We start from the raw sequence: 49,757 nt of genomic DNA, 5'->3' as shown, positions 1-49,757 counted from the left end.
TGATAAATTAGTATAAAGAAAAATCAGCTTCATTTTTCCGAAGCTGATTTTTTAGTGTTCTTAATTTTACGATGCAGGTATGTTTTCCACCGGTGGGTTCGTGTCTTAACTTCACCAAAGCGCCAATACTCAAAAGTTGCATTAACCACGGCGCCAAAAATAATTGCCCAACAAGTAAAATTCAACCAAAACATTAAAACAATAAAGGTTCCAATTGTACCATAACTGAGGACAGAGCGCGCAATATAGGTAATGTAATAGGAAAAAAGTTGTGAAATCAAAAGCCAACTCAAGGTAGCTAAAAATGCTCCTGGTAAGATATTCACAAAATGAATTTTTGCATTTGGTAATAACCGATACAAGATACAAAAAGTAATGAAAATTACTAAGGTTGCCGTTGGCATCCGCAAACGTAAGAAAGTTGCTAACCAATCACTAGGTAAATTAAAAATAGGCGCAACGTTTTCTAAAAAGACTTGTCCAAAAGAAAAAGTCACAAATAAAATGAAAATTAACACCCCAATTAAAATCGTAAATAAAAAGGATAGTAAACGTGTAACAAGTGGACTTTGTTTCCGTCCAACACCATAAGCACGATTAAAAGCAACATTAATGGCATTAATCCCCCGCGAAACGGCCCACAAGGCCACAAGCCCACTCACAGAGGCAATCCCCCCTGATCCTTGGGTAAGAAACGTCTTAATTAATGGAGCAATCGTGCGATAAATCGTTTTAGGTAAAATTGGTTGTATATAAGCCAAAATTGTCGTCGCCGACAAATTAATCATGGGCAAAATATTTCCGACTACGATTAATAACGGTAACATTGCCAGTAAAGTGTAATAAGCAATGACGATGGCAATATTATTGATATCTGAATCAGTAAAACGTTCCACAAAAATTTTGACAAATTTCGTAAATGAGTCTTTAAAGCGCCTAAACGCTACTTTCATAGCCATATCCTCTGTTAGTAGGCGTCCCCAGTTGTAGCACTGGTGTCTGTATCATCTGAAGTGTCGCCGTAATAATTATCATTGCTACTATTGGTACTTGAGTTACGACTTGTTTGTGTGGCATTTTTAGGCAGTTTTAATTTTTGCCCTACACTTACAACCTTACTATCGAGCTTATTTAATTTCATAATTTCTTCCACTGTTAATCCATAGTCTTGAGCAATCGTGGATAAATAATCACCCGATTGTACGGTATAGTAAGTATATTTTGTCTTAGTTTTCTTGAGGGATTTTTGGCTTGTTTCACTAAACGAAGTAGCTTGTTGCCCATACTTCTTCTTCGCAATGGCTCTTTGTTTCTCATATTCTTGCTTTTGGTAAACTGCCACGTTACCTGTCGTTTGAGCGAGACGGTCCTTGACAAAACTTAATTGACTGACAAATACCACCACTACAATGGCAACTAAGATTCCTAGTAGCCATAACCAAACTTTGCTAAGTCTATGTTTTTTATGTTTACTTCTTGTCGACATATTATTATCCTCTCACATACAATCTCAACACATTTATATTTTATCGTCACCCCCTAATAAGCTCGGGGGGCATAACTCACGACCATACAGTCAGTAGTTCAAGCGTTTCAAGGCAAGCCAGACACTCCTACCTGATGTGGTTACATTTGGGTGTTTGACAAGCACCCTTTATTACCAACAAGTTGAATATCAGTCGGTAATGTTATTTAACTTAATTTTTTGGTTTTTCTATACCTGAGTCTCCCTAGTTCTTGTGAGTTTGTAAGACCCAGTTACGTTTAATAACGAGGGCAATTCATCACTTGAACGAAATTCGGAAGTCTTCTTACCCTATATTAAAATTTCTTCCAATTTTAACCTAAAAGAATAAGTAAGTTTCTTTCTCAGAGATACCTACTTAACATCATTATTTCAAAATTCCGGTATTTTCAATCTGTTGTTGTGCTATTTGCACATTTTCTGCTAAAACTAAAACGTGCCCGATGTTACTAGTCTTGTGCTGCATAACTTCTGGGATACGATACATATCATAAAACCAATTATCCTTTAAAACCCACTGGGTACGGAGAGCATTTTCCATTTCTTTTGTAATAAAGAACAAAACTCCAGGATGCACAATTTCTGGCTGTACCAAAGGGATTTGTGCCAAAGCACGTAAATGTTGCTCAAACATGGTGACATTGACCGTTTTATTGAAAATATAGCCTGCATTACTCAGAGCCGGTGTTAGACGGTTAAAGTAGAGCGTCCCATTTTTAGTTAGATAAAAGGACAATTCAAAACAGCCCACATAACTAATCTTTTGTGCTATTTCTTGGGCTAAACGTTCAATTTCCTGCACGGTATCCGTATCTAATTGGGCCGGCATACTTGCTAAGGCTAAGGTTTGGTCTTCTTTTACCCGACATTCTACCAAAGGAAAAGATGTCACTTTTTGATCTTGAGTTTTTGTCATAATTAAAGAAACTTCACGTTCAAAATCAACATGTGACTCTAAAATATAGGTGCCTTTTTCCACTAATTCAGCACAGTCTGCAATGTCAGTTTGTTTTCGAATCACCCTGATACGTTTGGGGTTAAAATCCTTTTGGATAGGCTTGAGTACACAGGGATAACCAATTGATGGCATAGCTTGATAAATATCATCTAAATTAATAATAGTTGCGTAAGGGGCAATATTGACATTCATTTGTTCGAAAAAGGCACGTTCTAATAGCCGATCCTGTGTCAACTCTAATAATTCTGTATTTTGTGGTACCCGTGTAAAATGACTCAAATAACGAATCACTTGCACATCAATTTCATCAGATTCGTAAGTTACCAAATCACACCGCTGCGCAAAGTCTGCTAATTTTTCTTTATCATTTAACCTGCCCACTAAGGCTACATCTGCGTGGGCCAATACCGGACTGGATTCGTGTCTGCTGTAAGATACGACTTTAAAACCTAAGTGTTGCGCAGCTTGGGCTAACATAACTCCACTTGGGCTATCCCCAATAATTCCAATTGTACTTCCAGGAAATAAGACATTATTTTCCATTTTCCGTGACCTACCTTCGTCTACAACTTTATTTCTTAGCTACTATCATACCATAATTAGTCGCTTCCCCTAACTTTTAAGTCAGAAATTTTTATTTATTTTTTTTACTTTTACGATCTACTAATTTTTTTACCGGTATCACAATTACTGGCGTGATAACAGCCGATAAAAGTGCTTCAGGGATTCCATTAGTCGCTACAACGCCTAGTAAGAGGGGCAATAATTTGTCCGTTGAAACAGCATATAAGGCATGAGATTGGCCCCGGTAGAAGAGATAAATAGCCCCAAGGACTAAAATCGTATTAGTCAACGCCCCTAAAATAGCTGCCAAACTAAAGGAAAGACCTTCAATTTTAAGAAATTTGTTAAAAAATTTCCAGCTGTAAAAGGCCATCACGGCAATCATCATCCTCGGTACAACTGAAATAATCGGGTTTACAAAGACAATCGCTGCTAAAGGGCTCGTAGGTGCCACAAAAGCCCGAATAAAAGTTACCACGCCCCAAAAAAAACCTACCGTCACTCCTGGCCCTAAACCTAAAGTTAAGGCTGCCACAATTACAGTAATCTGAATAATAGTTAAATTCAAAACTCCTAAGGGGATGTAACCCAAAAAAGGAATTGAAGTCTGAACAAGCACAATGGCACAAAAAAGTGCCACCAATACTTGCTTAAATAAATTTTGTTTTTTCTTCATCACTTATACCTCTCGAACGTAATAGCGTTGTCATTGCAACTATACCATAACTTTACCATGCAAAAAAGCCCTGACATAGGGCTTTTGCTTATTTTTGTTCAAGTGTTTCCAAATTTTCCTCACTGATAATTTCAATGGCTTGGCGTAAAACCCGTTGGAAAATCGTAATGTCCGTAGGGTCAACTTGATCTTCTAAGCGTTCTTGAAAACTTTGCCAAAACTCTTGATCATCAGAAATTAAACTGGTGTACTTATTGGTTACCATTAAATGAGCTACCCGGTGGTCTTCTTCATCCACCTTCTTTTCCACCAAACCTATATTAATTAACTTCTTAATGTGATAGTTAGTGTTTGGCGTTGATTGCCCTAAAAGGCGTGAAATTGTCCCAACCGTTGGATCCTTTAATTGATAAATTGCTTCAAGATAGTACATATCAATCGCCCCTAACTTTTCCAATTCTGAAAAAGTACGATTGTGTTCACGTAGACGCATTAATTGTGTTAAATTAAGCATCATCTTCTGTAAAGAACTCATAGCTATCCCTCCATATCCGCATTGAGTCTCATTATAAATCACTTATGTTTTCATTACCTAAGGAGCTATCCTTATTAGAATCAATTTTACACCATATTTATCTTTATGTAAAATTTTTTTAACTCATTTTTTTAATTAAACTTGGCATTGAAAAGGGATTTTACCAAGTCTTCTACCTCTTGAGCTGTCATTTGATAGTTGCTATCAATCCACTCAAATAGTAGTACCAAAAAAGCCCCCGCAATCATCTTAGCAGTTAAAGCCGGTTGTGTAGAACCAGTAATCATAGTGGCCAGTACACATAATTCCGGTGCTTGAGCCAACTCACCTGACTTGGCTGCCTCTTCAAGCCGCGCTGCTACAATATCAATCATCAACCAATAGGCAAAACTGCGCTGGTTATTGATTGAGATGTTGCGAAAAATCTTTTTTTCTCGCAAAATAAGATGAATCACTGAAGTTACTAAATTTGTATTGTCTAACTGTTCAACAAAGTACGTTTCAAATAAAAAGCGAAATAAATCATCCTTATCTTGAAAATAACGGTAAAAAGTCGAACGGTGAATTTGAGCTTCTTGACAAATTTCTTCAATACTGATTTTTTCCAGCGGTTCTTGAAATAAAAGTTGGCGAAAACTTTGCACAATTTGTAGTCTTCTTCTTTCTCTTATTTTAGTCATCTACAATCCTCTTTCTTTTATTTCTAACATCAATAAAATTGCGCTATAATATGATTATCATACTGAAAGGAAACAATTTATGCAAGTCTATCAACACTATATCCAATACTACGAAACTGACCGCATGGGGATTACCCACCATTCCAATTACATTCGTTTCATGGAGGAAGCGCGGGTTTCCTTTTTGAATAAAATCGGCTGGAACTACGCCAAGCTCGAAGCCCAAGGTATTATCTCCCCTGTAGTCGCCGTTAAATGTAAATACCTTAAGCCTTCGACCTTTGCTGACACTTTAAGCATTGATGTGTCGGTCACTAAATTTTCCGGAGTTAAATTAACCTTAGCTTACAAGATGACTAACCAAGACGGAGTGCTTATTTGTAAGGGACAATCAGAACACTGCTTTACCACCATGGATGGTAAAATTTTACGTCTTAATAAAGACCACCCTAAATTTTCCCAAAGCCTTACTGCTTTAATTGTACAAGAAAACTGAGAAAAGACTCAAAGTAAAAAACCACTAAAATCACGCAACTTGAAAAGATGGCGTTAAATTTCAGCGGTTCTTTTTATATTTTTTAAACCTCTTCTTTGACTTAGCCCAAGTATTTCTTGCCTTGGTAGTGGTCAATAACCACCAATCCAAACAGAGAACTAACACTGACAAAACCCGCACCAACCATGACTAACTTTTGTCGTAAAATGTCATTATGCGGATCAAAAAGCGAATAGTTAGTTTTTTGCTTGACCGGACGACAATCAACATCAACTTTTTTGGTCGTTTCCACCACTGTTTCAGGCGGATTAGTAGTCGCATATGCTGAACCTATACTAGCCGTATTCATTGCTACCGACTTTGCCACAACCGGTGTACTTACAACCGCCTTTTCCACCACAGTCTTTTTTTCAGGCACAGCACTCACTAACATCGAAGTTTTTGTTTCTCCTGTCGTTTCAGTTGCATCACTGCCTGTTTCACGTATATCATCAGTTTTTTCAGTCACTGCTTTAGTATCATCGAGCTTAACCGCTGCCTTGACAGTTACTTCAACTGGCTCTCTGTCATCTTCTTGACTATCACGATCAACATCCACAGCCTTCTTCGTTTCTGAACTTACTAACGCTTTGTCATCAGTAGTAACTTCTTCGGTTTCAACTTCCGTAGAACTCACCGACTTAGCGCTATCGTTTAACTTAGTAGCTGAAGCTGTAACTTTAATCACCGGCGCATTGTTAGTGTCACCACTGTCTGCTCGGGCGTTAGTTGCAACAAGCATCCCCGCACTTAAGGCAACAAACATCAGCCCCATCGTCTGTCTTTCATATATTTTACCTTAGTTTCTTAATAATATCTTACTTATCCATTTTACCAAACTAATGACAACTTGACTAGGTGTTTAATCTGAGAGCCCAAAATCTATACAAAAAAAGCCTAATCCATATAAGATTAGACTTTTCGAGTCTATATTAACGGCGACGTTCTGGGATACGAGCTGCCTTACCGTGCAATGCACGTAAGTAGTAAAGCTTAGCACGACGAACCTTACCGTAACGTACAACTTCAATCTTATCTACACGTGGTGTGTGCAATGGGAAAGTACGTTCCACACCGATACCACTTGACATCTTACGAACAGTGTAAGTTTCTGAGATACCTTCACCACGACGCTTGATAACAACACCTTCGAAAACTTGGATACGTTCACGTGATCCTTCAACGATACGTGCGTGAACACGAACAGTGTCACCAGCGCGGAATTCTGGAATATCGTTACGTAATTGAGCTTGTGTAAGCTTTGCGATTAATGGGTTTACTGACATTAATTTTTCTTCCTTTCACTGATAATCATGTCCAGGTGCAGCGGATTATCGTTTTTATAGCATTAATATGCCAAAGACTAATTTACCATGATTTAGCACTTAAGTAAAGCTTTTTTTTAGGATTCTTTGCTTTCAGTTTGAAATTCCCGTAGCCACTTAGCTTCTTGCTTAGATAATTCATAATTTTTCAACATATCAGGTCGGCGTTCAAAAGTCCGCCTTAAAGCCTCTTTATTACGCCATTCAGCAATTTTAGCGTGGTTCCCACTAGTCAAGACCTCAGGAACTTTCATCCCCCTAAAATCAGCCGGACGTGTGTATTGAGGGTATTCTAAGAGACCACTTGAAAAAGAATCACCTGGTGCAGATTCACCATTGCCTAAAACCCCAGGTAACAAGCGAACAGTCGCGTCAACAATGACCATTGCCCCTAATTCACCACCAGTTAAAACGAAATCACCTAGGGAAATTTCATCGGTTACTAGCGTTCTAATTCGCTCATCATACCCTTCGTAATGACCACAAATAAAGGTTAAATGCTCTTCGTTAGCTAAATCCTCGGCCACACTCTGATCGAACTTCTTACCAGCTGGATCTAGCAAGATAACCCGCCCCTTAGTTTGAGCCTTAGCTTGAGTCGCGGCTAAAGCATCAAAGATGGGCTGAGCTTGAAGTAACATCCCGGCTCCCCCACCGTAAGGGGCATCATCAACGTGGTTTTGTTTTTGAGTGGTATAGTCACGGAAGTCTGTAACTTCAATATCTAAGAGTCCTTTTTCTTCGGCTTTACCTACAATCGACTCTCTGAGGGGTTGGAACATGTTAGGGAAAAGACTTAGTATATCAATCCGCATCTTAAATCAGTCCTTCCATCATTTCAACTATAACTTGTTTTTGGTCCAGGTTAATTTCCTTGATGACATCGGCAATTGCCGGCAATAAGATATCATCTTCCCCCTACGACCTACAACCCAAACGTCATTTGCCCCCGGTGATAAAATTTCTTTGATAGTCCCGTAAACTGTCCCATCTTCTTGGTCAACTACTTCTAAACCGATAATTTGATTGTAATAGTAGTCACCTTCGTCCAATTCTGCTTGTTGGTCCTTGGAAACCTTTAGATCAGCTTGCTTGTATTGTTCTACTAAGTTGATATTTTCTAAGCCTTCAAAAACTAATAGATCCAATCCCTTGTGTTGACGGTGAGACTTCACCTTGACTTCCACGGGTGCCTGCTTTCCCTGGACGATGTAAAGAATTTGTCCTGGTGCGAAACGTTGGTCATTAAAGTCAGTCGTAGACTTCACCCGCACTTCACCCCGGATACCATGTGTATTAACAATTTTTCCGACTTGATAAAATTCCATGTTTTCCTCCTTGATTCTAAGAAAAAAAGCCTCAAAGCTAGGCTTGGAGGCTTTTTTATTCCACAATGTTTAGGCGCATCCGAGCCGGTTGACTCAAATGGACACCGTAGACAATGGTCCGAATCGAGGAAACGACCCGACCATTTTTTCCAATTACCCGCCCCATATCAGCGGGGGCAACTGTTACATTGAAATTCAGAAAATGTGCATCTTCAACCACAGCAACTTGTACCACATCGGGTTCGGTCACTAATGGCCTAATGATGGTTAGAATTAACTCCGTCACATCTGCTGGTGTCATATGTTTCAACTACCTTTTAATTACTTGGAAAATTTTGCTTCGTGGAACTTCTTCATTACGCCATTCTTTGAAAGAATGTTACGAACTGTGTCTGATGGTTGTGCACCGTTGTTCAACCAGTTCATGATTTCTTCTTCCTTAAGCGTAACTGTTTCAGGTTGTGTTAATGGGTTGTATGTCCCAACAGTTTCGATGAAACGACCATCACGTGGTGAACGTGAGTCAGCAACAACGATACGGTAGAAAGGAGCTTTCTTAGAACCCATACGCTTTAAACGAATTTTAACTGCCATAAATTTTTGCACCTCCTATTATCTTCTCAACGTTTATTAATATACCAGTAAATCAATCTGGTGTAAAGGAAAAATTCTTGACAGTCTCAAAAAAATTTCTTTTCCTCCAATAAAAGCCCATTTTATCGGCTTTTTACTATTTTATTTTTTCCGCCGTCTTCTTAATTTATCTAATTTACGTTTTTTGTTTTTGCGCATCATACGGTTCATGGACATCTTAGCTAACTTACCAGTCATTCCGTTACCCAAGAGACCTTCCATACCGGCAAAGTTACCTTTAGACATCTTTTGCATCATGTCTTGCATTTGCTTAAATTGCTTAATCATGCGGTTAACTTCTTGAATCGGCCGCCCAGATCCCGCTGCAATCCGTCGCCGGCGACTTGGGTTTAAAAGGTCAGGATTTTCTCTTTCCGCAGGAGTCATGGAGTAGACCACGGCCTTAGTTCTTTCAATATCTTTGGGATCAACATTAACATTCTTTAAGGCTGGGTTGTTAGCCATTCCAGGAATCATCTTCATGATATCTTCCAATGGTCCCATTTTTTGAACCTGTTCTAATTGGTCGATAAAATCATTGAAGTCAAAGGTGTTAGCCCGCATTTTTTCAGCCATTTCCTCAGCCTTTTGTTGATCGAAGTCACGCTGCGCCTTTTCAATCAAGGTCAACATGTCCCCCATCCCTAGGATTCTTGAAGCCATTCGGTCAGGGTAGAAAACATCTAAATCGGTCGACTTTTCCCCTTCCCCTATGAACTTGATTGGCTTACCCGTTACCGTTCGGACAGAAAGGGCCGCCCCACCACGGGTATCCCCATCTAACTTAGTTAAGACAACCCCCGTAACATCTAATTGGTCATTGAAACCTTGGGCCACTTCCACGGCGTTTTGTCCCGTCATGGCATCAATTGTTAAGAGAATTTCGTTAGGTTGAGCTAATTCCTTAATGTTTTTTAACTCATCCATCAATTTCTCATCAATTTGCAGACGCCCAGCCGTATCAATGATGATATAGTCGTTTTTCTTTTCTCGTCCTAGAGCTAAACCTCGGCGTACAATTTCAACAGGGTCAACGTCGGTCCCCATTTCAAAAACCGGCACGTCAATACTTTCCCCCACTACCTTTAATTGATCAACGGCAGCAGGTCGGTAAACATCAGCAGCAATCATTAACGGCCGTGCATTTTCTTCATTTTTGAGTTTGAGGGCTAATTTACCGGCTGTAGTTGTTTTCCCGGCCCCTTGGAGCCCAACCATCATGATAATGGTAGGAATCTTAGGAGACTTGTTCAATGGGGTCGCTTCATCCCCCATCACCTTAATTAATTCTTCATTTACAATGGAAACAATTTGTTGGGCCGGAGTTAAACTCTCGAGCACTTCCGATCCCACCGCACGTGTCCGCACAGTCTTTACAAAGTCTTTAACAACCTTAAAGTTAACGTCTGCTTCTAATAAAGCCAGGCGAATTTCGCGCATAACTTCTTTGACGTCAGATTCTGTAATTTTACCTTTTTTTCTCAGTTTGCTAATCGCATTTTGGAGACGTTCTGTTAAACCTTCAAATGCCATATTACAACACCATCTTTCCTATTCTTCCAGTCGAGCTAACTGCTCAATCATTGCCAAGAGTCTTCCATCTTGAGAATAATTTTCCCGCACGTAATTTTCGAGTTCATCGGTTTGCTTGCTTTGAGCTTGAAAACGCTGAAAAAGTTGAAGCTTAGTTTCATACTCCTCCAAAATTTTTTCCGTACGCCGAATATTATCATAAACTGCTTGCCGAGAAACTTCATAGTTTTCAGCAATCTCACCCAAGGAATAATCATCCGATAATAAAGGGCAATATAGTTCATTTGTTTTTCAGTCAAAAGCGGTTCATAAAACTCAAACAAAGCATTAATCCGATTGGTTTTTTCCAAAGCCATATGCCACCTCTACTTAGGAGTAACCAAGCCTTGGAAAAGACCATAGACGTATTCTTCCGGATTAAAGTCCCGTAAGTCGTCCATACCTTCGCCTAAACCCACTAACTTCACTGGCAGATGCAATTCATTACGAATGGCTAAAACAATCCCTCCACGTGCGGTTCCATCAAGTTTAGTCAAGGCAATCCCCGATACCTTGGTAACTTGACTAAATTCCTTGGCTTGGTTGAGGGCATTTTGCCCGGTTGTGGCATCCAAAGCCAAAATAACTTCATGTGGCGCTTCCGGAATTTCACGGATAATCACTCTTTGAATTTTTTCTAATTCCTTCATCAAGTTAACCTTGTTTTGCAAACGACCGGCTGTATCGACGAATAAAATATCGTAATCTTCTGCCTTTGCTTTTTTAACGGCTTCAAAGACCACAGCTGCGGGATCACTTTTTTCTGGTTTAGCCACAACTTCAACATTGGTGCGCTTTCCCCATTCAACTAATTGTTGAATAGCCCCGGCTCTAAAAGTATCCGCCGCTGCTAATAAAACCTTCTTACCTTGACTTTGGTAACGGTGGGCTAATTTCCCAATCGTAGTGGTTTTTCCTACCCCATTAACCCCAACAAAGAGGACAACGGTTGGTCCTTGCGTGGCAAAATGAAGTTGGTTGTCCTCTCCTTGACCTTCAGCTTCATACATGTCCACCAATTTTTCAATGATGGCATCTGAAATATCAGATTTCTTCTTGGCATTGCGGAGCTTAACTTCTTGCCGAAGTTCTTCCGAAATTTGCATAGCCGTTTCAAAACCCACATCGGCCTCGATTAAGGTTTCTTCTAATTCTTCAAAGAAATCTTCATCCACCCGCCGGAAATTGGCTAAAAGGGCGTTAATCTTAGCCCCAAAGCCGGTCCGTGATTTTTCTAAACCTTTGGTATAACGCTTGGTTTCTTCATTTTCTGAACTAACAGTTTCTGCTTGAGCTAAGCTTTGACTTTCGCTGAGGCTTTCACTTTCGCTGGCGCTAACACTCAGGCTAACTGATTCACTCAAGCTCGTACTAGTTGATGCGCTTAGACTGGTTGCTAAACTTGTACTTTCACTCAAACTTTGACTGGTCATTGCCAAGCTTAAGCTTTCGGATTCTGCTTGGCTTTGACTAACACTAGTACTTTCACTTGCCGCTAAACTCAGGCTAACACTAATACTGGCACTTTGAGCCATACTTTGATTGACGCTGGAACTTAAACTTGCTTGATCAGAGCTCCCAACGGTTGTGGACGCTTGGCTATCAACTTGACTACTCGCAACTTCTGAAGTTGACTGACTTTCACTTTGACTGTCTTCAGGATCCTTGGCCCCGAAGGCTTTTCTTAATTTATCAAAAAGTCCCATATTCTAATTCCTTTCTTCTTGATCATCTTTGACCGCCACAGAGACGACGGACGAAACTCCTGATTCTTGCATGGTAACCCCGTATAAAACGTCAGCATTCATCATCGTTCCCTTACGGTGAGTAATCACGATAAATTGGGTCTTACTATCGAAGTTTTGCAGATATTGGGCATAACGTTGCACATTGGCATCATCCAAAGCCGCTTCCGCTTCATCCAAGATAACAAATGGTACCGGGTGAACCTTTAAAATGGCAAAGAGCAAGGCCATAGCCGTTAAGGCTTTTTCCCCACCAGACAAGAGACTTAAAGTTTGGAACTTCTTGCCCGGCGGTTGGGCCATAATTTCAATTCCCGTCGTCAAAGGATCATCGGGATCGGTTAACTTCAGTTTGGCATATCCGCCACCAAACATTTGCGGGAAGACATTTTCAAAAGAAGCCGAGATAGCATTAAAAGTCGCTAAGAAGCGCTTCTTCACTTCGGCATCCATTTCATCCATACTTTGAATCAATTGTTCCTTGGCATTCAAGAGGTCATCTTGTTGCTTGGTTAAGAATTCGTAACGTTCATTGATCCGGTCAAATTCTTTAATAGCCCCTAAGTTAACCTCACCCAGATCTTCTAAACCTAGTTTCAAAAGCCGTATTTGCTGGTTAACGTAAGCTAAATCCCGATTTAAATCGGAATCTTGGCTAGCAGCTTCGTAAGTCATGGCATAGCTATTGGCCAATTCATCCAGGTCATTTTTCAACAGGCCTTGAATTTGACTCTTACGCACCGCCAAGTTAGCCTGTTCATCTAAGGCCGCTCTTTGAAGGTCACCTAAACGGTTGACTTGCAGTTGCGCCTTAACTTGTTCATCTTTACCACCGGTTCTTGCTTCTTTCAGTTTAGCAATTGTGGCCTGTAAATCAGCTTGCTTGGCTTCCAATTCATCTAACTGTACTTGCAATTTTCCCTCGGTTGGACCGGGACTAACTTTTTCTAAGTTGGCCACTTCAGTCTGGTTAGCGGCCAGGGTGGTTTCGAGTTGTAGTTTTTGCTTACTCAAATCAGCCAAACGTTGACTTTGACTAGTCAAGCGTTCCTTAACGACCGCTAACTTTTGTTCAATTTCCCCTTGCTTCTTTAAAGCACCTTCATAAGAAACACTGCTTGCTTGTAAATTAGCTTGTAATTGGTTAGCTTCTTGACTAAGTTCTGCCTTAGCTTGCTTAGTTTGAGCCAATTGGGCTTCCAGGTCATGCAATTTGGCTTCGTAGTCATTCAAAAAGTCGTCACTTAAATTGTTGTTAGCCAGCAATTTGGCTCTTTGTTCTGCTTGATATTTCAGCCGTACACTAGCTAATTGATGTTCTTGTTGAGCTTGGGTTAATTTTTGACTCAAATCAACTACCGTCAAGGTGGCTTGCTTGCTTTGGGCTTGTTGAACTTCTAATTCCTGACGCGTTTTTTGCCCCATGTTTTGCATTGTGGCTAATTTTTCTTGCATCAAGCCCACATCTTTTTGTAGCTTTTCCAACTGATTTCGTTGTTCCAAAAGCCCCATCCCAGCTTGCTTATTTTGTCCTCCGGTCATGGCTCCCCCACTAGCTAAGAGATCACCTTGAAGAGTTACAATCTTCACGCTGTGGTTGAGTTTTTGGGCTAAAATCGTCGCAGCATCTAAGTTTTCCGCAATCACAGTAGCCCCCAAAAGATACGATGCCACGACAGGATTAGGTATCTTAATTTGGACTAAATCGCTAGCCACCCCAATAATGCCAGGTGTCGTTGCCACGACTTCCAGTTGATGAGCTGACAAACGCTTAGGCTTTAAGGCATCGCATGGTAAAAACGTGGCTCGCCCTAATTTTTGCTTACGCAAGTAATTAATAGCTTGTTTGGCGGCTTGAGTGTCCGTTACCACCACGTTTTGAAGTTGGGCTCCCAAGGCTGTTTCCAAAGCAAGGCTATAAGTCTGGTCTGCTTGTAATAATTGAGCCACAGGTCCAATAATGCCGACCAACTTCTTTTGAGCCTGCATGATATTTTTGACTCCCTGGTAGTAACCTTGATGACTCAAAGCCACCCGTTTAAGAGTTTCTTCTCTAGTTTGAGCTTGCTTTAAAACATCATTAGCTTGATAGTAGCGCTTTTCTTGTTCTTCCAAACGCCGTTGGAGAACTTGCGTCGCTTCTAAGCTCGCCTTTTCTTTTGCCTTGGCTTGAGCATGTTGGCCCTCAATTTCAGCTAAGTTGGTCTGCGCTTGAGCTTCCTTTTGTGCTTCGGCTTGATAAAGCGCATCAATTTCTTTAAGGGCTGCCTGATCAGCCACTAAATCATCTGATTGCTTGGCTTGTTCGCGCTTGAGGTATTCTAGCTGGCTAACCAAGTTAGCTTCAGTTTGCATTACTTGCAATGTTTTTTGTCGGTTAACCTCTTCTTGGCGACGTAAGTCTGTCGGCGAAACCACTGCTTGGGCTTTGAGATTCGTCAATTTCCTTTGCAAATCACTAGCCTGAGCTTCGAGATCTGTCACCGTGGCTTGAACTCGGGTGATTTCCGCCGTTATATCCCTGACTTGCGCCTGCAAATTGGTTTCTTGTTGACTTAATTCCGCCAATTTTTCCTGCTTGTAAGCCTGGTCTTGTTGACTTATCTTTTGTTGACCATAAAGGCGTTCCATCTGATTGGTCACTTCGAGAAGCTGATTTTGTTTTTGATCCAAACTTTCTTCGAGCTTACTTTGCTGAGTTTGCAGGTCCTGCATGGCTTTATTAGCCTTTTGACTTTGGATTTCATAATCCGCCACTAATTTTTGATTGGCTTCAACTTGCACCAAAACATCTTGGTGCTTAGCTTGATTACTTTCGATATTTAACACTAACCGACTCAAATTAAAGTGATCGTAACGTTTCTTTTGATCTAAGTAATCCCGTGCAATTGAAGCTTGTTCTTCCAAAGGTTGTCTTTGTTGATAAAGTTCGGTGATGATATCAGCCACCCGTTGAAGATGATCGGAAGTTTCGTCCAATTGCTTTTGGGCATGTTGCTTTTCTTTTTTGTATTTCAAGACCCCTGCCACTTCTTCGACTAAGCCTCGACGGTCCTGAGGTTTACTGTTAAAAATTTCTTCCACCCGGCCTTGGGAAATAATCGAAAATGATTCACGCCCAATCCCCGTATCCATGAACAGTTCAGTAATATCGCGCATCCGTACAGTTTTATTATTGAGGAGGTATTCTCCGCTACCGTCCCGGTAGAGACGGCGAATAATTTCAATACTCTCGGGTTGTTTGGCTAAAAAGCCATCACTATTATCTAATTCAATACGAACTTCAGCCCGGTTTAAAGGCGAGCGCTTGCTGGACCCGGCAAAAATCACGTCGGCCATACGTCCACCCCGTAAACTTTTAGCGGAGTGTTCCCCAAGAACAAATCGTAAAGCTTCCACGACGTTACTTTTCCCCGATCCATTAGGCCCCACAATCCCGGTCATTCCCGGCTGAAATTCAATCCGTGTCTTTTGTGCAAAAGACTTAAAACCGGTGATGGTCAATGCTGTTAATTTCACTAAATTTCCGCCTTTCCCAGCTTAACGTAATTGTTTTAAGGCTTGGTGGGCAGCCGCTTGTTCTGCAGCCTTTTTCGAGTGTCCTTGCCCCTGACCAACAGCTTGACCATTAACTACGACTTGCATGGTATAAATTCGATCGTTATCCGGGCCAACGGCGTCTAGCACTTCATAAACAATTTTGGCATCGCCATCTTTTTGAACCAATTCTTGTAATTCACTCTTGTGGTCTAAGAGGTGGTCAAACCAACCTTGGTCTAACTTAGAAAAGACCACACGACTGATAAAATCCACCACGACCTCTTTACCTAAATCTTGGTATAAAGCCCCGATAAAACTTTCAAAAATATCACATAAGAGTGATGGGCGCTTGCGGGCATTGGCCTTTTCTTCCCCATTTCCCAAACGAATGTATTCATCGAAGTGACACTCTAAGGCTAATTTAGAAAAACTATCCTCACAGACCATGGCCGCTCTAAGCCGAGTTAATTTCCCTTCTGGTAAATTAGGGTAACGTTTGAAGAGGTATTCTGACACACACAATTGCATGACCGCATCCCCTAAAAATTCAATTCTTTCGTAGTAACGCAGGTTTTCTTTTGGGTGCTCATTAACATAGGAAGCATGGGTAAATGCTTCATCATAGTAATCATAATTTTTTATCTTGATGTTAAATTCTTCACGTAACATCTTAGCTAATCCGATAATCAAGGTCTAAACCTCCCATTTTAAAATTTTATACTCTTTAATTATAACAAAGAGCCGCCCCGTATGCCACGAGGCGACCCGACTTTTCGGTTAAAAAACCAATTTATTGTCTTTATTTTTGGTTAGCAACGATAAATTTTACCGCATCGCCAACAGTGTGTAATTGTTCCGCATCTTCATCAGAAATTTCGGCACCAAATACATCTTCTAATTCAAGTACAAATTCAACAATATCAATTGAATCTGCATCTAAATCGTTTTGAAAGTTTAATTCGTTAGTCACCTTGTCAGCACTAACTTCGAAGCGTTCTTCGATAATTTCTGCGATTTTTGCAAAAACTTCTTGTTCAGTCATTTTCTATAACCTTCTTTCGGATACTTTCCAGTGTACCAAGGTATTGTAGCGCTTTTTTATGCGATTGTCTAGTCCTTGGATATGGCTTTTCCATCTTCCTTAAGCTCTTCTAAATAAGCGGTAAATTTCGGTACTACTTGGCCATCAATCATAGTCTTGATTTGCTTTAAAGTGTAGTAAACTGTCAAACCGTCGGAATCCCCATGGGCTTTCACAACTGGTGCCTTGGCCCCTAAAAGTACTGCTCCCCCGTATTGAGATTGGTCCATCTTACCCTTCAATTCACTAAAGACACCCTTTAACATAAGCGCCCCTAATTTCCCAGCAAAACCAGCCTCCATAATAGAATCTTTCAAAAGGTGTAAAGTAGCCGAAGCTGTGCCTTCAATCGACTTCAAAACGGCATTCCCGGTGAAACCATCAGCCACTAAGACGTCACAAGCCCCCGTTAGAAGGTCACGAGATTCGACGTTTCCGACAAAATTCAAGCTTTTGTCAGCTGCGATTAATTGGTGAGCTTCTAAAGTTAACTTGCTTCCCTTGTGGGGTTCGGTCCCATTATTTAAAAGACCAATCCGGGGATTCTTCAAGCCACGTACGTTTTCGGCATAGTATTTGCCTAAAAGAGCATATTGGTAAAGGTGTTCTGGCTTACTGTCAGCATTAGCTCCGGAGTCTAAAAGATTGAAAGTGCCATCCCCAATTCCAGCCTTCAAAATTGGCAAAGTAGAGAGTAAACCAGGCCGGCTCACGCCCTTGACCCGACCAACAATTAAGAGCCCTGCTGTTAAAAGAGCCCCGGTATTTCCACAAGAGAAAAGTGCGTCGGCTTGACCTTGCTTGACTGCTTGGGCTGCTTGAACTAAAGAAGAGTCCTTCTTACGACGAATGGCTCGGACTGGTTCGTCATTCATATCAATGACTTCAGTCGTATGGATAATTTCAATACGCTCTGTGTTGCTAACCAAAGCCTTTAACTGGTCTTGATCCCCGTATAAAAGGAATTCGACATCTTTAAATTCATCTCGGGCCTTTAAGACCCCGTCAACGACCGATTGAGGCGCGTTGTCGCCCCCCATAGCATCAATTGCAATTTTCATTTTTTATTACCTATTCTTTCTTTTAATCAAAATTTTCTTCTAGCGTACCACTTTCACGCAAATATTGCCACAGACCTTGATTTTCGGAATTTGTCGTAAAATCCGACTGTTCCAATAAGTCATGGGCTTCAATTTGGGCAATCTGGAGAATCTTGAAATCCTGGATGGGATCGCCAACCGCAAAATCCGGAATTCCGGCTTGTTTAGAACCAAGAATATCCCCTGGCCCCCGTAATTCCAAGTCTTTTTGGGCAATGACAAAACCATCCTGAGTTTGAACCATAGTTTCCATCCGCGCCCGACCATAGTCACTCTTCGGGTCAGCTAACAAGAGACAATACGAGGCCTTTTGCCCCCGACCAACCCGCCCGCGTAATTGGTGAAGCTGAGCAAGACCGAAACGGTCAGCATCTAAAATCAGCATCACCGTTGCATTTGGCACGTCAACCCCAACTTCAATCACGGTTGTCGAAACCAAAAGATCAAACTTGCCGTCCTTAAAATCTTGCATGGTTTGATCTTTTTCCTCAGCAGTCATTCGGCCGTGTAAAAGTCCCACTTGATAACGACCCGCATAATATTCCCGAAGTTTTTCATAAGTTTCCTGAGCATTTTGTAAATCCATCATTTCTGACTCTTCAATCAGAGGCGAGACCACATAAGCTTGGCTGTGAGTGGCCAGTTGCTGGTTAATAAACTGTAAAGCTTCATTTAGTTGGGATTTCTTAAGCCACATGGTCTTAATGGGTTGACGGCCTGCTGGTAAGGTATCAATAATCGAAACGTCCATCTCACCATAAGCTGTAATCGCTAAAGTCCGTGGAATTGGTGTCGCCGTCATGGCCAAAACATCAGGATTCTCACCTTTTTCCCGTAAAATCTGGCGTTGTCTTACCCCGAAACGGTGCTGTTCATCGGTCACCACCAAGCCTAATTTATGAAAGTTAATATCATCTTGGATTAAGGCTTGAGTTCCAACCACAACATCAATATCACCTTGAGCTAAAGCTGCCAGACTAGTTTGACGTGCTTTTTTGGTTTTTAAAGTTGAGGAGGTCATAAGAGCAATATTAACGCCCACCTTCTCAAAAAGAGCCTGAAGTTTTTCTGCATGTTGCTGGGCCAAAATTTCGGTGGGTACCATCATGGCCCCTTGATAGCCAGCAGTCACCGTTGCATAGAGCGCCAGGGCAGCAACGACTGTTTTCCCGGAACCAACATCGCCTTGCAAAAGTCGATTCATATGAAGGGGCCGGTGCAGGTCATGACAAATTTCATTAACTACCTTTTTTTGCGCCGTGGTCAACTCAAAAGGCAGGGTTTGGCTAAAAGCTTTGATTTTTTGGCTATCATAATTTAAAACCAAACCCGCTTCTTTTTTATTCACTTTCTTCAAATACTGGAGACGTAATTGAAATAAGAAAAATTCCTCAAAAATCGCCGATCGTCGCGCTAATTGTTCAGCCTTTTGGCTAGCCGGAAAGTGCATATCGTGAATCATCTGACGGCGACTTTCTAAGCGAAATTTCTGACGCAAACTAGTGGGGAGAATATCCACCAAACAGTCTTGATAAAGGTTAAAAGCTTGTTCTACGATTTTCTTGATGGTCAAAGCTTTAATATCCTTATTAGCCCGGTAAATTCCCGCAAAATCTTGGCTAGTTTGCCCTAAAATTTTCATGCCTGATAATTGTTGACGCTTAGCGTTATACTTGCCATAAATGATAATCTCTTGACCATTTTCCACCTTATCACGTAAGTAAGGTTGGTTAAAAAAAGTTACCAAAATTATATCATGCTCTACTAAAAAACGAAAATTTAGCCGATTTTTACTTCGTCCAAAGCGTGCAAAGGTTGGCTGGGAAGCTACGATGCCTTTTAACGTCACCTTCTGGCCATCAGCAACCTCAGCTAACTCCTTGACTGCCATATCATCATAGCGAAAAGGATAGTAAGTCAAGAGCTCTTCAATAGTATTAATTCCCAATTTATTTAAGGCCGTCACCTTACTAGGACCTACGCCTTTTAATACAGAAACTGAATCCTGGAGACTTTTTGTCATGACTTTTCCTCCTAACATAAAAACCGTGGTCTGGCCACGGTTTTTACTTTATTCAACGGCCACAAGGTATGGGTAAACCGGTTGGTCCCCTTGGTGGATTTCAACTTCTAAATCTTCATCGATTGCTAAAATAGCGTCTTCTATTTCAGCTGCTTCCGCTTGGGTTCCATCTTCACCGACAATAATAGTCACAATTTCACTATCATCGTTCAACATGGCTTTAACCATGTCAATGGCCGCTTGCTTACGATCTGGATTCGTAACTTTAATTTTGCCGTCAATAATCCCCATATAATCATCTTTTTTGATTTCTTGACCATCAATGGTAGTATCACGCACCGCAATCGTAACTTGTCCAGAAACCACATCGGCCATTTCTTCCGTCATAGTTTCCTTATTTTCTTCTAAATCAGCATCCTTATCAAAGCCTAACATAGCTGTCATCCCCTGAAGCACGGTCCGCGTTTCGACCACAGCCACATCAACTTCGCTGACTTCAGCAGCTTGGTTAGCTGCCATGAAGATGTTCTTATTGTTTGGTAAAACCAAAACCTTCTTAGCGCCAGTTTCTTGGATAGCATCAACAATATCCTGAGTAGAGGGATTCATAGTTTGGCCCCCACTCAAGACCTTAGTTACTCCTAAGCTCGTAAAGAGTTCCGCCATTCCGGCCCCAGAAGACACTGCAATCACACCATAGTCACCAGTTAATTCCTTGTTGACTTTTGGCTCTTTCTTGGCTTCTTCTTTGTCATGTTCCAAGATAGTTTCGTGCTGTAAGCGCATGTTATCAACTTTTACCTTGATTAGCGAACCATAACTTTGCCCCAATTCCATGACCGTTCCTGGGTGTTCCGTGTGCACGTGCACCTTGACGATTTCATCATCGGCAATCACCAAGAGTGAATCCCCAATTTCAGCTAAAGCGTTGTGGAATGCTTCATAATTAAATTCATCGTGAGTTACCAAACGTCCGGCGCCTAAACGTACCATAATTTCCGTACAGTAACCAAAGACAATATCTTCCGTGTTTAGCTGGCCTTGCACACTTTGGTGGTGTTGAGCATTAACCATTTCATCCATTTCAGCCATAGTTGGCGTATGTTGGTCGTCTTCAGACACATTACCAGTCAACGCATCGGCGAAGCCTTGATAGACAAAAGTTAAACCTTGACCACCAGAGTCGACAACTCCGACTTCTTTTAAGACCGGTAATAAGTCCGGCGTAGTTTGTAAAGCTTCATCCGCTGCTTGAGCCGCTGCAACCATAACTTCGACAACCGAGCCACCTTCTTTAGCGACTTTTAAGGCTTCTTCGGCAGCCTTGCGAGAAACTGTCAAAATAGTCCCTTCGGTTGGCTTCATCACGGCCTTGTAAGCTGCTTTAACCCCAGCAGATAGGGCGTGAGCTAAATCAGTAGCATCTAATTCACTTTTACCAACAACGTCTTTACTGAAACCGCGGAAAATTTGGGATAAGATAACCCCCGAGTTTCCACGCGCCCCCATCAAAAGCCCTTTGGCTAAGGAGTTAGCTAAAGTTTCAATGCTGGTTGCTGAGTCTTGGTTAACGTATTTTTCCCCACTAGCCAAGGTTAAACTCATGTTGGTCCCGGTATCACCATCCGGTACCGGGAAAACATTTAACGAGTTAATAAATTCTGCGTTCCGGCTTAATTTACGGGAACTTACGCTCACCATTTGTCGGAATTCTTTTTCGGTGATTTTTACAATCTCCACCATATTCCCTCCTAAGAAATAATTAATCTTCAATCACTCTAACGCCTTGCACAATTACGTTAACGGAGTCGGCTTTAACTCCTAACATCGATTGCAAGTTGTACTTCACGCGTTCTTGAACATTATGGCAAACTTCGGAGATCTTTGTTCCGTAGCTGGCAATAATGTAAACATCGATGGCTACGCCTTCATCTGCTTGGCGTACCACCACTCCTTTAGCGTAGTTGTCTCTTTTCAAAATTTCATTTAAGTTATCACGAATTTGGTTCTTGCTGGCCATACCGACAATTCCAAAAATTTCTGTGGCAGCTCCACCAACAACAGTAGCGATAACATCATTGTTAATATCAATTTGACCGTATTGGTTATTAATTTTGACAGCCATAATCCTGCCTCCTTAACTTCTTGGCGATAATCAATATCCTATTTTATCATATCCGCCCTTAAAATTAAACCTTTTCGGCTTTAGCCCGCCCTTTTCTTGCGTTTTCATTCATTTTCAGAAAAATAATTTCTGGAATTCTGACCGCTCCAAGCCCTGGCAGACACACTTTTTAGCTGACAAGTATTTTTTCTTTACAGGTTTAGCTTGCAATTATTGGCCATCTATGATAATTTTAATTAGTAATTGTAAAAACCTAATCTAGGTTTTATGAGCTAATTTTATCAAGGAGGACATTAAATCATGGCAAAAGATTTCATTACTGGCCGTAAGACTACTTTTGGTAAGAAGCGTTCTCACGCCTTAAACCAAACTAACCGTAGCTGGAAGCCAAACTTGCAAAAGGTTCGCATCTTAGTTGATGGTAAGCCAAAACGTGTTTGGGTTTCTGCACGTGCCTTAAAATCAGGTAAAGTTACACGCGTTTAATTTAACGTGATTGAAACTATAGAGGGAAGTTTTGGCTTCGCTCTTTTTTTGTACATTCAGGGAGGATTTTATATGACTTTAACATCTGCACAAACGGGCTTTACTAAATTACAAGCTCTTGATGACCAAATTATCGTCGACTTGCGCTATGCCACCCCCAACAATTTCACCAAGCAAGTTGTCTATGATTTCACTACGGGAATTGCACGCACCGGGACCGCCGAAAAACTAGCGCATGCCAGCCACCTGTTGCAAACACAAGGCTATCGCATTAAAGTCTGGGATGCTTACCGCCCGGTAAGCGCGCAAGAAAAACTTTTTGAAGTTTATCCCGATCCGACTTTTGTCTTGCCTCCTAATCCGAATATGAGTCACCAAAAAGGGGTAACTTTTGATGTAACTTTAACAGACCTAGCCGGCCAAGAAGTGGAAATGCCCACCGCCTTCGATGATTTTTCCCAACAAGCTAAGCGCGCCTCTTTTGAAACTTGGACGCCGGTGGCCCAAAAACACTACCTCATTCTTGACCAAGCCATGCAGAAAGCTGGCTTTGTCGGCTATGAAAATGAATGGTGGGATTATCGTGACAGCCAAATGGATGACTACCAACCACTGGCAGCTGATCCTAATAAATTTTAAATAAAAAATTAACTACTAAAAAAAGCGCCAGGCATATTTGCTTGACGCTTTTAGTAGCTAGTTGACACGCACGGCGAAACTTGGGTAGTAGTAAGCCATACTTTGAATAGAAACTGTTTGACCATAAGTTGGAGCAGAAATATATTGACCATTTCCTAAGTAAATCGCTACATGATAAGGTGAATCTCCCCAAAATAAAAGATCACCTGGTTGAGCCTGGTCCACTGAGATTCGGGTTCCAGCGTATTGTTGTTGATAAGTTGTTCGCCCGATGTTTTTACCAAAGTGGCTAAAGACATATTGAGTGAAACCGGAACAGTCAAAACCTGCCGGCGTACTACCGCCCCACTGATAAGGAGTTCCGATAAAATTTTGAGCATAGGCTAAAAGACTCGCTGTATCCATGCTAGTTGCTGGTGCAGAAGATACGGCCGCAACTTGAGGAACCGTAGTATTCGTAGTTGCAACCGTCGGCGTTACTTGGTTTGACACTTGTTCTGTTACTGTGGCAGTTTGCGCTGTTACTTGGCTACCACTTGGATTTTGATAGTTCACATTTGAACTTGATGTTTGACTAGGCGCTTGGGCTAAGTTTGCACTGGCCGTAGCTTGGGCGCCAATGAATAAAGCCGCTGCACTGGTTGAAGTTACAAAAATTTTCTTGGCTATTTGCTTCACAATTTTTCTCTCCTAGTTACTTTTTTGCATTTTTCTAAATGCCCTTTTATTTTAACTAAGTTCTATTGCAAGAAAACTGCATCTTTATTACCTATTCATAACAAAAATATTATACATTTGATAAACTTATCATGATGTTAACCTTTGTTGATAATACTTAAAAAACGCAAGGAAAACTTAAAATAAATTAAAAAAGGTAGCTCACTTTACTTGTGTGTGGCTACCTTTTAACTTTATTTTTTAATCTTTACTTTGAATCACGGCGATCATCCCACTTTCAAAAGCAAAATGGGCTGTTTGATCTAAAAATTCATTACTAGCCAGACTCACTGGATAAGCAAAATCTACAACTTGCAAGGGATACTTAACCTTCCCTAGAGTCAAAGCCTTAACCGGTGTTAAGAGAAAGAAACCCAGATACTTTTTGTCAGCTTCCTTGGTAATCGTATAACTCCCAGGTTGATAGAAAGTTACCGTATTTTGACAATCAATTAACCTAACCTTAGGCATCAAGTCCGCTAATCCCGGTCGTGTTGCCATAAAAATATTAGCTAGGAGATGATCTAAACGCCCGCCAGTGGCACCATAAATCACCACCTCATCCAAATCTGGATAAAGTTCATAAGCCCGTTTTAAAATTAATTCCGTATCAGTATAATCTTTTTCGGGCTTAAAACGTTGCAACTTTGTCTGGCTAAACCGACTGACCAAGGCCACTTCTTCAGCTGTCGAGGAATCAAAGTCTCCTAAGGCCGCCGCCATTTGACAACCAAGTTGCGCTAAGCGCACCGCCCCGTAATCTGCCCCGAGCCAAATAGCCTTAGGATTGGCCTGGATACGAGTAATAAAATCTTGCGGGAGATTTTCTTTAGGACCTCCGACTAAAATATTAATCTGCTTCAACTTGAGCCGCTCCTTCACGCAACGCTTGTAAACGCGCTCCCGGATTTTCAGCACCAAAGACATAAGACCCCGCTACTGCCACGGTTGCCCCAGCCTTTTTAGCTAATTTAATAGTTTGGTCATTAATCCCACCATCTACTTCAATTTCAAAATCTAAGCCATGAGCTTGCTTATAAATCGCTAACTGATTAATCTTCGCTAAGGTTTCTTCTAAGAAGGCTTGACCCCCAAAACCAGGATCTACGGTCATAATCAAGACCTGATCTACCAACCCTAAAACCGGCTCAATTACACTAACAGGGGTTGCTGGATTAATCACGACTTCAGCCTTCATCCCCAGTTGTTTAATCATGGTTAAGGTTCGATGTAAGTGCGGACAGGCCTCATAGTGAACTCCTACCAAATCCGCTCCAGCTTTTTGCAAGTCAACCAGCATGCTTTCAGGATTATCCACCATCAAATGGCAATCAAAAATTTGGTCCGAGTGGGGACGCAAAGCCTTAACGACATTAACCCCAAAGGTCAAATTATTCACAAAATGACCGTCCATAATATCAATGTGAATATATTCGGCACTGGCAACCTTTTTAATATCATCTGCTAAAGCCGCAAAATCGGCACTTAAAATTGAGGGCGCTAATTTCATAAAATCACCTTTTTCTTAACGATATTTAGGTTTTTGGTTAGCAAGTAACTCATTTAATTGGCAATAGTTATCATAGCGACTTTGCAAGATTTCCCCTGCGGCAACTGCCTCTTTAACCGCACACTTAGGCTCTTTGAGATGCAAACACCCCCGGTACTTGCAGTTCACCTGATACTGCCGGAACTCTGGGTAGAGAGTGGGTAAATCCGTCACCGTTACATCCAACAGTTCAAAGGATGAAAATCCTGGTGTATCGGCTAGTAAACTTTCGCGAATAGGAATCAAAGTTACTTTGCGTGTGGTGTGGCGTCCCCGGCTCAGGGCCTTGGAGATTTCGCCGGTTTCTAATTGTAAGTCTGGTTCAATCGCATTTAAGAGCGTTGATTTCCCGGCTCCCGTTTGGCCCATAAAAACCACCACCTCATCCTTGAGGTTAGCCATTAAGCTAGCTACCACCTGGTCTTGATTGGACATGTAAGTGTGATAATATCGGTCATAATAAGTTGCTAATTCTGTAAATTCGCTAGCTTCATCCTCTGATAATAAATCACACTTGGAGAAGTATATAACAGGACGAATACCATGATTTTCTAGCATCAATAACTGCCGATCTAAAAGATTAGCCGCAAAATCAGGTTCCTTAACCGCGGTTACCACCACGGCCGTATCGATATTGGCCACTGGTGGTCGCACCAGCTGATTTTTTCGAGGGTAAATCTTTAACAAATAGCCCTGATCGACCTTTTCTGCTTTAAGTTCCACCAGATCACCGACTAGCGGGGTTTGTCCTTTTTTGCGGAAATTCCCGCGGGCCCGTGTCCGGTACTCAACCCCATCTTCTCCCATCACATCATAGTAGCCACTTAATGACTGGCGAATTTGTCCTTTTACCAAGTTAACCATAACCTACCTTTTTTTAAATTTAATCCCTTACATTATAACATAAAAAAACTGCCAGACTGAAAAAGTTTAATCTAGCAGTTTTTATTAATTTAACTCATTTTTTCATCAAGGCGCGCAAAGTAGGCCTTGATTTCTTGGCGATCCGTATCAAGTTGGTTTTGGAGTTCATCAATTCCGTTAAACTTAATCATCCCGCGTGTTTGGCTATACCAGTAAATCGTTACTTCTTGTCCATAAACATCTTGGGCAAAATCAAAGACATTGACTTCCACCGTCAAAGCCAAATCATCTCCGAAAGTATCATTATGCCCAACCGAAGCCATACCATTGTAGAGCTTGCCATCAATCTTAACCTTCACGGCATAGACGCCTTCTTGAGGCAAACGTTGGTCCATGGAAGTTTGGACATTAAGTGTCGGGTAACCAAGCGTTCGGCCCCGAGCAAAGCCGTGCACTACGGGACCATAAGTGCGATAAATGTAGCCCAAAAGTCGGTTAGCATCTTCCACCTTACCTTGGTCCAAGTCTTGACGAATCGTGGTCGAACTAATCTTACGACTGGCATTTTCGTCGAGATGCGCCACCTGGTAAATCGCAAAACGTCCGTGAGCAAATTGTGGTAAGTTGGTCATATTTGCCAGCTGTTTAGGACCGTAAGTGTAATCTTCGCCAGCCACTACAGCGACAACCTTTAAGCCCACCAAGTATTGATCCACAAAGGCTTGCGGAGTTAAGGTCTGCATGGCCTCATTGAACTCTGCGATATAAACAACATCCAAACCCAAGTTTTCAAAGCGTTGAATCTTTTGGCGGCGATTGGTCAAGTAATGAATCGGCCCTAAATCTTCAAAAGCACTGCGTGGTAAGCGGTCAAAAGTCAAAACCCCCACCTGAGCGCCTATTTTGTGCGCGACTTCCTTAGCCTTGGCGATGACACGCTGATGACCACGATGAACCCCATCAAAAAATCCTAAAGCTAAGACTAGCTGATCTGCTATTATTTCGTTTGGTCCTGGCGGGCCACTTAATTCATATACCTGCACGCGCTTTTCCACTTCCTTACGTTAAATCAATCATTTGTTCCGGTTTAAAACAGTTTCTAACCTTATCATATTTGTACACGGCGCGCAACTTTTGCTCATAAAACAGCAAGGCCTGAGCGCTAGCGAGGCCAGATTACCTGGTAAAAAGCCCCATTTTTAACAATTTGCCATTGCGAGTCAGTTAAGTTAACTTGAGGCACGTCATGAAAGGCGTGTTCTGGCGCAAACAGGGTTGCCTCTAATTGCGCTTCATCCATTTCCGCTAATTGGGCTAAGCTCACCGCTTGACCTATCACAAAGCCTCCACTCTTGAGGCGGGTCAAGTCTGACATGACAGCTGGTAAACCGAGCTTTTGCCCTAAATCAACTGCCAAGGTTCGTACATAGGTTCCCTTACCACATCCCACTTCAAAGCGGAACTTTTGATAACCGGTCTCTGGGTCAAAAGTACTCTTGCCTTGCATCTTAAAGTAATCTACATGAATTTGGCGCTTGGGCCGGTCCACACTTTCACCATTGCGTGCATAGTCATAAAGACGACGCCCATTAACTTTGACCGCAGAATACATGGGCGGAATTTGAATAATATCTCCGACTAAAGTTTCCATGGCAGCTTGAATTTCTTGGTCACTCAATGCTTGACTCAAAGGTTGGCTGGCTACGACAGCCCCATCTAAATCTTCGGTTTCCGTTGCAAAACCTAAGGTAATTTCGCCATGATAAATCTTGCCAGATTCCATGAGGTAGTTAACGACCTTGGTCGCCTTCCCAATACAAATGGGTAAAACCCCATCTACATTAGGGTCTAGAGTCCCAGAGTGACCGACCTTACGGGTTTTAAAAATTTTACGGCATTTGAAAACCGCATCATGACTGGTCATCCCCCGGTCCTTGTAAAGTGGTAAAATTCCATCCATGGTCATCACCTACTTTACACGTGCAATGAAGCAAATTCGATTCAAATCGTCATCTTCACTCCCTAAGGCATTCACATGGTTGATGAACGGACCACCCACGGCAAAGACTTCAGTTTGGGCTACTAATTGACCCGCCACATCTAAACCAAAGTAGCTTTGAGCTAAAGCAGCCATCGCCTCTAAAAAGGCCGCGTTATTTGCATAGTATTGACCATTTTCACCAGGTTCAAAGACCTCACTCGTGAAATTCAAATCATTTAAAACCGCTTCTAGCATTGGCGCTCCGGCCACTAAGACCAGGTAAGTCCCGGTTTTTTCAGAATGATATTCCACTAAACGTAACGTATGTTGAGGATCTTGATTACCCATATCACAAATGAATTCGGCCGCTTCCTGAACCACTTGCAAATCATTGATAATAGTATTGTGTAGGAGTTTGGTTAGTTGGGCCGTACTTGTCATATAGCGAGGTTCATCTAATTCATCCACTAAAGTCAAGGCTCTTTCATTCAAGACTTTACGGGCATGGTTGAACTGTTCCAAAGTTTTTTCAGTGGCATGTAATTGTACCAATGGTTTTTCAAAGTCTTGGGCCTGGCTATTAAAAAAACAACCATGAGCGTATTGCCCATCAAAAGTATATTTCAAGCGGTCATTTGCAAAAAAGTTTTCAGTCATAAATCCTCCAATTAAATAAAAAAGGAGCATTCCTTTAAAATGCCCCTTCAAGTTTTAAAAACGGTCTTCTTGATGTAATTTGCTTAATAACTCATCAATGCGATCCCCATAACGTACAGATTCATCTTGGGCAAAAGTTAATTCCGGTGTTACGTAAATACTTAAACGCTTGCCAAGTTCGCCTCGAATCAAGCCCTTGGCCTTGTCCAAACCAGCTTGAGTCTTTTGATGATCAGACGCTAAGTCAGATAAGATACTGTAGTAAACCTTGCTTGTTGTAAGTCGCCAGTTACATCTACCCCGGTAATCGTTACTCCGGCCACTCGTGGGTCACGGACCCGTTTGAGTAAAATATCATTTACTTCGCGTTGAATTTCTTGTGATAAACGGTCAGCACGATAATTTTGAGCCATGCTTCCACCCCGCTTTCTATTTTATTTTAATTTAATTTATATTTCAGCCTAGTCAACAGGAACTTCTTCCATGACATAAGCTTCGATTTGGTCACCGACTTTAATGTCGTTGTATTTTTCAATCATTAAACCACATTCGTAGCCAGACTTAACTTGCTTTACATCATCTTTGAATCGCTTGAGGGAAGCTAAGTTACCTTCATAAATTACGATTCCGTCACGAATAATACGGACACCAGAATCTCGTTGAATGTAACCATCAGTGACGTAACCTCCACCGATAGTTCCAAGCTTAGATACCTTATAAGTTTCACGAATTTCAACTTGACCAGTAACTTTTTCTTCGTAAACTGGTTCTAGCATACCCTTCATAGCCGTTTCAATTTCATCAATCGCCTTGTAAATTACGTTGTGTAAACGAATATCCACTTGATCCGCTTCGGCTTGTGATTTAGCTTGTGGAGTAGGACGTACGTTAAAACCAACGATAATGGCGTTCGAAGCTTCTGCCAAAGTCACATCACTTTCGTTGATGGCCCCTACAGCTTGGTGAATGATGTTGACGCGAACGCCTTCAACTTCAATCTTCTTGAAGGATTGAGCAATGGCTTCAACAGAACCTTGCACATCGGCCTTGATAATCACGGCGACTTCTTTCATTTCACCTTGTTTCAAGGTATCAAATAAGTTATCCAATGTCACATGACTAGTTTGACTTCTTTCCTTCATCAAGGCACGCTTAGCCCGTTCTTCACCGGCTGCCCGCGCGGTCTTTTCATCTTCCATGACTAAGAAACGGTCCCCAGAAACCGGTACGTCATTTAAACCAGTAATTTCGACTGGTGTTGCCGGACCAGCAACTTCGATCTCATTGCCACGTGCATCGCTCATAGTCCGCACCCGACCAAAGGTGTTACCCACAACAATTGGGTCCCCAACCTTCATCGTACCATATTGGACTAAGACCGTTGCGACAGAACCTTTACCCTTATCCAGACGCGCTTCAATAACTGTCCCGGCCGCTCTTTGGTCTGGGTTGGCCGTCAATTCTAGAATTTCAGCTTGTAATAAAATCATGTCCAATAATTCATCGATATTCTTACCAAACTTAGCAGAAATTTCAACGAAGATGGTGTCCCCACCCCAAGCTTCTGGAATCAACTCGTATTCCGATAATTGTTCCATCACATGGTTAGGGTTAGCCCCTGGCTTATCAATCTTGTTAACCGCCACGATAATTGGTACCCCCGCTGACTTGGCGTGGTTAATAGCTTCAATGGTTTGAGGCATCACCCCATCATCAGCAGCAACTACTAAAATCGTAATATCGGTGATGTTTGCCCCGCGCGCCCGCATTTCCGTAAAGGCCGCGTGACCTGGTGTATCCAAGAAAGTAATGGTCTTGTCATTGTGTCGAACTTGGTAAGCCCCAATGTGTTGAGTAATCCCCCCGGCTTCACCATCGGTGATGTGAGAGTTACGCAACTTATCCAAAAGCGTCGTCTTACCATGGTCAACGTGACCCATAATTGTCACAACTGGTGGCCGTGGTTGTAAGTTGTCTTCACTTTGAGCTTCTTCTTCAAAGAATTTGTCAATATCAGCGACGTCAACTTCAACTTTTTCTTCGGCTCCAATCCCATAATCAGCGGCCAATAGTTCAATTGTGTCCTTATCAAGCGATTGGTTTTGGTTCACCATTACCCCCATCATGAAGAGTTTCTTAATGATTTCAGCTGGTTCACGGTGAATTTTCTTGGCAATATCTGCCACGTTCATCCCCACCGTGTAAACTAGGACTTCTGGCAACGGCTTGTTCTTACGTTGTGGAAGTGGCTTAGTATTTTGGTTACGCTTGTTATTACGGTTATTCTTCTTATTGAAGCGTCCCTTGCCACCCTTGTTGTTGCCGCCAAAGCGGTTATTGTTGTTATTATTGCGGTTACCACCGTTATTACGCTTGTTATTGTTGTTGCGGTTATTGCTACTGTTACGATTCCCGCCGTTATTACTTGAACGTCCTTGATTATTATTTCTTTTTTCCATCTTACTACCTGCGCCTTTCATATTTTAACTCACCAGGCAAAAGACGACCTCTCCTTAACATAAAAGCTTTTATGCCTCTGAGCAACTTAGTCCAAAAGACTGCGCATCTTTTTGGCAAAGCCAATGTCGCATACGGCTAATACCGTCCGCTTTTGTCCAATTGCTATGCTAAGTTCTGTTTGGGTGAAGCTTTCTTTGTCCAAAACAACGTGAAAGCTTGTACACTTATCAGCCATCCTTTTTTGAATATCTTTGCCACTATCGTTAGCAACAAAGACTAAGTGAGCCTTATTGTTTCTTACTTCGTTGAGGACTAGTTCTGAACCAGTCGTAATCTTACCCGCTCGACGAGCAAGCCCTAATAAATTTAAAACTTTTTGTTTATTTTCCATTTCCGAATAATTCCCGTCGTGCGACTTGGTGATCAACATAAGCCACTAACTCTTCATAGAAATCATCACTCAATTTTAATCCAAACGCCTTATCGAAAGTCTTTTCAGACCGCGCTTTTTCGGCTGTTGCTACATCAAGATGAATGTAAGCCCCCCGACCAGCCTTCTTACCAGTTGGATCGATTGAAACCTCATTTTCCTTGTTCTTCACAATCCGCACGAGCTCTTTTTTAGGTTGCATTTCACCCGTTACGATATCTTTACGCATTGGAACCTTACGTTGTGCCATCTTAACAACCTCCCTTAAAAAGCTTATTCTTCAACAATAGGCATATCTGCATCATCTGCAAGTGCTACCTCTTCAGTAACTACATCTACATTTTCACTGTTTTCACTAAGATTTTCAAGTGATTCGGCTTGATTTTGTAAAGCTTCCATGTCAGATTCAGATTTGATATCAATCTTGAAACCTGTTAAACGTGCCGCTAAACGAACATTTTGCCCACGCTTCCCAATCGCTAATGATAATTGGTTGTCAGGCACAACTACTGTACATGCCCGTTCATTTTCAGAATCAAAAATCACATTTAAAACTTCGGCCGGGTTCAAAGCGTTGGTAATGAAGTTGGCATTGTCTTCATCCCACTGCACGATATCCATGTTTTCGCCTTTAAGTTCATTAACGATACTTTGTACACGTTCCCCCCGAGGACCGACACAAGTTCCGACAGGGTCGATACTATCGTTGTTAGACCGCACCGCAACCTTTGCCCGGTCACCAGCTTCGCGTGCGATGGACATAATTTCCACCGTACCATCATAGATTTCAGGAATTTCTTGTTCAAATAAACGCTTAAGCAAATCAGGGTGTGAACGACTTACATAAACTTGCGGACCCTTAGTTTCATTCTTAACTTCATAAATGTAAACCTTAATGCGATCGTGAGGCTTATATTCTTCCCCAGCAATTTGGTCTTGACGTGACAAAACAGCTTCAACTTTTCCTAAGTTTACATAGATGAAGTTACGGTCTTGTCGTTCTACTTCCCCCATCACAATTTCTTCAGCATATTGACTGTATTCATTGTAAATATTGTTTCTTTCTTCTTCCCGCACTCGTTGCATAATAACTTGCTTAGCTGTTTGCGCAGCAATCCGACCGAAGTCACGTGGCGTAACTTCTAATTTAATAGTGTCTCCAACTTCGTAAGCCCTATTAAGTTCTAGGGCATCATCTAAGGCGATTTCTAGTTGGGAATCAAAAACTGTCCGCACTACTTCTTTAACGGCGTAAACGTGAATATCACCACGTACACGATCGAATTCAACTTCAACATTTTGCGCTTGACCGTAGTTACGGTTGTAGGCCTTAATCAAAGCTTGTTCTAAAGCTTCAATAATAATTTCTTTGTCAACGCCTTTTTCAGCTTGTAAGTTATCAAGCGCGTTTAATAATTCCTTACTCATGTTTATTCTCCTTAATTTAAAATTTAATTGCTAAGCGGGCTTTGGCGATTTGCTTACGAGGGATTTCAATAGCTTTTCTTCTCGTTTTATCCATATATTCCAAAGTTAAGCTATCCTCTTTTAAAGCCACTAAGTCACCTTCATAAATCTTGGCTCCGTTAAGCTGTTGGTATAAAGAAACATTAATGTACTTGCCCACAGCTCTTTGGTAGTCACTTTCTTTTTTTAGGGGCCGTTCTGCTCCAGGAGAGGAGACTTCCAAATAGTAAGCTTGTGGAATTGGATCTGGATCACAAGCATCCAAAATTTCACTTAGTTCATCACTGATTAAAGCACATTCATCAATGGTAATTCCTTGTGGTTTATCAATAAAAACCCGTAAATACCAGCTTTTACCTTCTTTCACAAACTCTAAATCCACTAATTCAAACTGATGTTTTTCTAAAAGTGGCGCCACCATTTGGGTCACAGTTTCAACAACACTGCTCACATGTCTACCTCCTTTATTTTCACTCGGCTTTCCAACAAAAAGAGTGAGCATCACTGCTCACTCTCACCGAGTATTAACATTACATAGTATAACACCACTACTGTTATTTTTCAACGTTTTTAATCCGTAAAAAGAAAATCAAGTTAACTTTTCATAAAAGTGGAAAACTACTAAGAAAACCAGAACTAAAAAATATCATCAAACAAACTCAATTGATTTTCATCTGGTAAGTTATCTAAGACATGATTGCGCGACATAAATTCAATCAACGTGTTCGAAACTTTTCCACGGTTAGAAAGATCTTCTTTGGATAAGAAGGCTTGTTCTTCGCGAGCCGCCACAATTTGTTTAGCCACATTCAATCCTAAACCGGGAATGGCTGTAAATGGCGCCAATAACTTATTATCTTCAATTAACCAGTCAGTGGCATCGGAACGCTCTAAATTCACCATTTCAAATTCAAAGCCCCGTTCCAACATTTCGTTAGCCAGTTCTAGAACCGTTAAAAGATTTTTATCTTTGGCAGTCGCATCATTACCCTGGTCATTAATTTCCTTCATCCGTGCCTTAACGGCTTCTTTTCCATGTGCCATGGCTTCAACATCAAAGTCGTCGGCCCGTACAGAGAAATAAGCAGAATAGTAAACCAAAGGGAAATAGACTTTGAAATAGGCAATTCGTAAGGCCATCAAAACATAAGCCGCAGCGTGAGCTTTCGGGAACATGTACTTGATTTTAAGACAAGCTCCAATGTACCATTCCGGCACGTTAGCTTCCCGCATTTGAGCTTGCCAATCATCAGGAATTCCCTTCCCTTTCCGCACACTTTCCATAATCTTGAAGGCGATATCGGATTCAACCCCCATGTGAATTAAATCCATCATAATGTCATCCCGACAACCAATAACTTCTGGCATAGTAACCGTTCCATTTTGAATTAATTCTTCGGCATTACCTAACCAAACGTCGGTTCCATGCGAAAGTCCGGAAATCTTTAGTAATTCCGCAAAAGTTTTCGGTTTGGTTTCTTCTAACATTCCACGCACAAAACGCGTCCCAAATTCTGGTACCCCTAAGGTCCCAGTCTTAGACTGAATTTGTTCCGGTGTAACTCCCAAAATTTCCGTACCAGAAAAGAGTGCCATCACCCCTGGATCATCTGTCGGAATGGTTTTAGGCTCAATTCCAGATAAATCTTGTAGCATCCGAATCATGGTGGGATCATCGTGTCCTAAAATATCCAGTTTTAAAATATTGTCGTGGATAGAGTGGAAATCAAAGTGCGTCGTTCGCCAAGTAGCAGTTACATCGTCAGCAGGATATTGAATTGGAGTAAAGTCATAAATATCCATGTAGTCTGGCACAACTAAGATACCTGCGGGGTGCTGCCCGGTAGTTCGCTTAACCCCAGTAGCGCCCATCGCCAAACGGTCCACTTCCGCCGCTCGAATGTGTAAATCATGATCACGTTCATAAGCCTTAACATAGCCATAAGCCGTCTTTTCAGCTACCGTACCAATCGTACCTGCCCGATACACATTGTTTTCCCCAAACAAGACCTTAGTATAATTGTGAGCAATCGGTTGGTAGTCCCCTGAAAAGTTCAAATCAATATCGGGAACCTTATTCCCCTTGAAACCTAAGAAAGTTTCGAAAGGAATATCTTGACCATCTTTAACTAAAGGGGTTTGACATTCGGGACAGTTCTTATCTGGCAAGTCATACCCCGAACCATACTCACCTTTTTCATAAAAGAAAGAATACTTACAATTTGGACAACGATAATGCGGTGGCAAAGGATTAACCTCAGTAATTCCTGTCAAGGTTGCTACTAAACTGGAACCCACCGATCCCCGAGAACCAACCAAGTAGCCATCTTTGTTGGATTTATGCACCAATTTTTGTGAAATCAGGTAAATTACTGAGAAACCATTTCCAATAACCGATTTTAATTCCTTATCAATCCGAGCTTGCACTAGGTCTGGTAATGGATTACCATACCATTCTTCCGCTTTATTCATTGTTAAATTGCGAATGTCATCTTCGGCCCCTTCCATCTTCGGTGTGTATAATTTATCTTTCACTGGTGAAATTTCTTCACACCAATCAACAACAATTTGGGGATTATCTATGACGATTTCATGTGCTAACTCCTCACCCAAATAGCCAAATTCGGTCATCATTTCATCCGTCGTTCTAAAGTGCGCATCTGGCAATTGCGGGAGACGATTTAAAATATTAGCTCCACCTTGGGAAGATACCAAAATCTCCCGGTAAATTGCATCTTCAGGATTCAAATAATGGACATCGCCAGCAGCAACTACCGGTTTACCCATTTCTTTACCAAGCTTGACAATATTACCAATAATTTCTTGCATTTGTTGGTCACTGTTAATCGTACCTGCATTCCAGTAATCGGCATAAAGCGCACTGGGGTGAACCTCCAAATAATCATAAAATTCTGCTACACGGCGGGCGTGTTCATAACCTTGACGAGCCATGGCATCAAAGACTTCTCCACAGCCCGACCTTCACCATCACCAGTCCCTATAACTAGCCCTTCGCGATATTCTTCTAGAACTGAACGCGGAATTCTAGGCACTTGATAGAAATACTTAGTCATGGCTAGGGAAGCCAACTTAAAAAGATTCTTTAAACCGGCTTGAGTCTTAGCAATAATTGTGGCATTAAAAGGATGTTCTTTTTGATAAGAATCGTCCCGCTTACTATGGGCATTCAATTCGTCATGAAACTCCACGTGTAAGTTTTCCCGAGCATCTTTTAGCATCCGGTAGTAAATTTGACCAGTAACTTCCGCGTCATAGATGGCCCGGTGGTGACTTTCATTGACTAATTTGAACTTCTTAGTTAAGTTAGCCAAACCATAACGTTTCATATCAGGATAGAGAGCCCAAGCTAAAGTCAAGGTATCAATCAAAGGCTCAGTAATTCTTTCGATTCCGTAACTGCTGTAGGCGGTATTGATATAATCAATATCAAAGACCGCATTATGAGCAACCATAATCGTGCCCTGCAAAATTCTTTAAAGAGCCGTAAAACTTCTTCTTCACTCTTGGAACCGCGTACCATTTCGTTGGTAATGTGGGTCAATTCTGTTGTCTGAGGTGATAATGGAAATCCCGGATCAATAAATTCTTCGAATTCCGCAATTACTTCGCCATCTTTCATCTTGACGGCCGCCACTTCAATTAATTTCCCGTAAGCCGCTGATAAACTCGTGGTTTCTGTATCGAAAACCACATAAGTCGCATCCTTTAAGGACACGTGGTCTTCATTGTAGGCAATCGGCGTCCCGTCTTCGACTACGCTGGCTTCCAAACCATACAAAATTTTAACACCATTTTTCTTACCAGCACTATGCGCTTCAGGGAAAGCCTGCAGATTACCATGGTCAGTTACAGCAATAGCTTTATGGCCCCACTTGGCAGCTTGAGCAACATATTCGGAAATCGAATTAGTCGCGTCCATAGTTGACATAGTCGTGTGGAGGTGTAATTCGGCCCGTTTTTCACCTTCTGGTGCCAGGTCCTTACGACTAGGGTGACCAACTTCATTAATATCGTAGGCCGTTACTGCCAAATCACGTAAAAATTCATCCTCTTTAACAGGCCCCCGAACTTTAACCCAGATACCTTTTTTCACAGTTTCAAAGATAGCGGCTTCTTCATCATTGTTAGAAAACTTCTTCACTACAAAAGATGACGTATAGTCCGTTACCTTCATGGTTAAAAGCTTCCGCCCAGTCTTAAAGGTCCGCACTTCCACATCAAAAACATACCCTTCCAAGAAGACATTTTTTTCTTCTTCGGTAATGGTATTCATTTGACGAATTTCGGCATTCTCATTAATTGGCTTTCCCAAAACCAAAGGCCCATCTGGCACCGACACACTATCAGCCTGTTTGGCCCGGGTTGCTTCTTTTTGTTTGATTGCTTCCAAAGCTTTTTGAGCTTAATTGAGCATCGTTTTCAGCCCTTTTCTTCTTATATTCCGTAATCTTTTCTTGCGTCTTGGAATTATCAACGATGGTTTGAATATTAAACTTTGGGAAACCCATCCGTTGATAAGAGGCTTCAATCGGACCTAAAGCCGTTTTTTTGAGAAAATTTTGCACAATTTCATTATCCGCCAGCAACATGACCCGGTCGCCTTCTAAATAAGGAACTTGATTTTCTGCTAAAGAAATCAACATTGGCGATGAAACCCCACTAGTTTTAACTACCCATTGCCAATAGTCACCTAAATTTTGATTAGTTATTACCGGTTGACGACTAGTAAAAGCAATTTCGGTTTTAGCAATTTGTCCAAACGCCGCTCTTAATTGATGGCTAAAGGTTACAAAGGTCTGGTAAGGCATGATATCAGGAACATCTAAGAGAAATGTCCACCGCTTCGATTTGGTGTGTACAATTACTTCTTGGATCTGGATTTGCGCAAAATAATCCGTTAGTTCACTTTCCGGCTGCCAATCTATTTGTTCCATGAGATGCTGAAACAATTCATGCTTATCAATGGCCATAATTTTCCCCTTTCCTTAAGAAAAACCCCAAGCGAGTTGGGGTTTAAATTTAATCTTCTTGGTTTTGTAATAAAATTTGAATGGAGTTCAAAACTTCATCTTGCATAACTTCAATGGTTTCACCAGTTTTACGAAGTTTGATTTCAACGATTCCTTCACTAGCTTTCTTACCAACTGTCACACGAACAGGTAACCCAATCAAGTCAGAGTCAGCAAATTTAACCCCAGGGCGTTCTTGACGATCGTCTACCAAGACACTGTAACCAGCAGCCTCTAAGTTTTGAGTCAAGGCTTCTGCTAATTCAACTTGTTCTTGCTTTTTAGCATTGATTGGCACCACGTGAATGTCAAATGGCGCAATATTCTTAGGCCAAATCATCCCGTTTTCATCACAGTGCTGTTCCACAATTGCGGATAAGAGACGGGAAACCCAATCCCATAACACCCCATAATAATTGACTTTTGGCGACCATTTTCATCTAAAACCTTACCATCCAAACTATCTGTATAACGGGTCCCTAACTTAAAGATGTGACCAATTTCAATCCCACGAGTAAATCGCAAATGACCTTCACCATCAGGAGAGAGTTCCCCTTCTTCAACAGTCCGCAGGTCTAAGAATTCATCAACACGATAATCACGATTTAAATTAGCATTCTTAAAGTGGAAACCATCTTCATTAGCGCCCACAACCGCATTTTCCAAACCTTCAACATCTAAATCCGCTAAAACTTTAATATCTTCCGCTAAGCCAATAGGACCTAGAGAACCAAAGTTGGCACCTAAAAGTTTGACTACTTCTTCTTCAGTAGCTGGGCGTAAATCACTAGCATCTAAAGCGTTAGTTAATTTCACTTCGTTAACTTGGTCATTACCGACCATCAAAACCACAACTGGTTGATCGTCAGCCATAAAGACCAAGGTCTTAATAGCTTTCTTGACGTCTAACTTCAAAAATGTCACAACTTCATCAATTGTCTTCACATCAGGAGTCGCTACTTTTTCTAAATTTTGGAGTGATTCGTGAGTTGTCTTACCTTGGCGCAAATTCTTAGCCATTTCCAAGTTAGCAGCATAATCACTTTCGTCTGAGTAAACTACTGTGTCTTCCCCGATAGGAGCAATAGCCATGAATTCCTTGGAATCGCTCCCCCCATAGCACCGGCATCCCCGATAATAGAACGATAGTTTAAACCAACTCGATCAAAAATATTTTGGTAGGCTTGGTCCATATCTCGGTAGGATTGGTCTAAGGATTCATCATCCGCGTGGAAGGAGTAAGCATCTTTCATTAAGAATTCCCGCCCCCGTAATAAACCGAAACGAGGACGATTTTCATCACGGTACTTCATTTGAATTTGGTAAAGGGTTAAAGGTAATTTCTTGTAAGACTTAACCGCATCACGAACGATTGTGGTCATTGTTTCTTCATGAGTTGGTCCTAAGATAAAGTCACGATCATGGCGATCTTTTAACTTAAATAAGTTAGGACCGTATGATTCATAACGGCCAGATTCTTGCCACAATTCCGCTGGCAAGACTGCGGGCGCCAACATTTCGACCGCATCAATCTTTTCCATTTCTTCACGAATAATATTTTCAATCTTTAATAAAACTTTGTTAGCCAAAGGCAAGTAAGCGTACATCCCGGCAGAAACCTGTTTGATGTAGCCTGCACGCAACATTAATTGGTGGCTAATTGCTTCCGCATCGGAAGGCACTTCCTTTAAGGTTGGAATTAACATTTTTGATTGTTTCACAATAATTCTCCTTTTTTAAACCGCTCAATTAAAAGAAGAAGCGGTGTAAATCATTTAAAGTTACTAGAACCATTAAAATCAAGAGGAAAGCGACCCCAACCAAGGTAATCGTTAATTCCGCCTTTTCTTCTAATGGTTTACGTCGAATGGCCTCGACAATATTCAAGACTAGTTTACCACCATCTAAAGCTGGAATCGGTAGTAAATTCATAATTCCCAAGTTAACCGATAAAAGCGCCAAAAGTGAAACTACACTGGTTAAACCATAATGAGCGGCTTGCGAGGTAAAAGAATACATAGCTACCGGCCCACCAAGGTCATTTAAGCTAAACCCTTGCGTAAACATAGCCCCTAAAGCGCTAAATACAGCTGTAATAGTTGCCCACGTTGCAGTAAAACCGTAAGCAATCATAGCACTCACAGAAGAATTCAACTTTTGTTTGGATTGAATTCCAATAATCACGGATTTTTGGCCCGAGACCTCTTTGGTCTTCGGTGTTACCTGAAACTTTTGTAAGTGTCCCTGACGCTTAACCGTCACTGTTAATTCCTGATTAGCACTTTGGGATATTTTTTGTGTTAACTGACGCCAATTTTTAATCTTGGTTTGGTTGATTTGAACAATTCGGTCACCCTTCTTTAACCCTGCTACATAGGCTGGTGAGTCCTTTTGCACCGTGGCTAAAGTAGTGGTGGTCGTCACTACTCCCCCTTGAAGGAAGGCAACGACTGCAAATGCAACAATCGCTAATAAAAAGTTATTAAACGGCCCTGCAAAATTCGTTAGCATCCGCCGGGGTAAAGTTGCTTCTTGAAATTGGACATCTCGTGGCGCAATCTGTAAAGGTGTGCCGTCTTTTTCAACAATTAAAGCATCATGATCCACGACGTAACGCTTTAACTCATCTTCTTGACCATTTTCATAACCTTCCAGCCACAAACCATCGGTTAAATCCCAGTCGGTCAATTCCAAAGGAATTCCGTTCAAAAGGGTAACTTTTTGACTGGTATTAATCTGGGTCACTTGTCCCTCAGAATTTAACTGCAAAGTTAAAGGCATTCCCTTTTGAAGTTCTTCTTCATCATCTTGGTTACCAGCCATACGGACATACCCCCCTAAGGGCAAAATCCGAATGGTGTAGGTTGTTTCGTTTTTCCGATAGGAAAAAATTTTGGGACCCATCCCAATTGCAAATTCTCGGACCATAATTCCTGCCCGCTTGGCCATCACATAATGGCCTAATTCATGGACAAAAACCAAAATTCCGAAAACAACTATAAAGGCAATAATGGTAATAACCATCAACTCATCCTTTCTCTTAGAACAAACCTGCAAAGTGCATTAATGGTAAGACAATCAAAGAAGAGTCGAACCGATCAAAAATTCCCCCGTGTCCCGGTAAGATATTACCCGAGTCCTTGACTCCATAATAACGTTTCAAGGCTGATTCAACTAAATCCCCTAATTGTCCCCCAATTGAGAAAATAAGAGTTAAACCTAACATGGAAACAAAGCTGTAACCTTGCTGTACAGCCGGGAACAAATGAAGGTAGATAGCCAATAAGACCACGGCACTCACCGTTCCTCCAATGGAACCCTCCCAGGTCTTGTTAGGACTAACATTAGGTGCTAATTTGTTTTTCCCGATTTGCCGGCCAATCAAGTAAGCCCCACTATCAGTAATCCAGACGATAAATAAGGCGTATAAAACCATGGCTAAACTTTCTGAACGAGCATCCATCATGTAGGAAAAACCTTTTCCTAGGTAAAGCACTCCTAAAGTCAAAGCACCAGCATCATCAAAAGAAAAACGGTTCTTTGAAAATACAGTATACACCAAGAGACACAAGATTAAAAAGTAAAAGACTCCACTGGTTGAAAATGTGTCTGGCAAAAAATCTAGGACCGAACTTGGTAATAACATGACTAAAACCGCTAGAAAGGAAATAATCGCTTCCGGTGAGATTAGCAAGCGTTTTTTCATCCGTAAAACTTCAGACATAGCCACTAAACCCATCAAAATTACCAAAGCGTTAAACCAAGCACCACCGAGCAATAATAATGGAATAAAAATTAACGCTGCAATAATAATCGTAATTACTCTTTGTTTCATTTACTCTTCCTCTTCTTTCAAACCACCAAAGCGCCGGTTACGGGCTTGGTAACTTTTAATAGCTTCTTGTAAGGCGACTTGATCAAAATCCGGCCACAGTATGTCCATAAAGACCATTTCACTGTAAGCTAATTGCCATAACAAGAAGTTTGAAATTCTTTCTTCCCCACTGGTCCGAATTAATAAATCTGGATCAGTATAGGGGGCTAAGTCAGCCGTCATCATATGTTGAGACAAAAGTTCCTCGCTAACTTCTTGTGCTGCTAGTTGGCCCTCATTAGCCATTTGAACCAAATTCGTCACCGCCGTAACGATTTCGGCCCGCCCCCCGTAATTTAGAGCAAAATTCAAGACCATCCCCGTACAATGCTTGGTTTGTTCAATGGCATCCAAGACCGCTTTTTGGGTCGATGCGGGGAGCTGTTCAGTATAACCCATGACCTTCACACGGACGTTATTTTCAATCAATTCCGGAACAAACTTGTTGAAAAATTTTTCCGGCAAATCCATCAGGTACTTAACTTCTCCTTCGGGCCGTTTCCAGTTTTCCGTTGAAAAAGCATAGAGGGTTAAAACTTTAACCCCTAAATCACTAGCAGCCTTGGTAATGGTTTTGACCGTTTCCATCCCCTGTTTATGTCCTGCCACGCGTGGCATGTGTCGTTTTTTGGCCCAGCGACCATTACCATCCATGATAATAGCGATGTGGGCAGGAATATTTTGCATATCAAGCTGAGTTTCTGGAACAGTACCGTTTTTAAAAATTTTGGTAAACAATTTTTTCACCCCTTTGTATAAGTAAGAAAACGGGGCAAGTTACTTTGCCCCGTTTTGTTATTAGCCTTGGAGAATTTCTTTTTCTTTATCAGCTGTAATGGCATCGATGTTTTTCACGGAAGCATCAGTTAACTTTTGAGCTTGGTCTTCCAAGTCACGCAAGTCATCTTCAGTTAAGTCACCGTTCTTTTGGGCCTTCTTCAAAGCATCCATCATATCCCGACGAATGTTACGCACCGCAACCTTCGCCTTTTCAGAAGTTGCCTTAACTTCCTTTGCTAATTCCTTCCGGCGTTCTTCTGTTAATTGTGGAATTACCAAACGGATGGCAGAACCATCATTAGCTGGGGTTAAACCCAAGTCAGAAGCCAATAAAGCATGTTCGACGTCTTTCAAAGATGATTTATCGTAAGGCGTAATCAATAAAACCCGAGCTTCAGGCACTGAAATTTGTGCCATTTGGTTCAAAGGTGTAGGGGCGCCATAGTAATCAACCATGACCCGATTTAACAAACTGGCATTGGCCCGGCCGGCCCGAATGTTACCTAACTCACGTTGTAAAGCTTCTTCAGCTTTAACCATTTTTGCTTGATTTTTTTCTAAAATAGCGTCCATATTATTTCCCTTCTACTGTTGTACCAACATTTTGACCTTCAACAACCTTCTTGATGTTGCCTCGTTCATTCATGTTAAAGACAACTAAAGGAATATCGTTATCCATGGAAAGTGAAGAAGCGGTAGTATCCATCACTTTCAGGCCCTTGTTGATAATTTCCATGTGTGTTAATTTTTCAAATTTTTGCGCTTCAGCATCATGCTTAGGATCAGCAGAGTAGACCCCGTCAACCCCATTTTTCGCCATCAAGATAACATCAGCATTAATTTCTGACGCACGTAAAGCAGCCGTCGTATCAGTTGAGAAGTAAGGCGAACCTGTCCCCGCTGCAAAAATCACAATCCGCCCTTTTTCCAAGTGACGAACAGCTTTTCTTCTGATATATGGTTCAGCAATTTGACGCATTTCAATCGCAGTTTGCACACGCGTTGGTACCCCAACTTTTTCCAAATTATCTTGTAAAGCCAAGGCATTCATGACCGTACCTAACATCCCGATGTAGTCTGCTTGGGCACGTTCCATTCCCATTTGAGCCCCAGCTTCACCACGCCACATGTTACCACCACCAACGACAATCGCAATTTCAACGCCTAAATCGTGAACTTCTTTGATTTCTTCAGCCACTTTCCGAATTTCCGGCGGATTAATCCCATGACCTTGAGCACCTGCTAAAGCTTCTCCACTCAATTTCATCACAACGCGTTTGTATTTTACGTCAGCCATATTATCCTCCTAATTTTATCTTTTTAGCTTATTTTATGATTAATTTTAAAAATAACGCAAAGTCCATTTGAACATATTTTACCATAAAACTCTAACCTTGAATATGGTTAATTTTGCCTCAAGAAATCGGCTAACTATATCTTTTTTGCTTTAAATTTGAGATAATAGACTTGAAAAAAATAAGGAGGAATTAATATGACTAAATTTTTTCAAAAGTTATGCTTTTTTAGTCTAATCCTCGCTAGTGGTTTACTCTTTCGTGTAACAACCATCGCCGCTAGCGGTAATTATACCATTACAAATTATGATGTAACGGCTAATATTCAAAAGGACGGTTCTGCTGATATCAGCCAAGCCGTTACTTATACTTTCAAAAACGGACAAACCAATGCGGTTTACCTCAACCAACCAATCATGGACGGGGCAACCACCACCATTCCAAGTGTGGTGGTCCAACAAGATGGTAAATCCTATCAACTAAGTCAAAGAGATGATGGCAGTAACGACACCTACAGTGTCATTAACAATGAAAATGGTTTACGCATTAAGGTCTATCATCAAATTTCTGATGCCACTGCCACTTTTTACTATACTTACCACCTCTCCCAAGGCATTACTAACTACACAGATACCGCTGCTTTAAATTGGCAGGTTATTGGCGACCAATGGAACACACCTTTAAATAATGTTCACATTCGCTTAAAGTTTGCTGATGGTAAAATTTCACCATTACAAGCCTGGGCTAACTCAGACGCTAAAACCAAGGTTACAGTTAACCAACCTAAAGGCCGAGTAACCATTGCCGCTAAGCAATTACCAGCGAAAACGAGTTTAGAATTTCTAACCACCTTCCCAACCAGTGCAACTGTCAATAACACTTTAGTTTCCAAACAAAACTATCAAAATCAGGCAAAAAATACCGTTCAAAGTTGGAAAGACCAGGCACAAGCTAAAGCACATCAAAAAGCCCAAGCTAACTTCTTCCAGCCTTTAATTACCCTTTTAATTGGTTTAGTCTTCGCTTTTGCTTGGCTCATCTTCTTATGGCGCCACCCCGAAAGTCGTCAACCGTGGCCCGAAGCCAATCCCCCACACTCATATGACTTGCCCGCCTTGCCACCTTTCATCGCCCAAGCCGTTTACTCGGACAACGTACCCGATAATAACGCTTTAGGGGCTTACCTTTTAGAATTAGCCATCAAGAAAAAAATTGCGATTCAACCAGTCGATCGCAAAAAAGATGACTACCAATTAACCCTCTTAGATGAAAGTTTGACCAATACAGACGTCGTAACAGATTTACTCTTTAACGTTGTGGGTGATGGTCAAAAAGTTACCTTAGAGCAACTACGTAAATACGGGGCTTCCAGACGAGGCGAAAAACAAATGTCTTATGTCTTTGAAGAATGGCAAGCCGGTGTACTTACTGCTGCTAAAGCTCACAAATATGTCAATTCTAAGAGTGCCCGGACTTTAGCTTGGAATTCAATCTTGGCTTTGGTTTCCGTTACCTTTTTGGTTGCGGCTATTTTCTTAGGCAATAGTCAAACCTTCTTACTTACGAGTCTCGCTATTTTAGCCCTTCTTGTACAAGCTGGCGTCTTTGCCTACTACTACCGCCACCATTCACCATACACACCACGCGGGGTTGAAGCTATCACGCACTTACGCGCTTTCCGTCACACCTTACGTGATTTAGACAAAATTGACATGAAAAAGCATGGTGATATCGATTACTGGGCTGAAGTACTACCATATTCTATCGCCTTTGGTTACAACAAACGGACCATCAAAGCTTTCAAAGCCAACTTTTCTGAAGAAGAATTGGCTAACCATTTAGGCGCTTCCTACCAAGCTTTCTTCACAGCTCCCGTTGGGTTTGGGGATCGTTTTACCGCTAGCTTCTCCAAAGCTGTCGATGCCTACAATGCCAATAAAAAGCGCCAAGAAACTCGCTACTAGACACATAACTATCTTTTCTAAAAATAGTAAAAACCTTAAGAAATCAACGTTTTAGGAAACATAATTTCTTAAGGTTTTTTTGGTTGCTCATAAAATTCTGTGTTTAGCATTTTCAAATAATTCTGAATATTTCTAATATTCTGGGTGCAGACTCACTTCTAGCGCGCTAACTTCAGATATTAGATTAGAATTAAGATGAAATAGTAATTTAATAAATCGATTACCCACAGACTTTTATTTGCGTAAATTTTTTAAAACCCAGCGTCGGAGCTTCATAACGCGCGCTTGCCCTAGCCAAGATATCAGGCGTCGCCGACGTTGTTGTTGCTTCGTCCCCCAGCTCGCCAAGTAGTGGTGAATGGAAATCGTTTCTGACGTCAGAAGATTTTCCACCTCATCGCCTGGCGCAATCGGATCAAGATAAGTAGCTGGTAAGATTCGTACCTTCTCTGTTTGCTTATTTTGAATCTGATAAGATTCGATAGCCATCGTATTTAAGTTAGGACAGGCCAAAGTTTCCTTTTGCTGAGGGTCAAAAACTAGCCCGTCATAGGCTGCTAACATAGCCTTAACTACTGGACTATGTTTTTTAGCTCCATAACCAAGACCTGTATTGATTTTTTGAATATCTTGTTGCATGCCCGCGTAAAAATCATTTTCTAACAAAAAATCTAGGTTACGCAATAATTCCACGTCTGTATCCAAGTATATTCCACCCTGCTCATAAATCACCTGTAGGCGCGCATAGTCTGATACAAAGGCCCATTGCCCTTGATCATATGCTTGCGCCATGAAAGGGTGCGCATGCACATCAAAGTTACTTTCATTCCACTCAGTAATTTCATAATCTGGACAGGCCTTTTTCCAAGTAACAATATTTTTTTTAACATGGCGGGGGAGTGGCTTGCCCCCAAACCAGCAATAGTGAATATGTTTGGGAATCATTTTACTTTTCCTCCACTTATTTTTTGATACTGCGCCTGATAGGCCAAAATAAATTTGGTATAACTAAACTCTTGAGCATAGGCTTTGGCCCCACAAACCGCCATTTTTTCCCGATCAACTTGCATCATAGTTAAGATTTTTTGGGCCAGGTCCTGGCTATCTTCACTACGAAAACTCAAACCTTCTACGCCAGCATGAACAATTTCCAAATTGCTAGGAATATCCGAGACAATCAGGGTTTTTTCACTAGCAAAAACTTCTAGCGGTGTTAGAGGAAAGCCCTCAAAACGTGAAGCCAGCACCACGAATTCTAACTCCTGCAAAATTGCGGGCACAACGGTTTGATTACCCAAAAATAAAACTTGCTGGGTCAGGCCTAAATCAGCTACCAACTTTTCAAGTTCTGCGCGCTTTTCTCCGTCACCGACAATCACACCTAAAACCTCCGAGTGTACTTGGCTAACCTCTTGAAGTGCACGAATAAAAATATCCATCCCCTTTTGTTCCGTTAAACGCCCGATACTACCGATTAAGTAACGGCCGCTTGCTTTGGCAGTTAATAGAGCTTGAGGTACGGTACCGCTTACGACTGGCTTTTCAATCGAATTATGAATCACAGTAATTTTTTCAGGAGCAATATGGTAAACTTCTTCCAAATTTTGTGCTACCGTCTTACCACAAGCCACAATAGTTGCTTTTTCGAGGGCAAATGCCATCATTTTTTGGCTATCTAAAAAAACATTATGAGCGGTATAAAGGTGCTTTAAATTCCGAAACTGCATTTGCAGCAGACGTCCATACACCGCACCTAAACGGTGATGACTGTGCACGATATCAATTTTTTCTTCTTTAACTACGCGACGCAAAGTCATCAACGTCCGCAAAATATTGGCAGGACTTTTAACCACCGTATCAGGAATTTCAAAGTGCTTGACCCCTTGAGCAGCTAGTAAAGGCACATAAAAACCTCCACAGGAGGCTACAAAATGACGGTCAGACTGATCATCTTTGCAAATTTGGTAAATGACCTTTTCGGCCCCCCCTGTCCCATGGTTCTTGATAAATGTAAAATATTTGCCATTATTTTCTCCTCAACATGACTAATAAAAATTGCAGGCTCTTCTTAAATTTTTGAAAGGTATCTTCCTGATACCATACTAAGTAAGTTCCAAAGTAACGCCGACACAACTTTTTAAGTTGAATAAACGCTACTTTGGAAGGATAATTGCGACGATACAAGGGATAGAGCGCCAAGCGAAATAGTTTGGCTTGCAGTTGCTTGACTTGCTTGGTCGTTAAATTGGACTCCTGCTGGCGCAAGATATCCTGAATTGCTTGCGCGTAACGCAATTCGCCAGCTGCTGTATACAACCAATCAGGATTTTCACTGATAGTAACACTATTTTCGTTATAGTAATATCCATATAAAGCCAGTGGCACCTCTTTAATAACTAAATTTGCTTGACTGGCCACCACCTGGTAAATAAAGTTGGCATCTTCATAAAGTGTTAAGTCTTCATTAAAAATGTAGCCTTTGAGTACTGAAGCCGAAAAAAACTTATTCCACACTGAACCAAAAATTTCACGATCATTAAAGTTCATTTGGGTAAAAAGAGTTGCTCGATCCCAATCTTTAACAATCACATGTTCATTATCTTTATTTAGAAAGGCGCCGACCTCATTCGCTTTAATCACCTGCGCATGTACAACAGTCACCTGGTGGCTAGCTTGATGGACTTGCTGCACGATTTCTAATAAACGCGGATGTACCAGGTCATCAATATCACAAAAACCAATAATATCACCACTTGCTTGCTGCAAACCTACATTGCGCCCGTGTGAAACGCCGTGATTACCAATTCGGAATAGTTTCAGCTTTAAAGATCCCCGCTCTGCTTCCAAGATCTGAACAGAAGCATCCGTAGAGCCGTCATCGACCATGATTAATTCAAAATTTTGGTAAGTTTGAGCCTTAAAAGTAGCTAAAAATCGAGCCATAAATGCCTGACCATTATGAAAAGGTACAATAATTGAAATTTTAACTTCTTGTTTTTCCATTAGTAATTCGGACCCACTCTCATTCCTGTCTTACCTAAAATCCCATCCTTCCAAGCCTTAATAATCAAAGGTCCGTCATTTTTGAGACTCCGGTTGCGGGCTGAACGGATTAATAGACGTGGCCCAATCATAAATTGACTCAAGTGGCGGACCGCCCAAGTTTGACCATACTTTTTATTAAAAAGAATATTATTACGCACCTGGTAGTAGTCCTTCCAATTATAGAAATACTTGCCACTCGGGAACTGTTGTTCTAAGGTCGATAGTTGCCGGTGTAACTTGGCAGCCGTCACATATAAAATTTGACTATGTGCTTGTAGTCTTTGGGCGTAATCTGAATCATCATATAACAAAAAATAACTTGCATCCGGCAAACCTACCTGCTTCACTAAATCCATGGCAATTAAAGGACCTTCAAAGGTCATATCTTCCACGACATAAGTTTCCTTAGTAAAAGGGCTAAAGACTCGTTGTTTTTGTGTTTCAGTGATGTATTGCCCTAATTTACCCAATTCAAATTTCACAATCGCACTATCGCGATAATTAGCATCATCCCGACAAGGAATGGTTACATCGACTTGTCCAGGTAGCATCGGCGCCAATAATTTTTCTAAAC

Annotated in this window: 44 protein-coding genes and 6 pseudogenes; 4 read left to right on the top strand and 46 right to left on the bottom strand. The window is 41.4% G+C overall.

Annotated features, from left to right (window positions below):
• Nucleotides 1–29: 29 nt before the first annotated feature.
• From JCM10991_RS04150 to JCM10991_RS04125, 6 genes are all read right to left on the bottom strand, one after another.
• Complete coding sequence (locus tag JCM10991_RS04150) at nucleotides 30–959, bottom strand: YihY/virulence factor BrkB family protein (protein WP_023860441.1); 930 nt, start codon at nucleotides 957–959, stop codon at nucleotides 30–32.
• An 8-nt stretch (nucleotides 960–967) separates the two neighbouring features.
• Complete coding sequence (locus JCM10991_RS14345; protein ID WP_025020644.1) at nucleotides 968–1,486, bottom strand: LysM peptidoglycan-binding domain-containing protein; 519 nt, start codon at nucleotides 1,484–1,486, stop codon at nucleotides 968–970.
• 406 nt (nucleotides 1,487–1,892) lie between these two features.
• On the bottom strand, nucleotides 1,893–3,026 hold the full coding sequence (locus JCM10991_RS04140) for an ATP-grasp domain-containing protein (protein WP_025020643.1): 1,134 nt from the start codon (nucleotides 3,024–3,026) through the stop codon (nucleotides 1,893–1,895).
• A 91-nt stretch (nucleotides 3,027–3,117) separates the two neighbouring features.
• On the bottom strand, nucleotides 3,118–3,723 hold the full coding sequence (locus JCM10991_RS04135; protein WP_023860438.1) for an ECF transporter S component: 606 nt from the start codon (nucleotides 3,721–3,723) through the stop codon (nucleotides 3,118–3,120).
• A gap of 88 nt (nucleotides 3,724–3,811) precedes the next feature.
• On the bottom strand, nucleotides 3,812–4,258 hold the full coding sequence (locus JCM10991_RS04130; RefSeq protein ID WP_025020642.1) for a MarR family winged helix-turn-helix transcriptional regulator: 447 nt from the start codon (nucleotides 4,256–4,258) through the stop codon (nucleotides 3,812–3,814).
• Nucleotides 4,259–4,389: 131 nt separating this feature from the next.
• On the bottom strand, nucleotides 4,390–4,938 hold the full coding sequence (locus JCM10991_RS04125) for a TetR/AcrR family transcriptional regulator (protein WP_023860436.1): 549 nt from the start codon (nucleotides 4,936–4,938) through the stop codon (nucleotides 4,390–4,392).
• A 79-nt stretch (nucleotides 4,939–5,017) separates the two neighbouring features.
• Here JCM10991_RS04125 and JCM10991_RS04120 point away from each other — a divergent pair, with 79 nt between their 5' ends.
• Nucleotides 5,018–5,434, top strand: coding sequence for an acyl-CoA thioesterase (locus tag JCM10991_RS04120; RefSeq protein ID WP_025020641.1), 417 nt, complete (start codon nucleotides 5,018–5,020; stop codon nucleotides 5,432–5,434).
• A gap of 100 nt (nucleotides 5,435–5,534) precedes the next feature.
• Here the strand turns inward: JCM10991_RS04120 and JCM10991_RS04115 are convergent, their stop codons facing one another.
• The 16 genes and pseudogenes from JCM10991_RS04115 to JCM10991_RS04040 all read right to left on the bottom strand — a co-directional run bounded on the left by JCM10991_RS04115 (nucleotide 5,535) and on the right by JCM10991_RS04040 (nucleotide 21,945).
• Nucleotides 5,535–6,248, bottom strand: a complete 714-nt coding sequence (locus tag JCM10991_RS04115; protein WP_025020640.1) for a hypothetical protein — start codon at nucleotides 6,246–6,248, stop codon at nucleotides 5,535–5,537.
• A gap of 157 nt (nucleotides 6,249–6,405) precedes the next feature.
• The gene (gene rplS / locus JCM10991_RS04110) at nucleotides 6,406–6,759 is read right to left on the bottom strand and encodes a 50S ribosomal protein L19 (protein WP_023860433.1); all 354 of its coding nucleotides are present in this window, start codon (nucleotides 6,757–6,759) and stop codon (nucleotides 6,406–6,408) included.
• A gap of 116 nt (nucleotides 6,760–6,875) precedes the next feature.
• The gene (gene trmD / locus JCM10991_RS04105; RefSeq protein WP_025020639.1) at nucleotides 6,876–7,613 is read right to left on the bottom strand and encodes a tRNA (guanosine(37)-N1)-methyltransferase TrmD; all 738 of its coding nucleotides are present in this window, start codon (nucleotides 7,611–7,613) and stop codon (nucleotides 6,876–6,878) included.
• Nucleotide 7,614: 1 nt separating this feature from the next.
• Nucleotides 7,615–8,126, bottom strand: a pseudogene (gene rimM, locus JCM10991_RS12600) (ribosome maturation factor RimM).
• Nucleotides 8,127–8,181: 55 nt separating this feature from the next.
• Complete coding sequence (locus JCM10991_RS04095) at nucleotides 8,182–8,427, bottom strand: KH domain-containing protein (protein ID WP_023860430.1); 246 nt, start codon at nucleotides 8,425–8,427, stop codon at nucleotides 8,182–8,184.
• 20 nt (nucleotides 8,428–8,447) lie between these two features.
• Nucleotides 8,448–8,720, bottom strand: coding sequence for a 30S ribosomal protein S16 (gene rpsP / locus JCM10991_RS04090; protein WP_023860429.1), 273 nt, complete (start codon nucleotides 8,718–8,720; stop codon nucleotides 8,448–8,450).
• 141 nt (nucleotides 8,721–8,861) lie between these two features.
• Nucleotides 8,862–10,292 carry a signal recognition particle protein gene (ffh, locus tag JCM10991_RS04085; RefSeq protein WP_025020638.1) on the bottom strand — a complete coding sequence of 477 codons (1,431 nt, stop codon included), beginning with the start codon at nucleotides 10,290–10,292 and terminating at the stop codon, nucleotides 8,862–8,864.
• A gap of 18 nt (nucleotides 10,293–10,310) precedes the next feature.
• Nucleotides 10,311–10,648: pseudogene (locus tag JCM10991_RS12595) on the bottom strand (putative DNA-binding protein).
• Nucleotides 10,649–10,657: 9 nt separating this feature from the next.
• Nucleotides 10,658–12,037, bottom strand: a complete 1,380-nt coding sequence (ftsY, locus tag JCM10991_RS04075) for a signal recognition particle-docking protein FtsY (protein ID WP_025020637.1) — start codon at nucleotides 12,035–12,037, stop codon at nucleotides 10,658–10,660.
• A gap of 3 nt (nucleotides 12,038–12,040) precedes the next feature.
• Nucleotides 12,041–15,595 (bottom strand): chromosome segregation protein SMC, encoded by a 3,555-nt coding sequence (gene smc, locus JCM10991_RS04070; protein WP_025020636.1) that lies wholly within the window; start codon nucleotides 15,593–15,595, stop codon nucleotides 12,041–12,043.
• 21 nt (nucleotides 15,596–15,616) lie between these two features.
• Nucleotides 15,617–16,306, bottom strand: coding sequence for a ribonuclease III (gene rnc / locus JCM10991_RS04065; RefSeq protein WP_025020635.1), 690 nt, complete (start codon nucleotides 16,304–16,306; stop codon nucleotides 15,617–15,619).
• Nucleotides 16,307–16,415: 109 nt separating this feature from the next.
• Entirely contained in the window at nucleotides 16,416–16,658 is a 243-nt protein-coding gene (gene acpP / locus JCM10991_RS04060; protein WP_023860423.1) for an acyl carrier protein, read from the bottom strand.
• A 68-nt stretch (nucleotides 16,659–16,726) separates the two neighbouring features.
• Entirely contained in the window at nucleotides 16,727–17,758 is a 1,032-nt protein-coding gene (gene plsX / locus JCM10991_RS04055) for a phosphate acyltransferase PlsX (protein WP_023860422.1), read from the bottom strand.
• A 22-nt stretch (nucleotides 17,759–17,780) separates the two neighbouring features.
• Nucleotides 17,781–19,820: an ATP-dependent DNA helicase RecG gene (gene recG, locus JCM10991_RS04050; protein ID WP_025020634.1), complete on the bottom strand. Its 2,040-nt coding sequence runs from the start codon at nucleotides 19,818–19,820 to the stop codon at nucleotides 17,781–17,783.
• A 48-nt stretch (nucleotides 19,821–19,868) separates the two neighbouring features.
• On the bottom strand, nucleotides 19,869–21,560 hold the full coding sequence (locus JCM10991_RS04045; protein WP_025020633.1) for a DAK2 domain-containing protein: 1,692 nt from the start codon (nucleotides 21,558–21,560) through the stop codon (nucleotides 19,869–19,871).
• A gap of 22 nt (nucleotides 21,561–21,582) precedes the next feature.
• Entirely contained in the window at nucleotides 21,583–21,945 is a 363-nt protein-coding gene (locus JCM10991_RS04040; protein ID WP_023860419.1) for an Asp23/Gls24 family envelope stress response protein, read from the bottom strand.
• Nucleotides 21,946–22,245: 300 nt separating this feature from the next.
• Here JCM10991_RS04040 and rpmB point away from each other — a divergent pair, with 300 nt between their 5' ends.
• Together rpmB and JCM10991_RS04030 are read left to right on the top strand one after the other, a co-directional pair.
• The gene (rpmB, locus tag JCM10991_RS04035; protein ID WP_010580492.1) at nucleotides 22,246–22,431 is read left to right on the top strand and encodes a 50S ribosomal protein L28; all 186 of its coding nucleotides are present in this window, start codon (nucleotides 22,246–22,248) and stop codon (nucleotides 22,429–22,431) included.
• A 72-nt stretch (nucleotides 22,432–22,503) separates the two neighbouring features.
• A complete protein-coding gene (locus JCM10991_RS04030; RefSeq protein ID WP_025020632.1) occupies nucleotides 22,504–23,070 on the top strand; it encodes a M15 family metallopeptidase in 567 nt (188 codons plus the stop codon).
• 57 nt (nucleotides 23,071–23,127) lie between these two features.
• On the opposite strand, the gene JCM10991_RS15655 is transcribed toward JCM10991_RS04030, so the two are convergent.
• From JCM10991_RS15655 to pyrH, 20 genes and pseudogenes are all read right to left on the bottom strand, one after another.
• Complete coding sequence (locus JCM10991_RS15655; RefSeq protein ID WP_025020631.1) at nucleotides 23,128–23,748, bottom strand: C40 family peptidase; 621 nt, start codon at nucleotides 23,746–23,748, stop codon at nucleotides 23,128–23,130.
• Between the two features lie 240 nt (nucleotides 23,749–23,988).
• The gene (locus JCM10991_RS04020) at nucleotides 23,989–24,651 is read right to left on the bottom strand and encodes a thiamine diphosphokinase (protein ID WP_025020630.1); all 663 of its coding nucleotides are present in this window, start codon (nucleotides 24,649–24,651) and stop codon (nucleotides 23,989–23,991) included.
• Entirely contained in the window at nucleotides 24,638–25,297 is a 660-nt protein-coding gene (gene rpe, locus JCM10991_RS04015) for a ribulose-phosphate 3-epimerase (protein ID WP_023860415.1), read from the bottom strand. Before rpe ends, JCM10991_RS04020 begins: the two co-directional genes overlap by 14 nt.
• A gap of 15 nt (nucleotides 25,298–25,312) precedes the next feature.
• Complete coding sequence (gene rsgA, locus JCM10991_RS04010) at nucleotides 25,313–26,191, bottom strand: ribosome small subunit-dependent GTPase A (RefSeq protein ID WP_025020629.1); 879 nt, start codon at nucleotides 26,189–26,191, stop codon at nucleotides 25,313–25,315.
• A gap of 98 nt (nucleotides 26,192–26,289) precedes the next feature.
• The gene (gene ribF / locus JCM10991_RS04005; RefSeq protein ID WP_025020628.1) at nucleotides 26,290–27,243 is read right to left on the bottom strand and encodes a riboflavin biosynthesis protein RibF; all 954 of its coding nucleotides are present in this window, start codon (nucleotides 27,241–27,243) and stop codon (nucleotides 26,290–26,292) included.
• Nucleotides 27,244–27,259: 16 nt separating this feature from the next.
• Nucleotides 27,260–28,160: pseudogene (truB, locus tag JCM10991_RS12590) on the bottom strand (tRNA pseudouridine(55) synthase TruB).
• A gap of 9 nt (nucleotides 28,161–28,169) precedes the next feature.
• Nucleotides 28,170–28,838 carry a hypothetical protein gene (locus JCM10991_RS03995; protein ID WP_025020627.1) on the bottom strand — a complete coding sequence of 223 codons (669 nt, stop codon included), beginning with the start codon at nucleotides 28,836–28,838 and terminating at the stop codon, nucleotides 28,170–28,172.
• 54 nt (nucleotides 28,839–28,892) lie between these two features.
• Nucleotides 28,893–29,251: pseudogene (rbfA, locus tag JCM10991_RS12585) on the bottom strand (30S ribosome-binding factor RbfA).
• A gap of 48 nt (nucleotides 29,252–29,299) precedes the next feature.
• Nucleotides 29,300–31,297, bottom strand: a complete 1,998-nt coding sequence (gene infB, locus JCM10991_RS03985) for a translation initiation factor IF-2 (protein ID WP_272944165.1) — start codon at nucleotides 31,295–31,297, stop codon at nucleotides 29,300–29,302.
• An 86-nt stretch (nucleotides 31,298–31,383) separates the two neighbouring features.
• On the bottom strand, nucleotides 31,384–31,689 hold the full coding sequence (locus tag JCM10991_RS03980) for a YlxQ-related RNA-binding protein (RefSeq protein ID WP_025020626.1): 306 nt from the start codon (nucleotides 31,687–31,689) through the stop codon (nucleotides 31,384–31,386).
• Entirely contained in the window at nucleotides 31,679–31,978 is a 300-nt protein-coding gene (gene rnpM / locus JCM10991_RS03975; protein ID WP_023860407.1) for an RNase P modulator RnpM, read from the bottom strand. Before rnpM ends, JCM10991_RS03980 begins: the two co-directional genes overlap by 11 nt.
• A gap of 23 nt (nucleotides 31,979–32,001) precedes the next feature.
• Nucleotides 32,002–33,156, bottom strand: coding sequence for a transcription termination factor NusA (gene nusA, locus JCM10991_RS03970; RefSeq protein WP_025020625.1), 1,155 nt, complete (start codon nucleotides 33,154–33,156; stop codon nucleotides 32,002–32,004).
• A gap of 16 nt (nucleotides 33,157–33,172) precedes the next feature.
• Nucleotides 33,173–33,646 (bottom strand): ribosome maturation factor RimP, encoded by a 474-nt coding sequence (gene rimP, locus JCM10991_RS03965; RefSeq protein ID WP_025020624.1) that lies wholly within the window; start codon nucleotides 33,644–33,646, stop codon nucleotides 33,173–33,175.
• 185 nt (nucleotides 33,647–33,831) lie between these two features.
• Nucleotides 33,832–38,186 (bottom strand): annotated as a pseudogene (locus tag JCM10991_RS12580) (PolC-type DNA polymerase III).
• A 49-nt stretch (nucleotides 38,187–38,235) separates the two neighbouring features.
• A pseudogene (locus tag JCM10991_RS12575) lies at nucleotides 38,236–39,946 on the bottom strand (proline--tRNA ligase).
• A gap of 28 nt (nucleotides 39,947–39,974) precedes the next feature.
• Nucleotides 39,975–41,249 carry an RIP metalloprotease RseP gene (rseP, locus tag JCM10991_RS03950; RefSeq protein ID WP_025020623.1) on the bottom strand — a complete coding sequence of 425 codons (1,275 nt, stop codon included), beginning with the start codon at nucleotides 41,247–41,249 and terminating at the stop codon, nucleotides 39,975–39,977.
• 16 nt (nucleotides 41,250–41,265) lie between these two features.
• Complete coding sequence (locus JCM10991_RS03945) at nucleotides 41,266–42,060, bottom strand: phosphatidate cytidylyltransferase (protein WP_025020622.1); 795 nt, start codon at nucleotides 42,058–42,060, stop codon at nucleotides 41,266–41,268.
• On the bottom strand, nucleotides 42,061–42,837 hold the full coding sequence (gene uppS / locus JCM10991_RS03940) for an undecaprenyl pyrophosphate synthase (protein WP_025020621.1): 777 nt from the start codon (nucleotides 42,835–42,837) through the stop codon (nucleotides 42,061–42,063). It abuts the gene before it with no gap.
• A gap of 60 nt (nucleotides 42,838–42,897) precedes the next feature.
• Nucleotides 42,898–43,452, bottom strand: coding sequence for a ribosome recycling factor (frr, locus tag JCM10991_RS03935; protein WP_023859665.1), 555 nt, complete (start codon nucleotides 43,450–43,452; stop codon nucleotides 42,898–42,900).
• Between the two features lies 1 nt (nucleotide 43,453).
• Nucleotides 43,454–44,176, bottom strand: coding sequence for a UMP kinase (gene pyrH / locus JCM10991_RS03930; RefSeq protein ID WP_023859664.1), 723 nt, complete (start codon nucleotides 44,174–44,176; stop codon nucleotides 43,454–43,456).
• Between the two features lie 195 nt (nucleotides 44,177–44,371).
• Between pyrH and JCM10991_RS03925 the strand changes: the two genes are divergently transcribed.
• Complete coding sequence (locus tag JCM10991_RS03925) at nucleotides 44,372–46,138, top strand: DUF2207 domain-containing protein (protein ID WP_025020620.1); 1,767 nt, start codon at nucleotides 44,372–44,374, stop codon at nucleotides 46,136–46,138.
• Between the two features lie 234 nt (nucleotides 46,139–46,372).
• On the opposite strand, the gene JCM10991_RS03920 is transcribed toward JCM10991_RS03925, so the two are convergent.
• The 4 genes from JCM10991_RS03920 to JCM10991_RS15360 all read right to left on the bottom strand — a co-directional run.
• Nucleotides 46,373–47,083 (bottom strand): glycosyltransferase family 32 protein, encoded by a 711-nt coding sequence (locus JCM10991_RS03920; RefSeq protein ID WP_023859614.1) that lies wholly within the window; start codon nucleotides 47,081–47,083, stop codon nucleotides 46,373–46,375.
• Nucleotides 47,080–48,144: a glycosyltransferase family 4 protein gene (locus JCM10991_RS03915; protein WP_225349917.1), complete on the bottom strand. Its 1,065-nt coding sequence runs from the start codon at nucleotides 48,142–48,144 to the stop codon at nucleotides 47,080–47,082. The genes JCM10991_RS03920 and JCM10991_RS03915 overlap by 4 nt, the downstream gene beginning before the upstream one ends.
• 19 nt (nucleotides 48,145–48,163) lie before the next feature.
• Nucleotides 48,164–49,141 carry a glycosyltransferase family 2 protein gene (locus tag JCM10991_RS14340; RefSeq protein WP_025020618.1) on the bottom strand — a complete coding sequence of 326 codons (978 nt, stop codon included), beginning with the start codon at nucleotides 49,139–49,141 and terminating at the stop codon, nucleotides 48,164–48,166.
• On the bottom strand, nucleotides 49,141–49,757 hold a 617-nt coding region (locus JCM10991_RS15360), incomplete at its 5' end, for a hypothetical protein (RefSeq protein ID WP_025020617.1). The genes JCM10991_RS15360 and JCM10991_RS14340, both read right to left, overlap by 1 nt.

This window comes from Ligilactobacillus equi DSM 15833 = JCM 10991, from assembly GCF_000615765.1.
Classification (GTDB): Bacteria; Bacillota; Bacilli; order Lactobacillales; family Lactobacillaceae; genus Ligilactobacillus; species Ligilactobacillus equi.
This window is presented reverse-complemented; position numbering and strand designations above follow the sequence as displayed.

What these genes read in the sequence shown, in the direction of transcription:
- JCM10991_RS14340 (WP_025020618.1), bottom strand. Translation starts at nt 49,141, where the DNA reads ATGGAAAAACAAGAAGTTAAAATTTCAATTATTGTACCTTTTCATAAT.
- rseP (WP_025020623.1), bottom strand. Translation starts at nt 41,249, where the DNA reads ATGGTTATTACCATTATTGCCTTTATAGTTGTTTTCGGAATTTTGGTT.
- rnpM (WP_023860407.1), bottom strand. Translation starts at nt 31,978, where the DNA reads ATGGCACAACGTAAGGTTCCAATGCGTAAAGATATCGTAACGGGTGAA.
- JCM10991_RS04125 (WP_023860436.1), bottom strand. Translation starts at nt 4,938, where the DNA reads ATGACTAAAATAAGAGAAAGAAGAAGACTACAAATTGTGCAAAGTTTT.
- acpP (WP_023860423.1), bottom strand. Translation starts at nt 16,658, where the DNA reads ATGACTGAACAAGAAGTTTTTGCAAAAATCGCAGAAATTATCGAAGAA.
- JCM10991_RS04030 (WP_025020632.1), top strand. Translation starts at nt 22,504, where the DNA reads ATGACTTTAACATCTGCACAAACGGGCTTTACTAAATTACAAGCTCTT.
- JCM10991_RS04150 (WP_023860441.1), bottom strand. Translation starts at nt 959, where the DNA reads ATGGCTATGAAAGTAGCGTTTAGGCGCTTTAAAGACTCATTTACGAAA.
- rplS (WP_023860433.1), bottom strand. Translation starts at nt 6,759, where the DNA reads ATGTCAGTAAACCCATTAATCGCAAAGCTTACACAAGCTCAATTACGT.
- JCM10991_RS04135 (WP_023860438.1), bottom strand. Translation starts at nt 3,723, where the DNA reads ATGAAGAAAAAACAAAATTTATTTAAGCAAGTATTGGTGGCACTTTTT.
- JCM10991_RS03920 (WP_023859614.1), bottom strand. Translation starts at nt 47,083, where the DNA reads ATGATTCCCAAACATATTCACTATTGCTGGTTTGGGGGCAAGCCACTC.
- nusA (WP_025020625.1), bottom strand. Translation starts at nt 33,156, where the DNA reads ATGAGTAAGGAATTATTAAACGCGCTTGATAACTTACAAGCTGAAAAA.
- rpmB (WP_010580492.1), top strand. Translation starts at nt 22,246, where the DNA reads ATGGCAAAAGATTTCATTACTGGCCGTAAGACTACTTTTGGTAAGAAG.
- JCM10991_RS04095 (WP_023860430.1), bottom strand. Translation starts at nt 8,427, where the DNA reads ATGACACCAGCAGATGTGACGGAGTTAATTCTAACCATCATTAGGCCA.
- frr (WP_023859665.1), bottom strand. Translation starts at nt 43,452, where the DNA reads ATGGACGCTATTTTAGAAAAAAATCAAGCAAAAATGGTTAAAGCTGAA.
- ftsY (WP_025020637.1), bottom strand. Translation starts at nt 12,037, where the DNA reads ATGGGACTTTTTGATAAATTAAGAAAAGCCTTCGGGGCCAAGGATCCT.
- JCM10991_RS04040 (WP_023860419.1), bottom strand. Translation starts at nt 21,945, where the DNA reads ATGGCTGTCAAAATTAATAACCAATACGGTCAAATTGATATTAACAAT.
- trmD (WP_025020639.1), bottom strand. Translation starts at nt 7,613, where the DNA reads ATGCGGATTGATATACTAAGTCTTTTCCCTAACATGTTCCAACCCCTC.
- JCM10991_RS04140 (WP_025020643.1), bottom strand. Translation starts at nt 3,026, where the DNA reads ATGGAAAATAATGTCTTATTTCCTGGAAGTACAATTGGAATTATTGGG.
- JCM10991_RS03945 (WP_025020622.1), bottom strand. Translation starts at nt 42,060, where the DNA reads ATGAAACAAAGAGTAATTACGATTATTATTGCAGCGTTAATTTTTATT.
- JCM10991_RS14345 (WP_025020644.1), bottom strand. Translation starts at nt 1,486, where the DNA reads ATGTCGACAAGAAGTAAACATAAAAAACATAGACTTAGCAAAGTTTGG.
- recG (WP_025020634.1), bottom strand. Translation starts at nt 19,820, where the DNA reads ATGACAAAAAGTCTCCAGGATTCAGTTTCTGTATTAAAAGGCGTAGGT.
- JCM10991_RS03925 (WP_025020620.1), top strand. Translation starts at nt 44,372, where the DNA reads ATGACTAAATTTTTTCAAAAGTTATGCTTTTTTAGTCTAATCCTCGCT.
- rpsP (WP_023860429.1), bottom strand. Translation starts at nt 8,720, where the DNA reads ATGGCAGTTAAAATTCGTTTAAAGCGTATGGGTTCTAAGAAAGCTCCT.
- JCM10991_RS04115 (WP_025020640.1), bottom strand. Translation starts at nt 6,248, where the DNA reads ATGGGGCTGATGTTTGTTGCCTTAAGTGCGGGGATGCTTGTTGCAACT.
- pyrH (WP_023859664.1), bottom strand. Translation starts at nt 44,176, where the DNA reads ATGGCTGACGTAAAATACAAACGCGTTGTGATGAAATTGAGTGGAGAA.
- JCM10991_RS03995 (WP_025020627.1), bottom strand. Translation starts at nt 28,838, where the DNA reads ATGACTGAAAACTTTTTTGCAAATGACCGCTTGAAATATACTTTTGAT.
- JCM10991_RS04130 (WP_025020642.1), bottom strand. Translation starts at nt 4,258, where the DNA reads ATGAGTTCTTTACAGAAGATGATGCTTAATTTAACACAATTAATGCGT.
- plsX (WP_023860422.1), bottom strand. Translation starts at nt 17,758, where the DNA reads ATGAAAATTGCAATTGATGCTATGGGGGGCGACAACGCGCCTCAATCG.
- infB (WP_272944165.1), bottom strand. Translation starts at nt 31,297, where the DNA reads ATGGAAAAAAGAAATAATAATCAAGGACGTTCAAGTAATAACGGCGGG.
- JCM10991_RS04120 (WP_025020641.1), top strand. Translation starts at nt 5,018, where the DNA reads ATGCAAGTCTATCAACACTATATCCAATACTACGAAACTGACCGCATG.
- rpe (WP_023860415.1), bottom strand. Translation starts at nt 25,297, where the DNA reads ATGAAATTAGCGCCCTCAATTTTAAGTGCCGATTTTGCGGCTTTAGCA.
- JCM10991_RS03980 (WP_025020626.1), bottom strand. Translation starts at nt 31,689, where the DNA reads ATGGAAAATAAACAAAAAGTTTTAAATTTATTAGGGCTTGCTCGTCGA.
- ffh (WP_025020638.1), bottom strand. Translation starts at nt 10,292, where the DNA reads ATGGCATTTGAAGGTTTAACAGAACGTCTCCAAAATGCGATTAGCAAA.